This window comes from Sedimentibacter acidaminivorans (assembly GCF_017873955.1).
Classification (GTDB): domain Bacteria; phylum Bacillota; class Clostridia; order Tissierellales; family Sedimentibacteraceae; genus Sedimentibacter; species Sedimentibacter acidaminivorans.
This window is the reverse complement of sequence record NZ_JAGGKS010000007.1, coordinates 1-57671: the sequence shown is the minus strand read 5'-3', so window position 1 is coordinate 57671 and position 57671 is coordinate 1. Positions and strand designations below refer to the sequence as shown.

The 57671-nt window shown below is 30.4% G+C and carries 49 protein-coding genes and 1 pseudogene (1 of these 50 running past the window's edge); 13 read left to right on the top strand and 37 right to left on the bottom strand.

The features are described 5' to 3' along the window. The 11 genes and pseudogenes from J2Z76_RS11725 to dnaX all read right to left on the bottom strand — a co-directional run. Window positions 1-817, bottom strand: the 5' portion of a protein-coding gene (locus J2Z76_RS11725; RefSeq protein ID WP_209512254.1) for a hypothetical protein. Its footprint begins 23 nt before the window's first position; 817 of the gene's 840 nt are visible here — the first part of the coding sequence; its start codon is at window positions 815-817; the stop codon falls past the left edge of the window. A gap of 107 nt (window positions 818-924) precedes the next feature. Beyond that, window positions 925-1164 carry a hypothetical protein gene (locus tag J2Z76_RS11720; protein ID WP_209512253.1) on the bottom strand — a complete coding sequence of 80 codons (240 nt, stop codon included), beginning with the start codon at window positions 1162-1164 and terminating at the stop codon, window positions 925-927. A gap of 158 nt (window positions 1165-1322) precedes the next feature. Then, complete coding sequence (locus tag J2Z76_RS11715; RefSeq protein ID WP_209512252.1) at window positions 1323-1919, bottom strand: hypothetical protein; 597 nt, start codon at window positions 1917-1919, stop codon at window positions 1323-1325. Between the two features lie 84 nt (window positions 1920-2003). After that, window positions 2004-2498, bottom strand: a complete 495-nt coding sequence (locus J2Z76_RS11710) for a DUF5673 domain-containing protein (RefSeq protein ID WP_209512251.1) — start codon at window positions 2496-2498, stop codon at window positions 2004-2006. A 110-nt stretch (window positions 2499-2608) separates the two neighbouring features. Then, window positions 2609-3085: a hypothetical protein gene (locus J2Z76_RS11705; protein WP_209512250.1), complete on the bottom strand. Its 477-nt coding sequence runs from the start codon at window positions 3083-3085 to the stop codon at window positions 2609-2611. An 88-nt stretch (window positions 3086-3173) separates the two neighbouring features. Next, a pseudogene (locus J2Z76_RS11700) lies at window positions 3174-3332 on the bottom strand (GNAT family N-acetyltransferase); the annotation flags it as partial. A gap of 340 nt (window positions 3333-3672) precedes the next feature. Next, window positions 3673-3885 carry a PF20097 family protein gene (locus J2Z76_RS11695; RefSeq protein WP_209512248.1) on the bottom strand — a complete coding sequence of 71 codons (213 nt, stop codon included), beginning with the start codon at window positions 3883-3885 and terminating at the stop codon, window positions 3673-3675. A 109-nt stretch (window positions 3886-3994) separates the two neighbouring features. Next, window positions 3995-4411 (bottom strand): hypothetical protein, encoded by a 417-nt coding sequence (locus J2Z76_RS11690; RefSeq protein ID WP_342455045.1) that lies wholly within the window; start codon window positions 4409-4411, stop codon window positions 3995-3997. Between the two features lie 942 nt (window positions 4412-5353). After that, on the bottom strand, window positions 5354-5950 hold the full coding sequence (gene recR / locus J2Z76_RS11685) for a recombination mediator RecR (RefSeq protein WP_209512246.1): 597 nt from the start codon (window positions 5948-5950) through the stop codon (window positions 5354-5356). A gap of 70 nt (window positions 5951-6020) precedes the next feature. After that, window positions 6021-6368 (bottom strand): YbaB/EbfC family nucleoid-associated protein, encoded by a 348-nt coding sequence (locus J2Z76_RS11680; RefSeq protein WP_425347565.1) that lies wholly within the window; start codon window positions 6366-6368, stop codon window positions 6021-6023. Between the two features lie 8 nt (window positions 6369-6376). Continuing rightward, window positions 6377-8047, bottom strand: a complete 1671-nt coding sequence (gene dnaX, locus J2Z76_RS11675) for a DNA polymerase III subunit gamma/tau (RefSeq protein ID WP_209512244.1) — start codon at window positions 8045-8047, stop codon at window positions 6377-6379. Between the two features lie 243 nt (window positions 8048-8290). On the opposite strand from dnaX, the gene J2Z76_RS11670 reads away from it, so the two are divergent. From J2Z76_RS11670 to J2Z76_RS11660, 3 genes are all read left to right on the top strand, one after another. Further along, window positions 8291-9001 (top strand): ABC transporter ATP-binding protein, encoded by a 711-nt coding sequence (locus J2Z76_RS11670; protein ID WP_209512243.1) that lies wholly within the window; start codon window positions 8291-8293, stop codon window positions 8999-9001. After that, complete coding sequence (locus tag J2Z76_RS11665) at window positions 8998-10587, top strand: putative ABC exporter domain-containing protein (protein ID WP_209512242.1); 1590 nt, start codon at window positions 8998-9000, stop codon at window positions 10585-10587. The genes J2Z76_RS11670 and J2Z76_RS11665 overlap by 4 nt, the downstream gene beginning before the upstream one ends. Window positions 10588-10668: 81 nt before the next feature. Beyond that, window positions 10669-11409 carry an AIR synthase related protein gene (locus tag J2Z76_RS11660; protein WP_209512241.1) on the top strand — a complete coding sequence of 247 codons (741 nt, stop codon included), beginning with the start codon at window positions 10669-10671 and terminating at the stop codon, window positions 11407-11409. A gap of 61 nt (window positions 11410-11470) precedes the next feature. Here J2Z76_RS11660 and J2Z76_RS11655 read toward each other — a convergent pair whose 3' ends face one another. From J2Z76_RS11655 to rho, 3 genes are all read right to left on the bottom strand, one after another. Beyond that, window positions 11471-12787, bottom strand: a complete 1317-nt coding sequence (locus J2Z76_RS11655; protein ID WP_209512240.1) for a pyridoxal phosphate-dependent aminotransferase — start codon at window positions 12785-12787, stop codon at window positions 11471-11473. Window positions 12788-13108: 321 nt separating this feature from the next. Beyond that, complete coding sequence (gene rpmE, locus J2Z76_RS11650; RefSeq protein ID WP_209512239.1) at window positions 13109-13309, bottom strand: 50S ribosomal protein L31; 201 nt, start codon at window positions 13307-13309, stop codon at window positions 13109-13111. A gap of 118 nt (window positions 13310-13427) precedes the next feature. Beyond that, window positions 13428-14918 (bottom strand): transcription termination factor Rho, encoded by a 1491-nt coding sequence (rho, locus tag J2Z76_RS11645; protein WP_209512238.1) that lies wholly within the window; start codon window positions 14916-14918, stop codon window positions 13428-13430. A gap of 271 nt (window positions 14919-15189) precedes the next feature. Between rho and J2Z76_RS11640 the strand changes: the two genes are divergently transcribed. The 6 genes from J2Z76_RS11640 to J2Z76_RS11615 all read left to right on the top strand — a co-directional run bounded on the left by J2Z76_RS11640 (window position 15190) and on the right by J2Z76_RS11615 (window position 21410). Further along, on the top strand, window positions 15190-15582 hold the full coding sequence (locus J2Z76_RS11640; RefSeq protein WP_209512237.1) for a hypothetical protein: 393 nt from the start codon (window positions 15190-15192) through the stop codon (window positions 15580-15582). 88 nt (window positions 15583-15670) lie between these two features. Continuing rightward, window positions 15671-16555 carry a YihY/virulence factor BrkB family protein gene (locus J2Z76_RS11635; RefSeq protein ID WP_209512236.1) on the top strand — a complete coding sequence of 295 codons (885 nt, stop codon included), beginning with the start codon at window positions 15671-15673 and terminating at the stop codon, window positions 16553-16555. A gap of 264 nt (window positions 16556-16819) precedes the next feature. Then, on the top strand, window positions 16820-17065 hold the full coding sequence (locus tag J2Z76_RS11630; RefSeq protein ID WP_209512235.1) for an NAD(P)H-dependent oxidoreductase subunit E: 246 nt from the start codon (window positions 16820-16822) through the stop codon (window positions 17063-17065). Between the two features lie 10 nt (window positions 17066-17075). Next, window positions 17076-18791: a [Fe-Fe] hydrogenase large subunit C-terminal domain-containing protein gene (locus tag J2Z76_RS11625; protein ID WP_209512234.1), complete on the top strand. Its 1716-nt coding sequence runs from the start codon at window positions 17076-17078 to the stop codon at window positions 18789-18791. Window position 18792: 1 nt separating this feature from the next. Beyond that, a complete protein-coding gene (locus tag J2Z76_RS11620; protein WP_209512233.1) occupies window positions 18793-19959 on the top strand; it encodes a SpoIIE family protein phosphatase in 1167 nt (388 codons plus the stop codon). Beyond that, complete coding sequence (locus tag J2Z76_RS11615; RefSeq protein WP_209512232.1) at window positions 19956-21410, top strand: 4Fe-4S dicluster domain-containing protein; 1455 nt, start codon at window positions 19956-19958, stop codon at window positions 21408-21410. Before J2Z76_RS11620 ends, J2Z76_RS11615 begins: the two co-directional genes overlap by 4 nt. A gap of 69 nt (window positions 21411-21479) precedes the next feature. Here the strand turns inward: J2Z76_RS11615 and glpX are convergent, their stop codons facing one another. Beyond that, window positions 21480-22460, bottom strand: coding sequence for a class II fructose-bisphosphatase (gene glpX, locus J2Z76_RS11610; protein WP_209512231.1), 981 nt, complete (start codon window positions 22458-22460; stop codon window positions 21480-21482). A gap of 360 nt (window positions 22461-22820) precedes the next feature. On the opposite strand from glpX, the gene kce reads away from it, so the two are divergent. Continuing rightward, entirely contained in the window at window positions 22821-23633 is an 813-nt protein-coding gene (gene kce / locus J2Z76_RS11605; protein ID WP_209512230.1) for a 3-keto-5-aminohexanoate cleavage enzyme, read from the top strand. 70 nt (window positions 23634-23703) lie between these two features. Here kce and J2Z76_RS11600 read toward each other — a convergent pair whose 3' ends face one another. From J2Z76_RS11600 to msrA, 16 genes are all read right to left on the bottom strand, one after another. Further along, the gene (locus J2Z76_RS11600; protein WP_209512229.1) at window positions 23704-24762 is read right to left on the bottom strand and encodes a D-alanine--D-alanine ligase family protein; all 1059 of its coding nucleotides are present in this window, start codon (window positions 24760-24762) and stop codon (window positions 23704-23706) included. A 13-nt stretch (window positions 24763-24775) separates the two neighbouring features. Next, window positions 24776-26152, bottom strand: a complete 1377-nt coding sequence (locus J2Z76_RS11595) for a UDP-N-acetylmuramoyl-tripeptide--D-alanyl-D-alanine ligase (RefSeq protein ID WP_342455040.1) — start codon at window positions 26150-26152, stop codon at window positions 24776-24778. Between the two features lie 190 nt (window positions 26153-26342). Next, window positions 26343-27065 carry a thioredoxin-dependent peroxiredoxin gene (prxU, locus tag J2Z76_RS16695; RefSeq protein ID WP_245210437.1) on the bottom strand — a complete coding sequence of 241 codons (723 nt, stop codon included), beginning with the start codon at window positions 27063-27065 and terminating at the stop codon, window positions 26343-26345. 192 nt (window positions 27066-27257) lie between these two features. Continuing rightward, window positions 27258-30800, bottom strand: a complete 3543-nt coding sequence (gene nifJ, locus J2Z76_RS11580; RefSeq protein WP_209512226.1) for a pyruvate:ferredoxin (flavodoxin) oxidoreductase — start codon at window positions 30798-30800, stop codon at window positions 27258-27260. Window positions 30801-31128: 328 nt separating this feature from the next. Then, entirely contained in the window at window positions 31129-32043 is a 915-nt protein-coding gene (gene hprK, locus J2Z76_RS11575; protein WP_209512225.1) for an HPr(Ser) kinase/phosphatase, read from the bottom strand. Between the two features lie 22 nt (window positions 32044-32065). Next, window positions 32066-33901, bottom strand: coding sequence for an excinuclease ABC subunit UvrC (gene uvrC, locus J2Z76_RS11570; protein ID WP_209512224.1), 1836 nt, complete (start codon window positions 33899-33901; stop codon window positions 32066-32068). Window positions 33902-34066: 165 nt separating this feature from the next. Further along, window positions 34067-35452, bottom strand: coding sequence for a lipopolysaccharide biosynthesis protein (locus J2Z76_RS11565; RefSeq protein WP_209512223.1), 1386 nt, complete (start codon window positions 35450-35452; stop codon window positions 34067-34069). A 194-nt stretch (window positions 35453-35646) separates the two neighbouring features. After that, window positions 35647-37998: a ribonucleoside-triphosphate reductase, adenosylcobalamin-dependent gene (gene nrdJ / locus J2Z76_RS11560; RefSeq protein WP_209512403.1), complete on the bottom strand. Its 2352-nt coding sequence runs from the start codon at window positions 37996-37998 to the stop codon at window positions 35647-35649. Between the two features lie 247 nt (window positions 37999-38245). Continuing rightward, entirely contained in the window at window positions 38246-39022 is a 777-nt protein-coding gene (locus tag J2Z76_RS11555; protein ID WP_209512222.1) for an IclR family transcriptional regulator, read from the bottom strand. 147 nt (window positions 39023-39169) lie between these two features. Further along, window positions 39170-39622 (bottom strand): type II 3-dehydroquinate dehydratase, encoded by a 453-nt coding sequence (aroQ, locus tag J2Z76_RS11550; RefSeq protein WP_209512221.1) that lies wholly within the window; start codon window positions 39620-39622, stop codon window positions 39170-39172. A gap of 46 nt (window positions 39623-39668) precedes the next feature. After that, a complete protein-coding gene (locus J2Z76_RS11545) occupies window positions 39669-40064 on the bottom strand; it encodes a VOC family protein (RefSeq protein ID WP_209512220.1) in 396 nt (131 codons plus the stop codon). A 14-nt stretch (window positions 40065-40078) separates the two neighbouring features. Next, a complete protein-coding gene (locus J2Z76_RS11540) occupies window positions 40079-41050 on the bottom strand; it encodes a ketopantoate reductase family protein (protein ID WP_209512219.1) in 972 nt (323 codons plus the stop codon). A gap of 41 nt (window positions 41051-41091) precedes the next feature. Then, the gene (locus J2Z76_RS11535; RefSeq protein ID WP_209512218.1) at window positions 41092-41532 is read right to left on the bottom strand and encodes a MaoC family dehydratase; all 441 of its coding nucleotides are present in this window, start codon (window positions 41530-41532) and stop codon (window positions 41092-41094) included. A gap of 61 nt (window positions 41533-41593) precedes the next feature. Then, the gene (locus tag J2Z76_RS11530) at window positions 41594-43180 is read right to left on the bottom strand and encodes an acyl CoA:acetate/3-ketoacid CoA transferase (protein ID WP_209512217.1); all 1587 of its coding nucleotides are present in this window, start codon (window positions 43178-43180) and stop codon (window positions 41594-41596) included. A 223-nt stretch (window positions 43181-43403) separates the two neighbouring features. Continuing rightward, window positions 43404-44117, bottom strand: coding sequence for a uracil-DNA glycosylase (locus tag J2Z76_RS11525; RefSeq protein WP_209512216.1), 714 nt, complete (start codon window positions 44115-44117; stop codon window positions 43404-43406). 36 nt (window positions 44118-44153) lie between these two features. Next, window positions 44154-44630, bottom strand: coding sequence for a peptide-methionine (S)-S-oxide reductase MsrA (gene msrA, locus J2Z76_RS11520; protein WP_209512215.1), 477 nt, complete (start codon window positions 44628-44630; stop codon window positions 44154-44156). A 171-nt stretch (window positions 44631-44801) separates the two neighbouring features. On the opposite strand from msrA, the gene J2Z76_RS11515 reads away from it, so the two are divergent. Both J2Z76_RS11515 and J2Z76_RS11510 read left to right on the top strand, forming a co-directional pair. Next, on the top strand, window positions 44802-45095 hold the full coding sequence (locus J2Z76_RS11515; RefSeq protein WP_209512214.1) for an ArsR/SmtB family transcription factor: 294 nt from the start codon (window positions 44802-44804) through the stop codon (window positions 45093-45095). Window positions 45096-45119: 24 nt separating this feature from the next. Continuing rightward, window positions 45120-47636, top strand: a complete 2517-nt coding sequence (locus J2Z76_RS11510) for an FAD-dependent oxidoreductase (RefSeq protein ID WP_209512213.1) — start codon at window positions 45120-45122, stop codon at window positions 47634-47636. 75 nt (window positions 47637-47711) lie between these two features. Here J2Z76_RS11510 and J2Z76_RS11505 read toward each other — a convergent pair whose 3' ends face one another. From J2Z76_RS11505 to J2Z76_RS11480, 6 genes are all read right to left on the bottom strand, one after another. Further along, on the bottom strand, window positions 47712-48305 hold the full coding sequence (locus J2Z76_RS11505; protein WP_209512416.1) for a hypothetical protein: 594 nt from the start codon (window positions 48303-48305) through the stop codon (window positions 47712-47714). Window positions 48306-48452: 147 nt separating this feature from the next. Beyond that, window positions 48453-48605, bottom strand: coding sequence for a FeoB-associated Cys-rich membrane protein (locus J2Z76_RS11500; RefSeq protein WP_209512212.1), 153 nt, complete (start codon window positions 48603-48605; stop codon window positions 48453-48455). Window positions 48606-48617: 12 nt separating this feature from the next. Then, window positions 48618-50633, bottom strand: a complete 2016-nt coding sequence (gene feoB / locus J2Z76_RS11495; RefSeq protein WP_209512211.1) for a ferrous iron transport protein B — start codon at window positions 50631-50633, stop codon at window positions 48618-48620. Window positions 50634-50635: 2 nt separating this feature from the next. Beyond that, entirely contained in the window at window positions 50636-50863 is a 228-nt protein-coding gene (locus J2Z76_RS11490) for a FeoA family protein (protein ID WP_209512210.1), read from the bottom strand. Window positions 50864-51068: 205 nt separating this feature from the next. Beyond that, window positions 51069-51419 carry a hypothetical protein gene (locus J2Z76_RS11485; RefSeq protein WP_209512209.1) on the bottom strand — a complete coding sequence of 117 codons (351 nt, stop codon included), beginning with the start codon at window positions 51417-51419 and terminating at the stop codon, window positions 51069-51071. Window positions 51420-51595: 176 nt separating this feature from the next. Further along, window positions 51596-52738 carry a YibE/F family protein gene (locus tag J2Z76_RS11480; protein WP_209512208.1) on the bottom strand — a complete coding sequence of 381 codons (1143 nt, stop codon included), beginning with the start codon at window positions 52736-52738 and terminating at the stop codon, window positions 51596-51598. Between the two features lie 473 nt (window positions 52739-53211). Between J2Z76_RS11480 and J2Z76_RS11475 the strand changes: the two genes are divergently transcribed. Next, complete coding sequence (locus J2Z76_RS11475; RefSeq protein WP_209512207.1) at window positions 53212-57549, top strand: 2-hydroxyacyl-CoA dehydratase; 4338 nt, start codon at window positions 53212-53214, stop codon at window positions 57547-57549. Window positions 57550-57671 lie beyond the last annotated feature (122 nt).

The window sequence follows — 57671 nt, the reverse complement described above, 5'->3', positions numbered from 1 at the left end:
TAAATTTATCTTTCGGCCAAACTTCATTGCTGTCGATATATCCATTTTCATATTTAATTTCTAGGACAATAGATTCTGTTTTATCTTTAAAACTGTCAATTTTTGCTGACCATATATTTGTAAATAGGCTTTCGCTTTTAAATTGAAATTCTGATATTTCCATTTCATTATTTCTATAATTAATTATAAGTTGTAATTTTTCAGGTTTATAGAAACCAGAAATTAGATTCCCTTGCTGTGTAACATCTATTGCTAAACTTTGTAAATAGCCGTTACTTTCTTCATAACTCATATCAGATATTTCAATTCTGCCAGGTTTATAATAATCTTCTGGAATTTCTTTTTCTTCTATCGCTTTTATAACACTTCCTTCAGACATAATTTTATATTTATAGATTTTATCCAAAAAAAGTATTAATGATGATTTATACATACCGTTATCTTGTTTAATTGCTTCTTCCTTCACATATTTACCGCTTTCATCACTGTATACCAAGTACACCTTAGCACTCTCTTCTATTTCATTAAATGACCACTGAATATCTAAATGCACTTCTTGGTTTGTAGTTTTTTCGTAATCTATTATGAATTCTTCATTTATAACCCAACTATTATCATTTACAAATTCATCTAATCGACTACTTACATTTCTGTCTATTTTAGAAATAGAATTATTCAAATTTTCATAACTTGCTAACATATTATTACGTAAGTTCTTCACTTCATTTTCAGTTTCCTGAAGTCTTGTATATATTAAAAAATTAAGCACTATACTAAAAATAAACAGAGCCACTATTGCCTTCATTCCTTTATCCATAAATACCTCCATAAATTTTTCAAATTAAATAAATAACTCTTAATGTATATTACTATAATGATACGACACTTAATATTACAATTGTGTCGTAATATTTGAATATTACGTCACACTTTATTATGTTTTCTGTATCCTAATATAAATAAAATTACACCCATAATAATAAAAGCTGGAACAAAAATATTAGTAAATATACTCGGTAAATCAGGATATGTTGGAAAACTCCCTGTATGTGCATTCATCTGACCAATCCATGAAAAATAAGCTATAAACCTTTCTATTGAATATAAAATCCCGCTTGTAACAATAAATACCGTTCCTAAAATATAGCATAATTTTTTATCCATAATTACCTCCTATATAATTTATCTAATTCGTTTTATATTACTGATGCTTATAATTTGAAACTTCCCTTAATGTTTCTTCATAATTCATTCCACATTTTTTCATACTTTTCCAGAGGCTACAATGTTAATATCATATTTAATATAACTCTGTTTGCATCTTATTTTATAATTTCATATCGCACATCAGCATCCGTAAAGTGTGATGTAATTAATCTAACATCATCAGTTTTAACAGTTATTTCAGAATTTATATGTTCTACTTTTTCAGGTTCAATATGATATACCTCTGTAACATGTAAATCAGGTATTATATCATAATATGGATACCAATTTTCAGTTCCATCTTCCTTTGTAAAATAAAATTTTACATCTACAGGTTTTTTGCTTTTATTTACAACATACGTTTCAAAAGTAACTACTTTAATTGCAGGATTATTTACATCTGGGGTACTAATTTGAATTGTGGGTATTGGGTCTATATTAAAAGGTGAAGCATTCCTAAAAGACCATATTGAATAAATTGTAAAAAAAACAATACAAGGAACAAAAATAAAATCTATTATTTTATTCTTTTTATTTAAAACTTTAGTGATATAAAAGAAAAGTAATGATAATACGACTGCTATATCCATGTATATTATCAATTGTTTTAATCCCTGAGAATTGTACCTATTAAATGCTATAACTCCTATTATTTGCATTAAAATAGTATTAATTATTAAATAAATAAATGCTGGATTTTTTAAATTTTTCATATTCTAATCTCCTGATGTAATTTATATTTACTTACAAATTATTATATATAACAATTAAATCCTGACACAAAAGTTATTTAAAAATTATGAAGGAAAATATTCTTGTACTATTTTCTCTACTTCTGATACTGCTTCTTCTTTTAAGATAATATTAACCTTTGCAACTGGCTTGCAACGTTTAAATAATTTACTTGCTTTAAATTTAAATTGTATTATATTTGGCGATACCCAACTATAACTTTGAATTTTAGACCATTTATGAAATGTTCCAAATACAAATATTCCGTTTTCTCTTATTGCTGAACCTTTGAGACCTCTAATGATATACACAATTGAAAGTGACATCCAAATAACATTTGATAAAATATTTCCCACAGACATATCATTATTGTAATTTCTAATAATGTTACGCTTTAAATGCAGTCCAAATGCAACAAAGAAAATACCCCACGTGACAACTTGAAGTATATAAAATATATTCTTTTCCTTTGCAATCAGTTCCCCACTACGTGTTAATGATTGCACTTCATATAATATAAGAATAGTAACAAAAACAATCAATACTATATTAAATCGCAAGTAATTACCTCCTGATACAATTCATCTGTCGCATTTACTATAATCTCGACATGTATTAATATATAAATTTTTGAAATTATCAACGACCTGCTGTGACTAATCCTTTATTATTATATATTTAAAAATTCATATAGTTCTTTTGCTTCTTTCAAAGAACTGCAAAATGTTATTCCAGATATTGGTTTCATATGTTGTATACGTTCTCTAATTGTATCAGTAGGAAATAAAAACTCGCGAAGACAATTTGCAACTTTAAATACATTCCTATTTTTATTTATATAGCATATTATTGCTTTCAAATTCTCTAAATCACTTATATCACCTATAGTACCAAAGTATCCGTCTTGATTATCTCTTGCAAATATATCAATCCTCGGAACAGCATAAAAATCAATTTGAGGAATGCAATCATCAAAGATAAAAAATACTGCATTTTTTTCTTCTATCATTAGATAATCTTTTCTATCTTTTATTTGCATACTATATATAGTTGTACCTGCTTGAACTATTTCTATTGGTTTTCCTTCTTCATTTTTGGCATAAATTGCAATACATGCACATTGTTTAGCATCTATGTACCGTTTCATAAACTTTCCTCCTCGTTCGCTTATCGTAGATTACAAAAATTACGAATTAACTAAACGATAAATTGTAAATTGTTCAATACAAACTATATCAAAACCATTTGCAAGGAATATTTAAAAAGACATCTTTATTGGGCTTAAATCCTATCTTTTCATAAAATCCTGTTGCTGTTTCTGTTTCGACCAACCACTCTGAATCAGGGAAATATTCCATACATCTTCTCATCAACTCTTTTCCAACCCCCTTATTCTGAAACTCTGGCTAACTCAGTATATTATGAAACAATACAAATCAACGACTTCTTGTAGCACCGCAATATTTGAAGATTCCGAATTAGCTATATTTATTTTTTATTTTTAAATATATATAATCAATTAGTTTTGGTCCACTATAACTAACAACTGCAATTATTAAAGCCTTATTAAATTGACTACCTATAAACAGATAATTGCATAATAAAAAAAACAAAGTAAACTTCAATAAATTTATAAAAAATTTCAAAGACACTACCTCCTATATGCAGTAATATATTACAGTTACGTCGTAAAATTTGAAAACTACGTATTAACCCCACTACTTAAATTAAATTTTAATCATTTACTAAGTCAATCGTAATCTTTTTACAGTTTTTACAAAGGTATGCTTCTTTAGTCCAACCATTCATATCACCAGAAATTATAATATCATCTTTTGATGAATCAGGTATCCAGAATATCTTTTTCCTTTTACGAGTCCAAAATATTTTCTTTACACTTTGAACAAATCCTTTATCCATCTCATCTCCACAATATGGACATAACATTTGAACACCTCCTCTTGTTTCATCTAATTATACCTTTACAAACCAAATATTTGGAAATTTGAAGCTATAATAACCTACTTAAATTCAAACTTTACCATTCTGTGTTTACTTATAAACCCAGCTTTTTCGAGAGCTTTTTTAGATGGATAATTATAATTTTGAGTTTCTTTTTCCAAATCGAAAAAAAGTCTACATTATCTGCAAACCTATTAATTTCTTCAAGGTCTTTTAAATCCTCTCTGGTAGCTAACCTGAACTTGATATTTTCAAATTCAATTGTCGAATACTTTGTATCTGTATCGTCTCTAAAAAGATAGGCATTACAAGAGGCTTTTTTGTGATAATCAAAACAAAGTGACATAAGTAGATTATCATATGATTTACTTTCAGATGCAACAATATAATTCATTTCTATTAGAAATTCAAATACTTCTTGCAAGTAAATTTGTGCATTGTCAACTAAATAAAACTCCCATAAAGTTTTCTGTGAATCTACACAGATATACTCCACACAAGCCGAATTAATATGAATTTTATTATTATAAATTATTGTACCACATTTTGGAATTTTAGTAAATGATGTTAAGAAATTTAGTCAAGGAGTTTATGGCTTTATTAGAGAGAGGGAAGGATAGAGATAAACCAGGATGGAAGCCATAAAAAAAGACTCCTATGAATTTTATTTTATCATAGAAAGCTATTTTTTAAATTAATTTACATACTTTTCTTCACAGACTCTTTTATTTGATGAATGCACAATTCTTGTCCCCCCCTAATAAACTTTCCCCCAAAACGAAAATAAACCCCTATCATCTTTCACCCCCTCCACCATTGATATCAAGCCATTCTTCAATTTTACCTTCGGTTAATCTAATTTTAATGAACTGGCAGACTAATTCAGCATTCTTGTCAGTTTTTCCACTTCTTCAGATAATAAAGTCATATCAAGAATAAGCAATAATAGAAAAGTAATAAGAAGAAGTTGCGGGGTTAAGGGGCAAGTTTTAATAAGCAATATCTAATCTATTTATCAATCAATTTTCTTTTCGGTACGATATCTTAATACATGTAGTTCAGAGCCAAAATCAATTTATATTTCAATGTTTTTATCAATTCTAGTAATCAATATTTTTTATCTTAATGCTTAATTCTTCTCCTTTTATCTATCTTTTACACATCCAGATAGTTTTCAGGCTATTCTATCCACATTTCAATATTTTTTTCAATTATGTTTTCCATTTTTATTCTAATTTCAATGGTTTTTACTTGTTAGTGTTTTTCGGTTTAGGTTTTTCTATCGATCTTTTTCCATCATTCTTTTCTATTCTCTTTATCCATCAAAATATAGATCAAAACAAAAAAAGCACGCTCTGGACTTCCGGGGAAGGTCCTTTGAATGTGCTTTTTGATAAAACTATTTTGATTTTTGATAAGAGATTATTTTGGGGTGACAAATTCGTCCACCATTCTAAAACTCTCGTCTGCCTTCCATAGCTCTCATAAGTGTTAATTCATCTGCATATTCTATATCTCCACCAACTGGGATTCCGTGCGCTATACGCGTTACTTTTATTCCCAATGGCTTTATTAGTCTTGATATGTATACTGCCGTTGCTTCTCCTTCTATGGTTGGATTTGTAGCAAGTATAACTTCTGTTACACCTTCATTTAGTCTACTGATTAAGTTTTTAATATTTATCTCATCAGGACCTATACCGTCCAATGGTGAAATTGTACCATGCAGTACATGATATAAACCTCTATACTCTTTTGTACGTTCCATAGATGCTATATCTCTTACATCTTCTACAACGCATATAATAGAATTATCCCTTTTGAAGTTTCCGCATATATTACATATATCACCTTCGGTTAAATTTCCACATGTTTTACAATGTTTTGTAAGTTTCTTAGCATTAACTATAGCTTTTGCTAGCTCCACAACTTCATTACCTTTCATATCAATAACATAGAAAGCGAGACGTTGAGCGGTTTTTCTACCTATACCAGGAAGCTTTGCAAATTCTTCTATTAATTTAGTTATTGGCGCTGTATATTGTTCCATCGGTTATAATCAACCTTTCTTCTCTTCTTCTAGCTCTCTAATTTATAATTATGTTAATAAATAATGCTGATTAGAATAACCCTGGAATATTTACCCCACCTGTAACTTTTTTCATTTCACTTTCCATCATTTCATCAGCTTTTCTAAATGCTTCATTTATAGCTGCTACTATCATATCTTCAAGCATTTCTACATCATCTTTATCTACAACCTCTGGGTCTATTTTTAACTCAACAAGGGATTTTTTTCCTGTAACTTTAACGCTAATTGCTCCACCGCCTGCTGAAGCCTCAACCTCTTTTTGCTCAATTTCTCCTTGCACTTCTTCCATTTGTTTCTGCATTTTTTGAACTTGTTTCATCATACTGTTCATATTTCCGCCACCTGGCATTCCCATTGGCATTTTTCTACCTTTCATACCCATTACTAATCCTCCTGATTAAATTCTACTTTGTCTTCACCAAATTCATTTTTTAAATCTTCATATATATCTTCTATTGTTTGTTTCGGCTTTGACTGTTTTTTTTCTTCATTTCTTATAATAAATTCTACTTCGCATTCTGTATTAAGAAAGCCACTTAGAATTTCTTTAAACTTTGTTTTATTTTTCGATTGATTTGCAGCATTTATGTGAAATGTAAATTTAGGATCAAATTCAAATACTATTTTTTTATTTTTCACCTCAACTATGTTGCATTCTCTAATTATTGCCTGAAGTCCTGCATTTTCACTTCGTATTTTCCTTAATATGTTCTGCCATCCATTAACTACTCCATTATAGATTTCTTCATCACCCATATTTCTAGGAATAGATTTTTTCACAGGCTTTTCTTCTTCGCTTTTTTCAGATTTTATAGAAGGTTGATCTTTTGTAAGATTTATTGCAGATTTTTCAACTTCTTTTTGTTTTGGTGATGTATTTACTTGCTTAATGTATATTGGTTTGTCACTTTTTATACCATTTTCAAGCATTTCAATTCTTTTAACCAATTCTTCAATATTAAAGGTATTAGAGTTATGCATCATTTTAATAAGTTTAGTCTCTAGAAGAATTTTTGGATTTAATGCCCTCTTACAATCAACCTGAGTTGAAGATAATTCCTCTATGTAATAAACTATTTCATCTATAGATATTTTTTCACTTATTACTTTAAGTTCATTTACAGCATCTTCTGAAACTTTTGTCAAATTATCTATTGAATTAGTTGTTTTTATAATTAATAAATTCCTAAAATATATGATTAACTCATCTAAGAAAAAACTTAACTCTTTTCCCTTATCTAGTATATCATCAACTAATACCATGGTTTTTTCAATATTCTTTTCTAATAAAGAACTTGCTACTTCCATAATCGTTTGATAATTAACTGTACCTAGTAAATTTATTACAGTTTCGTAATCAATTTTATCATTCGTAAATGATAAACATCTATCCAATATACTTTGTGCATCTCTCATAGCTCCTTCTGAATTTGATGCTATAAGCTTCAGTGCATTTTCGTCTATATCAACATTTATTTCATCACAAATTTTCCTCATATTTTCTACAATAGTAGGTATTTTTATTCTATGCAAATCAAATCTTTGACATCTAGACAAAATTGTAGGTGGAATCTTATGTGGTTCTGTTGTTGCTAGTATAAATAGTAAATGTTCTGGTGGTTCTTCTAATGTTTTAAGAAGCGCATTAAAAGCACCCTTTGACAACATGTGAACCTCATCTATTATATATACCTTATGTTTGCTATTTACAGGGAGAAATTTCACCTTATCTCTAAGCTCCCTTATATCTTCTACTCCATTATTTGAAGCTGCATCCATTTCAATAACATCCATATTTGTTTCATTAAGTATACTCTTACATGATTCACATTCATTGCATGGATTACCATCATGATTATTAGTACAGTTTACTGCTCTAGCAAATATTTTAGCAGTAGAAGTTTTTCCAGTACCTCTAATTCCAGTGAACAAATAAGCATGAGCAATATTATCTGATAAAATTTGATTTTTTATAGTTTTAGTCACATGCTCCTGACCTAAAACATCATCAAATATTTTTGGTCTAAACCTTCTATATATAGCTTGATGCGACACGAACTCACCACCTAATTATTTTGCGTTTATCATTTATTTTATAAAAACTTTAAATAATTATAGCACATAAAAATACGTTGCACAACTTTTAAATGAAAGTTTCAGAACGTATTTTGTATAATTTTAGCATTGATAAATGATAGTTTACACCATAAATAGTTGAATTATAACAAGGTATAATATATACTAATATCAAATATATGCATTTCATATTTTTAATACTTGAAAGGAAATCAGATTATTATGTTTAATGTATACAATGTAACGAAAAAATATGGCAGGTTCATCGCCAATAACAAAATAAGTTTTAGTGTTGAAGATGGGCAAATAGCTATTTTACTTGGTCCTAACGGTGCTGGTAAATCTACTATAATTAAATGCATTGCCGGTCTATTGAGATTTGAGGGAGACATAGATATATGTGAGCACAAAAATAAAACAATTGAAGCGAAAAGGCTTTTAGGTTATATCCCTGAAATGCCAGCTGTTTATGATTTGTTAACAGTAGGTGAGCACCTTGAGTTTATTGGAAGAGCATATGAGCTTGATAATTGGCAGAACTATGGTGATGAACTTCTTACTAGGTTTGAATTAATGGATAAAAAGAATAAACTTGGCAAGGAGCTTTCAAAGGGTATGCAACAAAAACTTAGCATCTGCTGTGCTATTCTTCACAAACCAAGAGTAATTATATTCGACGAACCTATGGTTGGGCTCGACCCACATGCAATTAAAGAATTAAAAAAAATGTTTGTAGAATTAAAAAACGAAGGAGCTTCTGTTTTAATAAGCACACATATGCTAGATAGTGTTGAAGACTATTGGGATGTGGCACACATTATGGTAAATGGATCCTTTGAGGCAACTAAGTATAATAATTCAGAAGATAAGAGTGATAAAACTCTAGAACAGCTTTTCTTTGAAATTACGGAAAAGAAGTGTGATGATCAATGAAAGCATTAAGTTATCTTTTTTTCACAACAATTAAAAATTCTATAAAGGAATTAAGAAAAAATCCCGGGAAACTTATTGCTATAATTTTCTTCATAGCAATGCTGGCTTTAGTTATTTTTTCAAGATCCTTAGATTCCGATTTACCATCTGATAATTTAAGAAATACGAATGAACTTTATGCTATTGTATTTGCTTTATATTCATACCTATTTATAGCAACAAGCTTAAAAGGTTTGTCATCAGGCGCAAGCTTTTATTCTATGGCTGATGTTAGTTTATTGTTTTCAACTCCCATATCAACCAAAAGGATATTAATATATGGCCTTATAAAACAAATGGGAACATCTTTGTTAGTTGGAGTTTTTTTGATATATCAATACGCATGGCTAAATATGACCTATGGATTATCATTTGGTGGGCTTATTGTAATTCTAATAGGATATTGCATAGTTGTTTTTTGTTCTCAACTTGCAGCAATGGCAATATATTCATTCTCAAGCAATGATGAAAAACTTCAAGCAAAAATTAAGTTCATTATAGTAGGATTATCTGCTTTAGTTGTTTCTTATATTTTTTATAAAACTGTAACTGGCACTGAAAATATTATAGATTCTGCTGTTGAGGCTACAAATTCATTTTGGCTAAATTTACTTCCAGTTGTAGGCTGGGTAAAAATGGCTGTAGTTGGCGTTTTCTCAGCTAATTATATTCATATAATTAGTGGTGTTGGTTTAACTTTACTTTCTATTTTTGTAATTGTATATGCTATAACTAAAATTAGGTCTGATTTTTATGAAGATGTGCTTCTAGCTACCGAGGTGTCCCATAGTGCAATAACAGCTAAAAAGGAAGGCAATATAACTGATGCAAGAAAAAATGTAAGGGTTGGTAGAATAGGCATAAATAGAGGAACAGGAGCTGATGTTTTCTTTTATAAACATTTAATTGAAAATAGGCGTTCGGGACTTTTTTTAATAGATAAGACATCCATAATATTTATAATAATATCAATTGTATATGCTTTTTTCACAAGTAATGTAATTAATCAAAATTCTGAAAATATATTGCCTATATTTATTTTTTCAACATATATGCAAATTTTTTCAACAGCTACTGGAAGATGGATTCGCGAACTTAAAATGCCATTTGTCTACATGATACCAGTCAATCCGTTTTTAAAACTTATTAAAATATCCAAAGAAAACATTTTAAAGATAACAACAGAAGCTATCATACTATTTATTTCCATTGGTATACTGCTAGATATCTCTCCTATTAATATAGCGGTATGTATAGTAGCAAGAATAGGATTTGGTATTTTATTTATGTCAGGTAATATATTGACAGAAAGGCTATTAGGTTCACTTAATAGCAAAGTAATAATTATGTTCTTATATATTATAATAATGATGATACTTGCTTTACCAGGGATTATAATTGCCATTTTTACATCTGCATCAATTAGTGTTTTAGATCCTATCATTGCAGGTCTTTTAATCACATTCATATGGAATATATTAATTTCTGCATTTGTAATTTTCCTATGCAGGGATATATTAAACTACGCAGAACTAAACAACAGGTAGTTTATATAAAATTATTATAGAAACCAATGGGATTATATGTTAAAATACTTTTAATAGATAATAAGTTTAGGAGAATTCAAAATGGAAATAAAACAGGTAAGAGATTTAACTGTTATCTCAATAGATGAAAATAGGTATATGGGAATTTCTTGCGATTCCTGCGGAGCAATAGGAAATAAAGAATTTGATGTTGTTAAAGCATCTCCTCATATAGTAGCTCATCAAACTGCAAAAGTTGTTCTTGCTGAGCTTTTGAGTATGGGATTTGAACCCATTATACTATCAGATGGCTTAGCAGTAGAAATGAATGACACAGGAAAAGAATTAATAGAAGGTTTTACCAAGGCTCTATCTATGCTGAAAACATGCAACGTACATATGACGGGCAGCACTGAGGAAAATATGAAAACTGTTCAAACATCAATGGGTGTAACTTGTATTGGAATATGCCGTAAAGAAAAATTAAAATACAAGAAAACTAAAAGCACTGACATATGTGTTCTTTTAGGTTTACCCCTTGTTGGAAATGAAGTGGTTAATAATCCTGATAAAATAATGGATATCTCAGATTTTGAAAATTTATATCTAAGTGATTTCATACATGAAATACTGCCCATTGGATCAAGAGGTATTTCTTCTGAATTAAACGATCTATGTTCATATAATAATATAAACTTTAAATATAACTCAGATATTTCAGTAGATATTGCTAAATCAGCTGGTCCATCATGCTGCTGTTTAGTAACTATTAATGGTGATAACATGAAAAAAATTGATAATTTAATAAGAAAACCCATCGAAGTGCTAGGTTCATTTTATTAAATTATATAAAAACAGTGCAAATTAAATATCTGCACTGTTTTTATTATTATATATTACCCTATTATCTTTGAGCTTCGTACTGTCTTAAAAGCTTAACAAATAATTCAGGAACTTTTGCCATATTTTCAGGTGTTTCTACAAATGAAATACGGAATTGAGTATTTCCAGGATTATTTTCTCCAGACTTAATGTCATAGAATCCCTTCAAAGGTGCTACTAAAAGCGTTGTTTCAACTCCATTGTAGTTTACAGATCCTTCTTGTGCACAATATAATACAAAGTCTATTGCATCAAAACCTGGTTTTACAACATTTCTAACATCAATAACTGAGTAAATGGATGCATCTGGACTTGAAACTATCAAACCTGGTTCTTGCTCTTTCAATCCATTATATACATTAAATATTAGTTCTTTGTAATATTCACGTAAACTCTTGCACCAACCAACAATTTGGTCTTTATTTTCATGTGCAAGTGCTCCAAATATATACTGACCAATTGCATTAGCACAGAGATTTGCAGTATATTCAGCTACTGAACGATTATTAAACTCTGGATTATCAGTGATTAACGCACCAATTCTTAAACCACATGCATTCCAAACTTTAGATGTAGTTTCTATACTAATTCTTCTTCCTTCAATACCAGGTACATCTGCATCAGTAATACCCCAAATGCTAACAAGTTGGCTTCCTTCTTCATAAAATAATTCTCGATAAGCTTCATCACTTACCATCCACATATTGTATTTTACACATAATTTAGCAAGCTCTTTTAGTGTTTCGTAGTCATATAACTGTCCTGTAGGATTGTCATAAGGTATAACAAGAAGTGCTCCTGGATTATTATTTTTAATAGTTTCTTCAATTTTATCCAATTCAGGAAGACTAAACTTACCATCATCGCTTAAATGACGTTTTACAGTAACAGTAGTACGTCCTATTCTTTCTGCAAAGGATATATAATTTGTATAAGCTGGATCTATCATCATAAGTGGCTTGTCATCAGTACCTGCATCTCCACAAACACCAACTAACAACAATTCCATGCTAGAAGATCCACCATCAGTTATCTGAACAATTAATTTTTCAGTATCAAAACCTTCACACTTAAGAATGTTTTTAAATGCATCCTGGCACTCAACAAAGCCAGCAGTACTTGTATATCTTATTACTCCTTTTGAAAATGGGCTTTCAGGTGCGTCTAATGCAAACATCCTTTTCTGCATAGCAGGATTTGTTGGAAGCGAAACATTTCCAATACCTACATTAATTACTGCTTCTGGTTTAACCTTACGTTCATCATATTTCATCTGCGCTAGTCTAACATCCGATGGCGTCCTTGATTTAAAGTGATCTGATAATATTGGTTTACTCATTTAAAAGCCTCCTAAATTTTTATAATTACTATACCTTGACAAGGTTTTACCTTGATTTGAATTTTAATTTAAATTTATTGCATTCAACATGAGTATATCATAATTTAAGGAAATTATTTATTAATTTTTATTAATTGTTACAGAAAATCAAAATAATGAAACGATAGTTTTTGGCTTATTTAAGTGCTTTAAGCCATTACAAAATATTTACGAAGCAACATAATTAAATAATTTTAACAATTAACTTAAGTTAATCTTTTTGATATGCAAAAAAAGACAAAAAGATTCGATATATATCGAATCTTTAAAGTTTTGTATTTCTTAATCTCTGTTGTATTTTTTCTTAAACTTGTCAACTCTACCGCCTTGGTCGATAAACTTTTGTTTACCAGTAAAAAACGGATGACATTCTGAGCATATTTCAACTTTGATTTCATCTAATACTGAACCTGTCTCAAAAGTATTACCACATGCACATCTAACTGTTACTGTTTTATAGTCTGGATGTATTTCTTTTTTCATCCCGTTCACCTCTTTCCACTATCTTTTATATTAATTTTTATAATTAACAACATACTTCGAGTATTATAGCATATGAGTTTATATTTTACAATATCTTTTTTACAAGTATGACTATTATTTAATAATCATTTCTCATTTTTTCAATGTTTAATATTTTACTTGCATCTTTTATAAATTCACCATTTGTTTTAGTTTTTAGCAAACCATCAAGCATTCTTTCAGTAACATCTGAAACTGAAAAATTACTTAATGCTTTCCTTATTTGCCAAATAGCTTGAAGTTCCTCAGGTTTTAATAAAAGTTCTTCTCTTCTAGTACCAGATTTGTTTATATCAAGTGCTGGGAATACTCTTTTTTCTGAAAGTTTCCTGTCAAGATGCAGTTCCATATTTCCGGTTCCTTTGAACTCTTCAAATATTAAATCATCCATTCGACTTCCTGTCTCTATCAATGCACTTGCTAAAATTGTTAAACTTCCACCAAACTCTATATTTCTTGCAGCTCCAAAGAACCTTTTTGGTCCATGCAACGCACCAGGATCTAGTCCTCCAGATAACGTCCTACCTGTTGGTGGTATTGTTAAGTTGTATGCTCTCGCTAATCTAGTTATACTGTCTAATAAAATTACAACATCCTTGCCATGTTCTACAAGTCTCTTTGCTCTCTCTAAAACCATTTCCGCTACTTTAATATGATTTTTAGGCAGCTCATCGAAAGTTGAATAAACAACATCTCCCTTTACAGACCTTTTCATATCTGTAACTTCCTCAGGTCTTTCATCAATTAAAAGCATTATAATTTCTACCTCAGGAAAATTTTCAGCTATGCTATTTGCTAAATTTTTCAATATTGTTGTTTTTCCAGCTTTAGGTGGTGCAACAATCATACCCCTTTGTCCTTTTCCTATAGGCGCAACTAAATCTATTATTCTCATTGCTATATCTTTTTGAGTTATTTCAAGTTTTATTCTATCATTGGGATAAATAGGTGTAAGTGTATCAAAATCCTTTCTATTTCTAGAAAGCTCTGGATTTTCATCATTTACTTTTTTAACATATAATAGTGCTTTAAATTTTTCACCTTGTTTTGGTGGTCTTGTAATACCACTAATTTTATCTCCTGTTTTTAAACGGAATCTTCGTATTTGAGAGGGCGAAATATAAACATCATCTTCGCTTGTTAAATAATTATTAGTCCTTAAAAATCCATATCCATCCTGATGTGTTTCCAAAATACCCATTACACTCAGAACTTCTTCGCTTGATTCAATTTCATCAGCTAATCTATCCGGCAATTCCTTTTTATGCTTTTCTTTCTGCTTTTTCTTTTTTAAATCTTCTGCATCTTGTTGATTTTCAAATTCCTCTAATGCACTGGCATTTTCAATCACTTTTTTCTCTTCAAAATCTTTTTCTTTTTGTAATTTATTTTCATCATTTAAATCGTTATTAATAAATTCTTCCGACTTATCAAAATCATCTGTAAAGGTTTCACTAATTTTTAGCATTAATTCATCCTTTTTATATTTGTAAGCATCAAGAATTCCTCTTTTTTTTGCAAGTTCTTTAAGTTCCGCAACTTTTAAACCTGTTAATTCGGTTATGTTCAAAAAAACACCTCCATAAAAACCGATGATTAGCCTTGTACTTTATAATTTTAATTTTAATGGGAATTTTAGGATATTATATAGACTGGCAACATCAATAATATCACTTAGAAATACTTAAGTCAAGAAATATTCTTTATAAGCATTTAAAATTGCACATAATTCAAATATTCTTGTTTATTTTGCATAATTTGACAAAAAATCAAAATTATGATATGCTTAACTGATAACTATTAGTAATTATAAAAAGATATTAAAAATAGTAGGTGAATTAATGGAAATTACTATAACAATAAATCAAATTATTTCATTTTTTCTTTATACAGCAATATTTGCTGTATTAGTTTATCTTACTATAAGTATTAGAAATATCAATCTTTTCTTAAAAGAATTAAGACTTTTAGTAGAAACTAATAGAAAAAACATCGATAGCACTATGGAATCTTTGCCAGTTATTGCATCTGATATCAAAAGTATAACTGGTGATGTTAAGGAAGGTATTACAACATTAACAAATACTGCCGAAAACATTCAAAATAATATATCAGATTCATCAAATACTGCAGCTAAAAAGGCAGAAATAACAATTGAGTATGTACAAGTTGTAGGCCATATTTTAAAAATGGGTATTGATTATTTTGATAAGAAACACAAACGTAAAAGATGATAAAAAAATACATATTTTCATAAATTTAATAATAAAATTAAGAGTGGTGTACACCACTTTTTATTTTATTATTTGTGGGGTGTATTGTATGCAAATACTAACAAAAAAAATATATATAAAACAATTAATTTTTCGATATAAAGATGATAATATAAGTGGTTTGAGTGCACAAATCACTTATTACTTAATTTTGTCCTTCTTCCCTTTCTTAATATTTTTATTAAATACGCTAAGCTTTACCCCTATTTCTACAGCAGATGTCATAGAAAACATAGTAAAATTTTTACCACAGGAAACGAGCAGTTTAATTCTTGGGATTATTAATGAAACATTAGGAGCTAGAAGTTTAACATTACTATCAGTTGGTATGCTTGCTACTATATGGAGTTCTTCAAAAGGTATTAGTGCTATGATTAAAGGATTGAATAAAGCATATAACTTCAAAGAAAACAGGCCTCTATGGAAAATAAAAATAATGGGGATATTATTCACCATAGGCTTAGCAATTACTATTGTTTTTACCTTTTTATTATTGGTATTCGGACAATTTGTTAGCGATTATTTATATACTTATTTTGGATCGTCAAAGATCTTATATTTTTCATGGAAAATTATACAATACATAATCCCTCTTGTTTCAATGATTATGGTTTTTTCTATATTTTATAAATTTAGTCCAAATCGTAATCAAAAACTATCAGAAGTTATTTTTGGTTCTATTTTTACCACAATGGGATGGTTATGTACTTCTCTGGCATTTTCATTTTATGTAAATAACTTCAGAAGTTATTCTAAAATATATGGAAGTATCGGTGGAATGATAGCTTTATTAGTTTGGTTGTATATAAGCAGTACAATTATATTAATAGGTGGAGAAATTAATGCAATGATTGCATATTATAAATCAAACAACCTTACAGAGAAATATGAAAATATAATTTTTAGAATTCCAATAATTAATAAAATAATTTAATTGAATCATCTTACTAGACTTCATGTAATGAGCACACTACATTTCACTATTACCTATTACCTATTTTTCCAACTTCTTTCTTTTGTTAAATTATTGTAGATATTTCATACTTAAAGTAGTTGTTTTTATATTTTAGTTAATTATTTAACGAACTTATTGACTTTAATTATTGAGCAGTTTATAATAACTATATTGTACAAGTTTTATTCTATTAGAAATTTTTCAACTTTATTAGAATACAAGGACATTAGTGGAGGTTGTGAAATGTTAGAACTGAGTATATGCGTAGGAAGTGCCTGTCATTTAAAAGGCTCCTATGATGTAATAGAGAAGTTTAAAAAATATATTAATGATAATAATTTAACAAATTCTATAATTATTAAGGCAGCATTTTGTCTAGGTCATTGTACTGAGGCAGTTTCTGTTAAATTTAATAACAAAATTTATTCAGTTGAACCTGAAACTGCAGAAATTTTTTTAGAAGAAATTGTTTTAACTAACATAATTTAAGGAGGCTACTATGAAAATACTTGACTTCTTCCCAGCAAACTGCAGAAATTGTTACAAATGTGTAAGAAATTGTAGTGTTAAGGCCATTAAAATGGTTAATGACCAAGCTCAAATTGTTGAAGATAAGTGTATTGCCTGTGGAAAATGCTTTTTGGTTTGTCCTCAAAATGCACGGAATATCCATAGTGATTTAGACAATGTGGTTGAAGCGGTTAGAAGTGGAAGAAATGTCGTTATTTCTATTGCTCCTTCTTACCTTGGTGTATATGAAGAACCTTACAAATTGATTTCAGCATTAAAATATATAGGTGTGTCCCTTGTGGAGGAAACTGCAATAGGTGCACAGCACATAACTGAAATTTACAAAGAATATATAAATGATACAAATACAAATAATGCTATAACAACTTGCTGTCCATCTGCAAACATGATGATACAAACTTATTATCCAGAACTCATAAAATATATGATACCTGTGGATTCTCCTATGATAGCTCACTGTAAAATGATACGCAAACGTCATGGAGATGATACCTATATCGTATTTTTAGGTCCTTGTATTTCAAAAAAATGCGAAGCATATGGTTATCAACTATCAGGAACTATAGATGCAGTAATTTCTTTCGAAGAATTAGATAAATGGCTAGAATTAAAAAATATAGATATTTCATCATTTGAAGATACTCTACCTGATTTAGAAGGAAACTATACAGGCAAAAAGTATCCATTAGAAAAAGGTATATTGTCTGGTATGGAAGATGTATTATCGCAAAATAACTTTACACCTCTTTCAGTATCGGGTACTGATAATTTAAAAGAAGCTTTTGAAGCATTGATAAATGGTGAATTAAATAATGTTTGCATTGAAGCTAATTGCTGTTCTGGTGGTTGCATGGGTGGACCTGCTGTTCCTAGAAATAGCAAAAATGTTTATGTTAGAAAAACCCACGCTAAAAGTAAAATTACACCAACTAAAAATATTAAGTATTTAAATTATAACTCAGATGATAAAAAGCTAGATTATTCAAGACATTTTAGAAACAAAGGATATGTGTATCCAACATACACTGAAGATGATATTATTTCTATATTAGGAAAAATCGGAAAACATACTAAAGCTGATGAACTGAATTGTGGTGCATGTGGTTATGAAACATGCAGAGACAAGGCCATTTCAGTAATCGAGGGCTTATCATATACAGAAATGTGTATACCTTATATGAGAAATAAGGCTGAAAAATTATCTAATATAATATTTGAATACTCTCCAAATATTCTAGTTATTACAGATATAAATTTGAACATAATAGACCTAAATCCAGTTGGTGAAGATGTTTTTAAAGCAAAGATAAATAACATAAGAGGAAATCATCTTTCAAGTATATTGTCCTGTGAAGATTATGAAGAAGTAATCAGTACAGGCGAAAATATCATAGGAAAAAAAGTATATATTGAAAAGTATGGATTAACATCTTACGAAAGCATTATTTATCTTCCAAAAAACAAAATACTTTTTGGTATATTAAATGATATCACTGATGATGAATTTAAAAAAAATCAGCTAATTAATTTAAAGTTAAATACAATTGAAACAGCAGATAAAGTTATAGAGAAGCAAATGAGAGTTGCACAAGAAATTGCAGGTCTTCTAGGTGAAACAACTGCTGAAACAAAAGCAGCACTTCTTAAACTTAAAAAGGTTGTACTCGAGGAAAATGGTAAATAAAATGAAAAGTTTTATAGATTTTAATTATAAAAGTATAAATAAAAATGGTGAAGAGTTATGTGGAGATAAGGTTGAATTTATAAACAATGACGAAGGCTCTATAATAGTTTTATCAGATGGTCTAGGAAGCGGTGTCAAAGCTAATATTTTAGCAACAATGACAACTAAAATTGCTGTCACAATGCTCAAAAATGGTGCTACTATTGATGAAACAATTGAAACCATTATAAATACATTGCCAGAATGCAAGGTTAGAAAATTAGCCTATTCCACATTTACAATTATTAAAATAGATAAAGATAATAATGCCTATATAGCTGAGTATGATAATCCTTCATATTTTTATTACTCTCATGGTAGAAGTATTTCAGTAGATAGGATTCAAAGAACTATTGGTTCAAAGAAAATATTCGAATCAAATATACATCTTAATTTAGGAGACACACTATGTGTAGTAAGTGATGGGGCAATTCATGCAGGCATAGGTCAAATGCTTAACCTTGGTTGGGCATGGGATGAGATAAATGATTATCTCAAAAATCTAAACGATGTGAATAACTCATCTCAATTAATTAATGGAAATTTTATAGGTGTATGTAATAATCTTTATAATAATAAGCCTGGAGATGATACTACCATTCTAACATTGAAAGTAAGAGATCCTGAGTATGTTGATATTTTTATAGGACCTCCATCTAACAAATCATTGGATTGCTTTCTAGCAGAAAAAATGTTAGAACCAGGCAGTAGGAAAATTATATGTGGTGGTACAACTGCTCTAATCGCAGAAAGAGAATTAAAAAGAGAACTTGAAATAGATTTAGACTCAATAAGTAAAGATATACCTCCAATTGCATATATGGATGGTTTTGACTTAGTTACAGAAGGCGTACTTACTTTGGGAAAGACACTTGAAAAAATTAAAGAATACAATAAATGTAGCTATGAAAATAAAATAGAGAACAATACCTTTGATGGCTGTTCCCTTTTAACAAGAATTTTAACCGAACAAAGTACACATATAAATCTTTACGTAGGCAAGGCTATTAATCCTGCTCATCAAAACCCGAATTTTCCAGCAGGATTCAATATAAAACTAAAAATAATATACGATTTAATAAAAGAACTACAAAAGACTGGAAAGGAAGTTAAGGTAACATATCTATGAAAAAAAAATTTGATAATCATGCGCAATATATAAAGTATAAAGTCTTAAAAGAACTAATAAAATCAGAGAAAGGTGGAAATTTAACAAAAGAATTATTAAGTATTCCCGAAAGAATCATTCCTGGTCCAAATGCTGGAACAAGGTGTTGTATCTATAAAGAAAGAGCCATAATAGGAGAAAGAATAAAAAATGTACTTCATACTTCTAAAAATCCAGTAGTAAATATAATTGATCTAGCCTGCGATGAATGTCCCGTATATAGATTTTCTGTAACGGAAGCTTGTAGAGGTTGCTTAGCTCATCACTGCCAAGAAAATTGTCCGGTTGGAGCTATTGAAATAGTTAATAAAAGAGCTCATATAAATCAAGAAAAATGTATAGAGTGTGGGAAATGTAGAGATGTTTGCCCATTTGAAGCAATATCAGATGTAAAAAGGCCATGTAAAACATCTTGCAAAGTAGAAGCGTTAAATATAAATCCTGAAACTAAAAAAGCAATAATAGATAAAAACAAATGCATAAATTGTGGTGCCTGCGTTTCAAGATGTCCATTTGGAGCAATTACAGATAAATCACATATTTTAGATATTATGAAAATAATTAATGAATCAAAACATAATACACAATATAAAGTTTATTGTATTGTTGCTCCTTCTATATCAGCACAATTTCCAGATGCAGAAATTGATAATGTTGTTTCTGCTATAAAACAATTGGGATTTTATGAAGTTGTAGAAGCTGCAATAGGAGCAGATATTGTTGCAAATTATGAATCAAAGTTACTAGAAAACGAACTTAAGCATAAAAAATTTATTACATCATCATGTTGTCCTGCATTTGTATCGTATATAAAGTTAAAGTACCCAGAACTAATTGAAAATATATCGACTTCAGTTTCCCCAATGATAGCAACCGCAAGGCTTATAAGAAGTACTGATGAAAATGCAAGAATAATTTTTATAGGTCCATGCGTTGGTAAAAAAGCTGAAATCACTTGTGATAATCTTAAGGATGATATACAGTATAGCATGAGTTTTGAAGAACTTATAGCATTTCTTGATGCATATGAAATAGACCCTGCTGAATGCAAGGGTTCACCTTTAGATAATGCTTCTTACTTCGGTAGAATTTTTGCACATTCAGGAGGAGTAACAAAAGCAATACAAAATTCTATAGAGGAACAAAATCTTAACATAGAATTAAAACCTGTTATATGTGATGGCTTAGAGGAATGTGATAAGGCACTTAAACTTGCAAAATTAGGAAGACTTAATGGTAATTTTATAGAAGGTATGGCTTGTAAAGGCGGTTGTGTTAATGGTCCCGTTTCTTTATACAAAAAAAAATCTGGCGCCAACATTATTAATACTCACGCTAATAAAGCAAAAGAAAAATCTACTAAGGATTCTTTAAGAGTTTTTAACTTAGAAAATATAAATTTAGAATTATAACATTTTAATAGTAAACACTATGTAAAACAAAACTCTATGTCTGAATATCAAACATAGAGTTTTATTATTTTACTTAACGTACGCATATTTAGGTTTTTTGTCCAAAACATGTATTGTATCTATAAATCTAATGGTTCCTGATTTTGATCTTGTTACCATAGAATATGTTTTAGCCCTGTTATCAGACATATATCTAACACCTTTTAAAAGTTCACCATCAGACACGCCTGTAGCAGCAAATATTACATCATCGCCCTTTGCTAAATCTTCCATAGTAAGAACTCTATCCCATTTATCAGTATTGCACATTTCCTTGCACCTTCGTATTTCTTCATCGTTTTCGGGAACTAGTTTTCCTTGAAATTCACCGCCAAGGCATTTCAAAGCTGCAGCTGCTATAACTCCTTCTGGTGCTCCTCCTTTACCTACCATAATATCGACTCCTGAATCACCAAAGCATGTTGCAATTGCTGCATCAACATCTCCATCACCAAATAACTTAATTCTTGCTCCAACACTTCTTGCCCTATTTATTAAATCACTGTGTCTTTCTCTATCTAACATCGTAACCGTAATATCAGTAATATTCTTTTTCAATGCTTTTGCTACATTATATAAGTTTTGTTCTAATGGAGCCATTATATCTATGCATCCAACTGACTTAGGTCCAACAGCTATCTTATCCATATACATATCTGGTGCGTGAAGTAAACAACCCTTTGGCGCCACGGCAACTATTGCTAATGCACCAGGTAAACCCTTAGCTATTAAATTTGTTCCATCGAGTGGATCTACTGCAATGTCAATTTCAGGTGAACCTTCTTCCCAAGTACCTATTTTTTCGCCTATGTAAAGCATTGGTGCTTCATCCATTTCTCCTTCACCAATTACGACAGTTCCTGAGATATCAAGTACTTGAAACATACTTCTCATTCCATCAACAGCAGCTTGATCAGCTATTTCTTTATTCCCTCTTCCAAAATATTTTCCACAGCCTAGAGCAGCAGCTTCTGTAACTCTTACAATATTTAGTGCTAATTCTCTATCCATTATTTTTGTAATTCTCCTTTATATTATTATATTATTAGTATAACATATATCCATTATTTTGTGAATATGTTACATTACTTATTTTTTATTTAAATATAGTATTCTAATATTATATAGCATATCATGAAATCATATTTTTTTATATGCTTTTTTAATAATTATATTACTATCTTAAAACAGTAAATAAAATGTGCACATAGAGTGCTCTCATTACTTTTCATGATTACTGATGCTTTAAAATGTTAATACTAAGTTTCATATTGTAAAAATAAATTGTGGTTTTTAGTATTTCATGACATTGACTATACTATGTAAATATTGTAAAATATAGTTAGGCAAAAAAAATATGGAGGTTTTACTATGGAAAAATTAATTATCACCGCTTGTTTAACAGGCGCAGAAGTAACAAGAGAACAGCAACCAAATTTACCCCTTACACCAGATGAAATTGCAGAAGCGGCATATCAATGCTATTTAGCTGGGGCATCAATGATTCATGTTCATGCAAGAGACGCAGAGGGAAATCCTACTCAAGATTATGCAGTTTATAAAGAAATTAAAGAAAAAACTGCAGCAAAATGCAACATTATATTTCAACCATCTACTGGTGGAGCTACTTGGCATACACCTGAGCAAAGGATGCAGCCAATTGAATTAAATCCAGAAATGGCTACACTAAGCATGGGAACATGCAACTTTGCAGATGATGTATTTATGAATACTGAAGCAAATATAAGAATATTTGCAAATCGTATGAATGAATTAGGAGTTAAACCAGAACTTGAATGTTTTGAAAAAGGTATGATTGATACAGCTGTTAGAATGGCTAAAAAAGGTATAATTAAATCACCTATGCACTTTGATTTTGTTCTTGGCGTACCAGGCGCAATGGGTGGAGAGTTAAGAGATTTATTGTATATGGTTGAATCAATACCAGCAGGCTCTACATGGACAGTTGCAGGTGTAGGTAGATACCAATTACCTTTAAACATTGCTGCTATAATGCTTGGCGGCCATGCTAGAACTGGTTTTGAAGATAATATTTACTATAAAAAAGGTGAAATAGCAACATCTAATGCTCAATTAGTTGAAAGAATAGCACGTATATCTAAAGAAATGGGACGTGAAGTTGCAACTCCAGATGAAGCAAGAGCAATATTGGGACTTAAATAGAAATTTAATTAAAGACATATAAAAAAGAAGTAGTAGGGTACGAATATAATGCCACCCTACTACTTCTTTATCATTCCATTGCTAAATCTACTAATTTAACTATTAAATCCTTATATTCAATGCCAATTTTTTTTAGCATAGATGGATATCTACTAACATCAGTTAGACCTGGTATAGTATTTACCTCATTCAAAAGTATTTCATTAGAAGAAGTTAAAAACATATCTACCCTAGCCATACCAGAACATCTTAAAGCTTTATAAGTCATTTTTGCTATTTCTTTTGCCCTATTTTTTAATTCATCACTAATTCTCGCTGGACAATATATTTTAGAATTTGATTGCTGATATTTCTCAACATAATCAAAAAAATCATTTTTTGTATCAATTTCATCTACTTCTCCAACAATCAATTCATCATTACCTATTACGGCACATCCAATTTCAAAACCATCAATCATTGTTTCAATTACTACCTTTTTATCATACTCAAAAGCTTCCATAATACCTTTTTCAAATTCATCATAGTTTCTAATTTTACTTATTCCTAAAGATGAACCACCATTTGAAGGCTTTATAAACATAGGAAGAGATAATTTTTCACAAGCTTCTTCATACAGTGATTTTAAGTTAAGAGTCTTTGTATTAACAACTGCCATAAATGGCGCTGTTTTTATGCCTGCCATTTCACATATCACATGAGTAAATTCTTTATCCATGCAAACCGCCGAAGAAGTCATATCGCATCCTACAAAAGGAATGCCTGCTAATTGACACAATCCCTGAATAGTACCATCTTCACCATTTTTACCATGAAGCACTGGAAAAACACAATCTATATCCATTTTTTCATATTTATTGTCTCCTAAAAGTTTTATAAAACCCTTAAACCCGTTATCTAAGCTTAAAACTACTTGATTTAGATTATTATTTTTGTTCCAAGTATCATTATTTACATTTTCAGCATCACCGTCATAGTAAAGCCATTTTCCCTCTTCTGTAATTCCTATTAAAGTTACATCGAATTTGTCTCGAGGAACATTATTTATTATAGCTGATACAGAGTGAAGAGATATTGAATATTCACTTGATTTGCCACCAAAAACAATTGCTAATTTAATTTTATTCATACCATATACCCCCTTATAGTTGTTTTAATGTATTAGTTATTTCTTCTAGTTTTAAAAATCTCGAGCCCTTAATAAGAATTGCAGAATCCACAGCTAGATACTTACTTATATATTGTGTAGCTTGTTCTTTATTATCAAACTCAATTATACTTTTTATTTCTGTGTTTTCACGTGCGCCTTGTGCCATATATTTAGCCATTTCACCAATTGTAATAAGTTCATCTATCTTATAAGCAGATAAATCTCTTCCAACATTATAATGTGTGTCTTCACTCATTTCTCTATAGCCTAACATATCCCCTAGTACTACTACTTTCTTAGAAGATTCAAATAATTCAAATATATCTAATGCAGCTTTTATGCTAACTGGATTTGACTTGTAACAATCATTAAGAATAGTACACTTTTTTATTTTTAATACTTCATTTCTTAATCCTGTCTTTTCAATTTTAGATAATCCAAATTTTATTTCTTCATAAGTCATACCAAGTTCCTTTGCTGCTAAAATAGCTGCAAGGGCATTTAAAGCTTGATGTTTCCCTAACATCTCCATATGAAAATCACTACATCCATCATCACTAATTTTAAAGCTTATTCCATTGATATCCTCTTTAAATTCTTTTAACCACAAGCTATTTTTACGATTTTCACCAAATGTTTGCCTTTTTATAGAGTTTTTAATTTCTGTATTATTCACTGTATTTTGAATTAATTCATCATCACCGTAATAAATAAATAATCCATCATTTTTTATTCCTTTTACGATTTCAAGCTTAGCGCATGCAATATCTTCTATAGAATCAAAGTTATCTATATGAACAAGTCCTACACTTGTAATAATTCCAATATCTGGCCTTACTAAACGAGTTAAAAATTCAATTTCACCAGCTCTTTCCATTCCCATTTCTATAACTGCAACTTCACAATTTTCGTCCAAACTGAGAAGTGTGTACGGAACACCTATTTCAGTATTATAATTACCTAATGTTTTTTGTGTTATGTATTTTTGAGACAATATCCCAGCAGTAATATCCTTAGTTGATGTTTTACCATTACTTCCTGTTATCCCTACAATTTTAGTTTGTAATTTATTTCTATATGCTTCTGCTAACTTTTGTAACCCTATAACAGTATCATTAACAAAAATAACCGCAATATCTGTTGGAGGATTTGGTTCATCTATATTCCACAATGTTGCAATTGAACCTTTTTCTATTGCACTAGCTATATAGTTGTGCCCATTAGTAGTTAACCCCTTAATAGGTACAAATAGATTATTTTCAGATACTTCCCTTGAATCAATGCTCACTCCGCATATTAATTTATCTTTGTCTCCAAAATAATCGGCATTTAATATTTCAGCAGCCTCTTTAATTGTAATTTTTATCACTTCTTTATCCTTCCCTACATTAATATATATAGTGAAACACATGATATATATAAGTGTAATTTAAATATAACATTGCATTTATTAACATTATATTGTAGTTTTATTATTTTAGCAAGGCAAATTTAACAACAAAAAACAAGCCTGACTAATTTTATTTAATCAAAGGCTTGCTTTTCATCACTGCATATTATTATTCAAACGCTTCTTTAACGTCCCATTCTTTCCACACATTTCCTACTAGATCTGGTCCAGGTTTTAATGTTTTTTTACCTGGTTGCCAACCTGAAGGTGTTACTTCCGCTCCTCCAGTTTCTCTAACTAACTGATACGCTTTTAACTGTCTTAATCCTTCCGATACATTTCTCCCTACAGGAGGAGTAAGTACTTCAAATGCTTGAACAATACCATCTGGATCTATAATAAATCTTCCTCTAGTCTCTGTACCACTTTCTTCATTATAAATACCATACATTTTTCCTATCTCTCCGTTTTGGTCAGATAACATTGGGAAAGGAATATTACCTCCTATCATCTTTGATAGTTCTTGATCATTCCAAATTTTATGCGTAAATACCGAATCAACACTTATTGATAAAACTTGTGTATCTAGTTTTTCAAACTCAGAATTCTTAGCAGCAACTGCTGCTACTTCTGTAGCTCAGACGAATGTGAAATCCCCAGGGTAAAAACAAAGATATACCCATTTACCTTTATAATCTTCTAAACTAACATTTACAAACTTGCCATTATAATATGCTGACGCTGAAAACTGTGGTGCTGGTTTACCCACCTTAATCATTCTTTGTTCCTCCTTTAATAAATTTTGTGATAAAAAAATATCTTCATTTGTTAATATAGGTTGTTGTTCTTCACTGCTTACAGGTACACTACATCCTGCTTTTATTTCTTTCATAAGGGCCTCCTGTATAAAATAGATTAATACATGTTAAACTTACTATTATTTATTATTATACCACAATTTTTACTATTCTAACACAAATATGGTAAATAAAAGTAATAAAAAACACCCCTCAAATATACTTTTATCTATATTTTACGGGGTGTTTCTATATTTTTACACTTCTATAATTTTAATTTAAGTTTATTAAAACTTCATTTCTGCCATTCTCTTATAGCCTTCATATCTTTCTTTAGCATCATTTTCTGCCTTAATAAATAATTCTTCAGCTATCTCTGGGAATGAGCTTTTCAATGATGTATACCTTACTTCACCTTCTAAGAACTCTTTGAATGAAGCTTTAGGTTCTTTAGAATCTAATATAAATGGATTTTTTCCTTCTTCTTTAAGAAGAGGATTGAATCTGTATAAATGCCAGTATCCAGCTTCTACAGCTTTCTTTTCTCTTTCTACAGTTTTACCCATTCCAGCTTTAATACCATGATTTATACATGGAGCATAAGCTATTATAAGTGATGGTCCATTGTAACTTTCTGCTTCTTTTAAAGCTTTCATATATTGGTTTTTGTCAGCACCTATTGCAACTTGAGCTACATATACATATCCGTAAGTTGCTGCTATCATACCTAAATCTTTTTTCTTAACTCTCTTACCTGATGCTGCAAATTTTGCAACTGATGCAGTTGGAGTAGCTTTTGAAGATTGTCCTCCAGTATTTGAATAAACTTCTGTATCTAATACAAATACATTTACATCTTCTCCTGAAGCTAATACGTGGTCTAATCCGCCATATCCAATATCATATGCCCAACCGTCTCCACCTATTATCCATTGAGATTTCTTAACAAGATAGTCTTTTTTGTCTAAAATTTCTTTAACAGCTTTTGAACATTCATCACAGCATGGTTTAAATCCTTCTAATACTGCAAGAACTTTTGCTGATGCCCCTTTAGATTGTTCTCCAAGTTCTTTATTAGCAATCCAATTTGCACAAGCGTCTTTAACTTCAGCTGCAACATCTAAAGCTATTAATTTTTCCATTGACATTTGGATAGCATCTCTCATTTGGTTAACACCAATAAACATACCTAATCCAAATTCAGCATTATCTTCAAATAGTGAGTTAGCCCATGAAGGTCCTCTTCCATTAACATCTTTACAGAAAGGAGTTGCTGGTGCTGATGCTCCCCAAATTGATGAACATCCTGTAGCATTTGCAATCATCATTCTATCACCAAATAATTGTGTTACAGCTTTAATATATGCAGTTTCGCCGCAACCAGCACAAGCTCCTGAGAACTCAAAGTATGGTTTACAGAATTGACTACCTTTTACAGTGTTTTTATCCATTAATGTATCTTTAATTGCAACATTGTTTGTTGCATAATCCCAGTTTGGTATTTGCTCGTCTGCCTGAGTTGCAATTGGTTCCATTACTAAAGCTTTATTTTTAGCAGGACATATATCAGCACAGTTTCCACATCCAGTACAATCTAAAGTACTTATTTGAAGTCTATATTCTAAATCTTCAAAGCCTTTACCTGTAGCTTTAATTGTTTTGAATGATTCTGGCGCATTTTCTTTTTCTTCTTTGTTCAATAACATTGGTCTAATAACAGCATGAGGGCAAACAAATGCACATTGATTACATTGAATACAATTTTCAGGAATCCATTCAGGTACAGTTACTGCGATACCTCTTTTTTCATAAGCAGATGTTCCTGCTGGGAATGTACCATCTTCTGTTCCCACAAATGTGCTTACAGGAAGTTTATCTCCTTCTTGTTTGTTCATAACATCAGCTACATTTTTAATAAATTCTGGTCTGTTTTCTTCTATAACTTCGCTTGCTGTTTCACTTGCTGTTTTCCAAGATTCAGGTACTTCTACTTTAACAAGTTCTGTTATTCCTTTTTCAACAGCTGATTTGTTCATGTTAACAATAGCATCACCTTTTTTACCATATGATTTAACAATAGAATCATTTAAATATCCTACTGCTTCATCAACTGGAATAACATCAGCTAATTTAAAGAAGGCAGATTGCATAATCATATTAGTTCTGTTTCCAAGTCCTAATTCATTTGCTATCTTTGTAGCATCAATAGTATAGAATTTAATATCATTTGTAGCAATATATTTTTTCATTTCTGCTGGCAAATTAGCATCTAATTCTTCAGCTGTCCACATTGTATTTAATAAGAATGCTCCACCTTTTTTAAGGCCAGTTATCATGTCGTATTTACCAACATATGATTGTTGAGAAACTGAAACAAAATCTGCTTCATCAATTAAATATGTTGATTTAATAGGAGATTTACCAAATCTTAAGTGTGATACAGTAACTCCACCTGATTTTTTAGAGTCATACGAGAAATAACCTTGAGCATACATACTTGTATGGTCTCCAATTATTTTTATTGCACTTTTGTTAGCGCCTACTGTTCCATCTGAACCAAGTCCCCAGAATTTACATCTTACTGTTCCAGATGCTGAAGTATTAACTAATGCTGGAGTTTCTAATGATTTAAATGTAACATCATCAACTATACCAATTGTAAAATCAGTTTTTGGTTTTTCTTCATTTAAGTTGTTGTAAACCGCAAATATTTGAGCTGGAGTAGTGTCTTTTGATCCAAGTCCGTATCTTCCTCCAACTATTACTGGTTTATCTTCCTTTTCATAGAACATTGATTTAACATCTAAATACAATGGTTCTCCCGGAGATCCTGGTTCTTTGCATCTGTCTAATACAGCTATTTTCTTAACTGTCTTTGGCATTACATCAAAGAAATATTTTGATGAGAAAGGTCTGTAAAGGTGAACTATTACCATACCTACTTTTTCGCCTTTAGCAGTTAAGTAATCTATTACTTCCTCTGCTGTTTCTGTAACTGAACCCATTGCTACTATTATGTTTTCAGCATCTGGTGCTCCATAATAATTAAATGGTTTATAATCTCTTCCAGTAATTTTGCTAATTTCTTTCATGTAATCTGAAACTGCATCTGGTACTACATCATAAAACTTATTAGAAGCCTCTTTAGCTTGAAAGAATATGTCAGGATTTTGTGCAGTTCCTCTTGTAACTGGGTGTTCTGGATTTAAAGCTCTGTCTCTAAATTCCTTTACTGCATCCATGTCTACAAGTTTTGCAAGATCTGCATAATCAATTGTTTCAATTTTTTGAACTTCATGTGAAGTTCTAAAGCCATCAAAGAAATGGACAAAAGGAACTCTTGTTTTGATAGTCGCTAAGTGTGCAACTCCTCCAAGATCCATAGCTTCTTGAACGCTGCTTGAAGCTAACAATGCAAAACCAGTTTGCCTTGCTGCCATAACATCAGAGTGATCTCCAAATATAGATAATGCATGACCTGCTAATGCTCTTGCAGATACATGGAATACTGCTGGTAATAACTCTCCTGCTATTTTATACATATTAGGAATCATTAATAATAATCCCTGAGAAGCAGTGTAAGTAGTTGTTAAAGCGCCTGCTTGTAATGAGCCGTGAACAGCACCTGAAGCTCCACCTTCTGATTGCATTTCAACAACTTTAACAGTTTGACCAAATATGTTCTTCGTACCATGAGCTGCCCATTCATCAGCAAGTTCAGCCATTGGTGAAGAAGGTGTTATAGGGAAAATTGCAGCTACATCAGTGAAGGCATATGATACATATGCTGCAGCGGTATTTCCGTCCATTGTTTTCATAACTTTTGACATTTATATTTCCTCCTAATTGTATTAATAATTAAATATCTCATAGAATTATATCTTAAATTAATTGAGATTGCAACTATAAAAATACTTAATATCCATAACATTTTTATATAAAAATAAAGAGATGTTTAAATTAATTTTTTTGATGATTTACTTATTTTTATTAATAAATAGTCGTTTTCCAGTAAATAATATTAACATGTGACGTTACCGTAATTATTAATTTTGCAAGTTTCATAAAACATGTTTCATTTTATTGCACTTGTATGATTCTTTAACAAAATCAAAAATACAGTTATTTATGTTAATAAATCTTAATAATTTCTATAAACTAAGATTGAACCATATTGTAGAATCTTTTGTTATACATGTCAAGGGCATTATACCCTAAAAGTTTTTGCCTGTAATTTTTAGCTGCAATTTCAATAATAGCTGATATATTTCTACCTGGTCTTACGGGTATTATAACAGTAGGAACTCTTACATCTAGTATTTCTATGAAATTTTCATCTAATCCAATTCTATCATATTCTTTTTTATTGTCCCATTCTTCCAATTCAATTGCAAGTTCAATAAATTGTTCTAATTTTATAGAGCCTACGCCAAACAAATGTTTTATATCTAATATCCCTACCCCTCTAATTTCCATAAGATGTTGGGTAAGTTCAGGACATGTTGCCTTCAATCTATTATCTATTTTCCTAATTATAACAGCGTCATCTGCTATAAGCCTGTGTCCTCTATTAATAAGTTCAAGAGAAGTTTCGCTTTTTCCTATACCACTTTTTCCTTTTATAAATACTCCTATGCCAAAAACCTCAAGACATACACCATGTATAGTTGTTTCTAGTGCAAGTTGTTCCTCTAAATAGCTTATCATACCATTAACTAGTCTTGTAGTTTTTGCATTTGCTTTAAAAACGGGTCTTTTATATTTTTTAGCATAGTAAATAACAGTATCATCAACATCCATTTCATTAGCTACAACAAGTGCTGGTATAGGATAACTAAAAAATCTATCCAATCTCTGTTTTTTTACCTCTTCTTCTAAAGTCCTTATATAAAACATCTCAGTTTTTCCTATAATTTGTACCCTTTCAAAAGAAAACCAATCAAAATACCCTGCCATTTGCAGTCCTGGCCTCACTATTTCCGGAGTATATATTCTTGACTGAATATTATCAGGGTAATATACAGGTTGAAGCCCCATATTTACTACTAAATCTTCAAGTTTAACATATGCCATATGTGATATACCATCCTTTTCATTAATTAAAGTAATTAAATACTGATTCTGCAGCCTTAATATTCATGCCTGGCGCATCCATTAACTCTTCAATACTTTTAGTTTTTATATTTTCCACTGAACCAAATTTTCTAAGTAAATTTATTTTTCTTTTTTCACCAATATTTGCAATATTATCAAGCTCTGATTTAAATAATGTTTTATCTCTTAAATTCCTATGATATTCAATTGCAAATCGATGAGCTTCTTCTTGTATTTTATAAATTAATTGATAAACTATATCTGATTTTTTAAAAGTAATTTCTTTACCATTATATATTAAACCCTTTGTTGTATGTTTATCATCTTTAATCATTCCACATACAGGGATATTTAATCCATAGTTTCTTATCACTTCTTCAACTATACCGGTTTGTCCTTTTCCTCCATCTATAAGTAACAGATCTGGCATTTTGTTAAATCCTTTCATGTCATCATTTTCACTTAGTCCTCTATTTATTCTTCGTTCCAAAACTTCTTCCATACTTTTATAATCATCCGGACCATTTACTGTTTTAATTTTAAATCTTCTATAATTACTTTTGCTTGCAAGACCATTTTCAAATACAACCATTGAACCTACAGAATCAACACCTTGTATATTTGATATATCATAAGCTTCAATTCTCTTAGGAATTTCATCTAGTCCTAATAATCCCTTTAATTCTACTACAGCTTGCATACTTTCATTTTGATTATTTTTTATCCTTTGACTTCCTTTTTCAAGTACCTCTAATGCATTTTTCTTAACCATTTTAATAAGCATACTTTTATCGCCTTTAGTTGGAACTTTTATTGTTACTTTATTTCCCCTTTTTTCAGAAAGCAAATTTTCATAAAGTTCCATATCTTCAATTTCCGTTTCTATATATATTTCCTTTGGAATATATACTGTTCCAGTATAAAATTGTGTAATAAATGAACTAATAATTTCTTCTCTAGTTTCATTTTCAGATATGTTAGCGAGCAAGAAATGCTCTCTACCCATTATTTTTCCGTTCCTTATAAAGAAAATCTGTATACACGCCTCTTCTATACCAATGGCACTACCTATGATATCCTGATCTGTGAATGATGTAGTTGAAACAATTTTTTGTTTTTCCGCAATCATCTCTAACGCCTTAATCTGATCTCTATATTTTGCTGCCATTTCAAAATCAAGAATTTCTGAAGCAACTTTCATTTTTTCCTTTAAGGAATCTATAAGATCATCCTCTCTACCAGACAGAAAGGCAATAGCCTTTGTTACTTCTTCTTTATAATCTTTATAATCTACATTTCCCATACATGGTGCTGTACATCTATTTATGTGATAATTCAAACATGGCCTTTGATTTTTTTTAGTACCATCAAGCTTTTGGGAACATTTTCTCAGCTTATATAAACTACCTACAATATCAATTATTTCATTAACTAAATAATTACTTATATACGGTCCATAATATTTAGCTCCATCCTTTTTTACTTCTCTTACTCTATATATTCTAGGGTACTTTTCTTGCACTGATATTTTAATATATGGATATTGTTTATCATCTCTTAATAAAGTATTATATTTTGGTCTATATTTCTTTATATAATTAGCTTCTAATATTAAAGCTTCAACTTCATTATCGGTTATAATGTATTCAAACTCAAATATATTCTTTATCATAGCTTGTATTTTGGCTGAATGATTTCTCGACTGAAAATATTGTTTAACTCTTTTTTTTAAATTTTTAGCCTTACCTACATATATCACTTCACCAAAACTGTTTTTCATATGATAAACTCCCGGATTATCGGGAATTTTTTTTAACTCTTCTTTTATATCGAACATCTTAACCCCTCAAAAATTAAACATTTATAATATTATACCCTATAAACCTTAAGATTAACATTACAAATTTAAAAAATATAAATTTGTATTTTCTATAAATTTATATAAAAAAAGATCAGGATTTGCTTTCCTTGACCTTAAATTATTAACTATAATTCTTAATCTTTATCGAATTAATTTTTTTACGTTTTTCCATACTAAACCAAAATTTAATATCATCATTAGTGAAACAAGCAATATTTCATAAATAACCCAATATTTCACTTCATATATCATAATAAAGCTTTGACTCATAACAATTAATAAATTTAAAATTATTTTTGGAGTATTCCATTTAATTGTGATGAAGTTTCTAGTATTATTTGCTCTTAATATAAATACTACCACATAGCTTACAAATGTTGCAAAAGCTGCTCCATAAACTTTAAATTTATAAATGAGCATAAATGTTAACAAAACATTTACTACTGCTCCAACTACAGTAGTAGAGAGTGTCAAAATGCTTTTTTTCTCTACCATGTACACAGAACCAAGAAAAGTCACTAAACATGAAAATGTTGTAGCCATAACTAGGAATGGTATGTATTTCCACGATGAGTAAAATGCATCTGAAACAAGAATTTTAGTAACAACTTTTGAAAATAAAATTATACCTGATGCGGAGAGAAACAATATAGATTGATATACATTAAACACTTTTGAAAAGAATTTTTCTCTATTTAATCTATTTTCCTCTGTAACAGCCGACATCTGCCAAGCATCCATAAATATATTTGAAATCAAAACTATTATTGTTGGTATCTTATATGATACCGCATATATGCCATTTACTTCACTACCTAAAACATAAGCAACAATAAATCTATTTGATACATTTGTAATCCACCAAAATATAGTTGCAGGAATTAAAGGAATTGAATATTTAATCATTGATTTTACTATATCTTTTTTTATATCCTTTATACGAACATACCTGTTTAATTTTGCTGCCCAAAATAAAAACAATGATGAAAGCATATCTGACATTACTATAGCAAGTACATATCCATTTATGCCCCATTTAAATATTACAAGAAACAGAACATTAAATAATATTATAGTAATTGTACTTATAACTCCATCTACGGCATATAGTTTTACGTATTCCTTTGCTCTTACAAATTGAGAACACAACGTCCTAAGGCATGACATTAATACAAATATGTAAATTAAAGCAGTATGCTCTGAAATATATGTAATTTTATTTAAAACAGGTATAAAAATTAAGAAAATTCCAAAGCCACATAATATCGTAATTAATCCTATTGAAAATACATCGCTTTTTTTTACGCTCTTATCTAATCCAAATCTTATTACAGCATTTGCTATCCCTAAAGAAACTATTGGAATAAGTAGATTAGACGTCTGAATAATCAAATCTACTACACCGTAATCTGCTTTGGTTAGAACGCTTGTATATAAAGGCATCAAAAGAAATACAAGTACTTTTGAACCAAACGTTCCAATGCCAAATATAATTGTATTTGATATTAGTTTTTTGTATCTATTCATTATATAAAACTCCAATTTGCTGTTTATTTATTGTTATGTATTACCACTTTTATATTATTATTTTTAACAATCTACATTATAACAGCAAACATTTTTGTTTGCAATACAATTAAAATACAACAAGCAATAGTCAAATTGACTATTGCTTTGAAAACAAAATATATTATAGAGTAATAGGGAGGTACTCCAATATTTTATCGTATAGGACAAATTCCACTTTCACAGCTTTCATTTCCTACGTCTAAATCCATTTCTTGAACCTCATATTTACTTAATAAAGATGGTATAAAAGGCCTCATTTCACTAATCCTAGCATTATAATCTTCCTCAGTAATTGATTCATAAGGCATAAGTTGATAAAAACTGTCGTCTAGTGACAAAAATGATAAGGCAACAACATCATCCCAGTTATCCCATACCCATTGCTCAACCTGTTCCCACTCATGATCTCTAACATGAACTGTGATAGAACAATTATGTTCAACGTAATTTTCCATAAACAATTTATAGTTTTCAAGTTGTTCTATAGCAGTAACATCATACTTAGTCTTGCCCATAGGAGATTTTTCTGGGAACTCAACAACCTTTGTAGTACAAGTTTTTATTTCCTGACCTACTTCAGGATGTATTGAATATCCAAGCTCTTCACATACTTTTACAAGAGGATCATGGCTGTTAATTCTTACTCTTCTCAAGAAATATGGAGAATGTGAATAGTGAACACCACTTGATACACCTGGCAACTGTGACAATGTACCTTCTGGTTTAACAGTTGTAACAAGTATAGGGGCTTTTTCACCTATTTCATTTGCATATCTTTCAGCCTCATCTTTGGCCACATCTCTTAATTTACTTAAGAGTTCAGCTTGAGCTTTTCTGTTTAACCCGGCTGCATTGACCATATCCTGCCATCCAGTTAACGAACAACCTGTAATTTTATCTCTTTGTTGAACTCTATCCCAATCAGAAAGTTCAAGTTCCACACATGTCATCCTATATGCAGCTCTTGCTGATAGCCTTTGTGCATTCAATAATGCTTTCTCATCTACTTTTCCATTTTCGTCTACAAATGAAAATACATTTATTGTTGTTAAATTACATAACCCTTTATTATCTAGAAGAATCTCGCCACATGGATTAACTCCATTCATATTATCTCTTCTCTTGCTTCCTGCCTCTTCATTAACCCATCCAGGTTCGCCTGAATATCTCATTTGCTCAATTTGCCACTTCAATTGTTCTCGAGTAGGTTTTTTTCTATAATATATAGAATTATTGCTCATTGAACGATGAATAATATCTTTGTCAACTATCCATTGTCCATCTATTTGTTTATAAAGCTTATTTTTTGCTTCAATGCTGTCAGTATCATCATAGTCTATAAGCATTATTTCTGCTGTTCTTCTAACTCCACCTACTACAACATTTTCTCCAATTATATTTGCTATGTCTAAGCAATCAATAGGCTTTAATTTATATCTTTCCTTGCCCTCAATAGTTCCACGCTTCTTGATTACTTTATCGATTTTAGTAAACATATTTTTTAAACTTGCATGACCACTTGCAGTTCCTCCAAAGGTTTTGAGCACTTCACCTTTTGGTCTTACATTGTTATAATTTAATATTATTGTACTAATATTTCTATATTCACTGCTATTTATAAAGCTTAAGAAATAATCAAGTGCTTGAACCCAGCCTTCTTTGCTATCTCCGACTATAATTTTCACAGAATTATTTTGAATAAATTCTACCCCTGTATTATCTTCTCTTTTAACCTTTTCCGCTGGTGTGTAGTCTTCGTTTATTATTTTAAAATTGCTCCTTATTTTAGGAAGCTCTTCAACATCACTCTTTAATATTCTTACGCCAACACCTGAGCCAATCATCAATAAATAAAACAAATCCCTAAATGCATGAAAGTCATTAATTATTTCAAATGCACAATTATAATTTGCCATTGGATAATTATATGATACTGGTGTACCGCCTACCCAAAAAGTTCTACCTGATAAAAATTGCTTGAGATTAAAAATATTATCGTATAGTTGCTCAGCTTCTTCTTTTTTAGTAGGCACTAGACTACAATTATATTCTACTGCTCTTCTAACAGTTTCCCACCAATATTCCCTACGTCTTTCCTCAGGCAACCACCTTGAGTATGTTCTATAGTAAACGAAGTTACCTAATTGATTCATAGGAGAACCAATATGCTTATATCTACTTATAAATTCCTCGCTCAGGAGTTTGTAATCTTTTCTCTTACGAGAGTCTCTAGATTTATCTCTTTCATACCTATATAAAATGTATTTCTTAGCAACATCTTTACGCTTACTGTCCATTAACTCATTTTCAACAATATCCTGTACCAATTCAACTGGTATTGGAAAATTTTTCGCCATGAGCTGTTCTTCAATCTTCAAACTTATTTGATGCGCTAACTCTACATCAACTCCATCTTTAGTTTCCTTCATTGCCTTAATTATAGCATTACTGATTTTATCAGGTGTGAAGTCAACAAAGGTACCCGTCCGTTTTAAAATTTTAATCAATTTCCATCCCTCATTCCTCTTAAGTTGTTATTATGTATTAGCTATTTATTAATACGTACATATGAACACTACATATTGTATCATCTCTTTTGATTTTAGTCAATATAACACAATATATAGATATAAATTACTAAGCACCTTGCCACTGCTCATGTAAAGCATTATTTTTAATTTTATAGAAAAACAAGAGGAATTACATCGTTGATATTTCAATAAAAACTTAATTCTTAATAAAACTTAATATTTAACATATATTTTTTATATACCCTAATTTTTCAGATATTTCACTTGCACCTTTTACAATAAGATTAATATATTCTTCACTATTTTTAGGAAATCTAAATGCAGGTGTGGAAATTGCTAAGCACCCCATAACAGTTCCTTTAATATCAAATAGAGGTGCTGCTACACATCCCACATTATCATCTTTTTTCCCATCCCTGATGGCATATCCATCTTCTCTTACCTTTTTGAGATTGTTTATGAAATCCTCTACATTTAATTCTGATGATTTTTTCGCTTCTTCAATTGCCTCATACCATTCAGTTTCACACTTATATGCTAATATTGCTTTACCAGTTGCCCCAACCCATATTGGTTCTCTTGATCCCACCTTAACAGATTGTTTAACCAGCTGAGGACTTTCCACCTGCTCATAACAAATTCTATCAAAACCTTCATATACATATATATGAACTGTTTCTTTAGTTTTTTGATTTATACTCTTTAAAATTGGCATGCTTACTTTTCTTAAATCTATAGTTTCCCTTGCAACTTGCCCTAAATAATAAACAACACTTCCTAGAACATATTTATTTGTATCTTCATCTTTAGAAAGAAAACCTCTATCTAAAAGCGTATTTAGAAGTCTTGAGGTAGTCGATTTAGCCCACCCCATTTTTCTTGCTATTTCCGTAAGTGTAAGTTCTTTTTCATCCCAGCTAAAACATAGGAGTATATCAAGTGCTTTATCTATACTTTTAACGTTCTTACTTTCATTTTTTTCAAGTGTTTCGCTCATAAAACGCCTCCACCTCTTTTTGATATTTAATTATAACTTATATTATTTCAACAGTCAACAAGCCCAAAACAACAAAATACTCACATAATAGTGAAATAAAAATTTGTTCACCATCATGTGAGTATTTTACCTTTTTATGTTATATAATTATACTCTAACTTTGTTATGTATTATATTTGCAGCTGCTCTTAATCCTAACAAGTAAACATCTGATCCTAATCCAACTATTACTCCCTTAGCTATTGGTGATATAACTGAATAATGTCTGAATTCTTCTCTAGCATGTACGTTTGACATGTGTAATTCCAATACTGGCACTGTCAATATAGCTAATGCATCTCTTAATCCATAGCTGTAATGAGTCCATGCTCCAGCATTAATAAGAACTGCATCAAATCCTTCTTGGTAAGCTTTATGAATTCTCTCGCACATTTCTCCCTCACTGTTTGTTTGGAAAAACTCAACTTCAACATCTAATTCTTTAGCAAGATTTGTTAAGCTTTCATTGATTTCATCAAGAGTTATTGTTCCATATTGTTTAGGGTCTCTCTTTCCAAACATATTATGATTTACTCCGTGTAACATAAGTACTTTTTTCATTTTGTATCTCCTCATTTTATAATATTATATTTTAAGCTTTTAGCTTTTAAGCCCTTGGATCTATCTTTAATATTTCTTGTACTGAATTTTCACTAGCCTGCATCAATTCAATTGATAACCCGTCTGGTAGCGAAAACCAGTTCCTTCCCTGTGGCATTTCCATTACTCCTTCAAAAGAATATACTTCTTTTAGAGCATCTTCTAAATCTTCTGTAAATATTCCTATATGCCACGCTCTTTCATTTGTACAGTCTCCAACTTCAAAATCTGGAGATGATGTCAGTTGCATGCCACCAATCCACACCTGCTCTGGATTTTCTATTTTACCATGTAATTCTCTAATATCCATACCTAAAGCCTTAGTAAAAAATTCAATATGCCATTGTATATCTTTTACTTTAACTGCAACGTGTTCCAAATATGATTTTTTTGCATATGCCATATATTCGCTCCACCCTACTTATTAGAATAATTTTGTTGCCAAAACTCTAAACCCTTTACGCAAGCTACTAATGTTTCGTTTACAGGTGTAGAAACATTACTTTTTTTACCCCATCTCACAACAGCACCATTAATGTAATCTATCTCAGTTGCTGCGCCTTTTTCTAAGCTTTGTTGTATAGATGTCTTAAATCCATCTGGCAAACCAGCTGATGTTTTATACCATATTTCTTCTGCATCATCAGTTGAAAGGACAATACCATTAGCTTTTGCTACTGCTATTCCCTCATTTATTGCTGCGAGTCCAGTTTGTTTTAACTCCGGGTGAACATAATGTCCATAAGTGTCATATAAACCACCATATGGCAATCTCGTAACTCCACAAAGAGCACCTGCGGCTACATTTATTAAAAGTTTATCCCATATTAACCCTGTAATATTCGGAAGAACTTTTGTCATTATGCCTGATTCTGTTAATTCTTCAGCAATATGCTTTATTCTATCTGTTATTTTTCCATCCACTTCACCGATATACGTATACTTACCCTTTGTTGTTCCAATTACTTTACCTTCTTCTAAAAGCAACCCACCAACATAGGTTTTTCCACCAATAACTTGGTCTTTTCCAATCACTTCAATTATAGCTTCTTCATTGCCCAACCCGTTTTGCAAAGACATAACTAATGTATTTGCACCTATGATTGAACTTGCTTTAGCTTCTTCGATTGCTTTTTTAGTAGCAAATGACTTAACTAAAACTATTACTAAATCCGCTTCTCCAATATTATCATAATTGGTTTGTGCTTTTACTTTTATATATCTTTCATGATTATCTTGTGCACCATCAATTAATAATAAACCCTTATCATTTATAGCTTTGACGTGCTCTTCCCATCGGTCAATTAAATATACTTCATTACCAGCCTCTGCAAGAGTACCACCAATTGTACTTCCTAGAGAACCTGAACCTAACATACAAATTTTCATATTCTTACCTCTTTTCTTAGATTTTATTATTAATCTCTAAATTATTCTTCGTCAAGAGGGAAGAATTTTAATATATGATTTGCAACAACAACTACTTCACCTTTTTGATTAACTACTTCAACTTTACCAACTGATTTTAAATTTTCATTATCTATTTCAATTATGGTATATGTTGCTGTTACTGTATCACCAAAATAAACTGGTTTTACAAATCTTAATCTATCATATCCATATGAAACACTAGGCATTTCTGCTTTTGCCTGAGTTTGAATTAATGTTGAAGCAGTTGAACCTAATGCAAATGTCAATACACCATGAACTATTCTTGTTTTATATTTTGTTGTGTTCATAAATGCTTCATTAGTATGCATTTGGCTAAAATCGCCTGTAATTCCTGCAAACATATAAACATCAGACTCACTTATTGTTTTTGTAAATGTGCAACTATCTCCAATTTCAAAAGGTACTTTTAATTCTTTCATTTTGCATATCCCCTCTATTATATTATATTTTTCAACTCATTAAAACAACTAAATTAATATTCTATATATTAAATTGTTCTTTTTTAATATTCATTGGACTATCTATAAATAACCTTTGGTCCATTTCTTTTAAATCACTGGATATAATAGGAATGAAACCCATTTTTGATAATATATCTTTTTCCACATCCATGCTTGGAGCTATTTCACATAGCATCATTCCTTTTTCTGTTAATCTAAACACAGCTCTTTCAGTAATATATAAAACTTCTTGACCTCTTTTGATTGCATCACTGCCATTAAATGTGATTTCTTGAACCTGAGGTATCATTTTTTCGAACTTTCCCTCTTGTTTTATAACTACCTTGCCATCCTCTACAGCTACTTTCAAGCCACCAGCTGTTAAAGTTCCGCAGAATATAACTTTTTTAGTATTTTGGCATATGTTTACAAATCCGCCAGTTCCCATAATTTTGCCATTGAACTTATGAACATTTACATTTCCTGATTGATCTAGCTCTGCAAAACTTAAGAAGCAAACGTCCAATCCACCGCCATCGTAGAAATCAAACTGTGCTGGCATATCAAGCATTGCTTGCATATTTACACTAGCTCCAAAGAAAATTCCTTGTGCTGAAACTCCACCAATCGGTCCAGTTTCAACTGTCAAAGTAAACTCTTCGCTTACACCCTCTTCTCTTGCCACCACACCAATTCCGTCAGCTATACCAACGCCTACATTCCCTACATTGCCTGTTTTTACTTCCATTAAAGCACGTCTTGCAATAACTTTACGCTCATTTAATGGTAGAGGAATTACTTCACCTGGATCCATTACATAATCACCTGACATAAAACGATTAATAGAACCAGAATATAATTGAGGTTGTTCAGGCACAACTACCAAAGCATCTACCAAAAACCCTGGAATCCTTATATTTTTAGGATGCAGAGTGCGTGCCTTCACCAATTTTTGCACTTGAGCAATGACAATTCCACCATTGTTATGAGCAGCCTGAGCTAAAGCCAATGCATCTAGATAAGCAATTTCATCTTCCATACTAATATAACCTTCCGTATCAGATGTTGTACCACGTATAATTGCTACATCTATAGGAATAGCAGGATAAAATAAATATTCCTTACCATTCACTTCCATAATTTTTATCAAATTTTCTTTTGTACGTTCATTTAATTTACCACCCTGTTGTCTTGGGTCAGTAAACGTTCCAAGTCCCACATGCGTTAATATTCCTGGTTGACCTGCAGCAGCGGTTCTTAACAATTGTGCCACAACTCCTTGAGGAAAATTATATGCCTCAATTTCATTTCTTTCTGCCATTTCAGCAAGCCTAGGAGACTGACCCCAATGCCCGCCAATTACCCTTTTTACCATTCCCTTTTGTGCGAGAGGAGACATTCCCCTATCTGCACGGTCACCAAGCCCGGTTGAATGATAGTACGTTAAACTTTTAGGTTCCTGCGTTTCTCTATACCTTTTAGCTAACGCTTCAATAACAGTTGTTGCTTCAGTTAAACCTCCTCCAGCTCCACAAAACCCAACAGTTGCATTATCAGGAATATATTTAACGACTTCATCCGCAGTAAGTACAGAAGCTCTATTCCCTTTTCTCAAATGTTTTTCCATAATGCACTCCTCAAATAATATTTTATATTAAATTATATACATTTTATATTTGTCACATCCGCTACAATGTTCCACTTCATGGAACATTGTTCCTTATTTAAAATGATATCATTATTAAATTTATTTGTCAATATTTTTTGTTAATTAATATTTTACAAAACAAAAGAACTCTATTCGAGAGTTCCCATACTTTTAAAAATATTCAATTTTATATTCACTAATTTCAACCTAACCAATTGATTATGTTTTTAGTATCTTCAAAACAGTTTGACTTCAAAAAATCATCATCATATTTATCTGAACACATCATTGGATGTCTACTTATATAGAACTTTCCATTATTAATATATTTCTTTTTATTCTCTGCTTGCTTACCCCACAAAAACCAATTTATATTTCTATTATTATCTGATATAAATTCTAAAAGTTTTATGCTGAATGGTTCCCAAATCTCAATATGACTTCCTGTTATTCCTGATTCCACACTCAAGTATGTATTAAGCAAAAGCACTCCCTGTTGTTCCCATGAGCTAAAAATCTCATTAGGAGGTAAGATTTTAAATTTGCCTAATTTTATTTCATCTTGTATTTCTGAAAACTTTTTTATAGACTTGTATTCATCTATACCATTGTATGATTTATGAATAAGTCTAATAATATTTTTCAATGACACTTGTCTAAATTTATCATTCCATGAATGTAAATCTCCAACCTCAAAAGCCCGTCCTGTTGCTCTTCCTTTTTCAGGATATGGATCTTGCCCTAATATTCCTACCTTTATATTATTTAAGTCACCTTTCATAAATCTTAAAACATTATCATGACTTGGATTAATATTATTTCCTATTCTAGACTCAATATAATTTAATTCCTGTACAATTTCACATGACAAAAAATCATCCCAAGAATTATGTATATCATTTGGTATAAGGCTCATTTTTACTCCTAATTATTAAAATATTTACATATAAAATTAAAGGCTTAAATCTATATGACAGTAACCGTTTGGATTCTTTTCTAGATATTTTTGATGATATTCTTCTGCTGGGTAATAATTTTTAAGTTTTCCAACTTCTGTTACAATTTTTCTAGTATACTTTCTAGATTCATTTTCTAATGATTTTTTAATTATAGCTTCATCCTTATCATCAGTAAAGTATATTCCTGTCCTATATTGAGTACCTCTATCTCCACCTTGTTTATTTAAACTCGTCGGATCTATCACCTTCCAAAATAGCTCTAAAATTCTTTCAAGTGATATTTTGTTATCATCATATTTTATATAAACTGTTTCAGCATAGCCTGTAGTATTTGTACAAACTTGTTCATAAGTAGGTTCCTTTGTATTTCCATTTGCATACCCTACCTCACTTTCAGTTATGCCATCTTTCAAGTCAAAATAAGCCTGTAATCCCCAAAAGCATCCACCAGCTAAATATATTTCTTTCATAACTTAACCTCACTTATTTTAATGATATTTTATATTTTTATAATTTTAACATATATTTTTTAAATTATCCATAGTATATATAATTTAAAATTTCACAAAATATTATTGACAAACAATATACATATATGCTAATATTATAATATAATAATATTTAAATATAAGAGGTGAAATATGATAGACTTTAATGATAAAGAAAAAGCTAAAGAAATTCTTGCAGAAAAAGCAGAATTATTTAAAACAATAGCTCATCCTGTACGACTTTGCATTTTAGCTATGTTAATGAGAGAACAAGAAAGCAATGTTACAGATATTCAATGTTGCCTGGATGTACCCCAACCCTCTGTATCACAGCATTTAGCAAAGTTAAAATCTGCTGGAATTCTTTCATCTGAAAGAAATGGCACAGAAGTTATTTATAAATTAAAAAATGAAGAAGTAAAACATATTTTAGAACAAATCTTATAACAAATTTTTATGGAGGTATTTTAAATGAGTAATAAAGTATTAATAATCGGTGGAGTTGCTGGTGGAGCAAGTACAGCAGCAAGGCTCAGAAGACTTGATGAATCAGCAGAAATAATAATGTTTGAAAGAGGTTCGTATATTTCTTATGCAAATTGCGGTCTACCTTATCATATAGGTGATGTCATAAAGGAAAGAAGCTCTTTGTTACTACAAACGCCAGAGGCTATGTCTGCAAAATATAATGTAGACGTTAGAATAGAAAGTGAAGTTATTTCTATTGATAAAGAAAATAAATTTGTAGAAGTTAAGAAAACAAAAACTGGCGAAACTTATAAGGAAAGCTATGATACATTGGTTATCTCTACAGGTTCTTCACCTATTAAACCACCTATTGAAGGGATTAACTCTCCTGGAATTTTTACTCTTTGGACAGTTCCAGATACAGATGAAATTAAAAAATATATAAATGAAAAGAAACCTAAAAAGGCCGCAGTTATTGGTGGCGGATTTATAGGTCTAGAAATGGCAGAAAATTTGCACGAAGCAGGTTTAGAAGTAACTGTTGTTGAAATGTTAGACCAAGTAATGGCTCCAGTTGACTATGAAATGGCACAACTTGTTCAAAACAATATGGATATGAATGGTGTTATCTTAAGCTTAGGTGACGGAGTTTCAAAGTTCAAAATCGAAAATGGTTCAACTACCATTACTCTAAATAGTGGAAAAACTATATCTGCAGATTTGGTTATCCTTTCAATTGGAGTTCGTCCAAACAGTGAGTTAGCTAAAAATGCAGGACTTAAATTAAATCAACGCGGTGGAGTTATTGTTGATAAGCATTTAAGAACATCTGACCCAAATATTTATGCTGTTGGAGATGTTATAGAGGTTGAAGAGTTTATTAGTAAAGATAAGGCCATGGTTCCACTTGCTGGTCCTGCAAATAAACAAGGAAGAATTTGTGCTAATAACATTTGTGGAGCAAATGAAGAATACCAAGGAACTCAAGGAACTTCTGTTGCTAAGGTATTTGATTTAACAGTTGCTTCAACAGGTGCTAATGAAAAAACATTAAAAAGATGGGGAAAAGAAGAAGGAAAGGACTATTTAAAAACAATTATATCTCAAAAATCACATGCAGGATATTATCCTGGTTCTTCAGAATTAATTCTCAAACTTATATTCTCTCCTGATGGCAAAAAAATATTTGGAGCGCAAATAGTAGGTGAAGATGGTGCTGATAAGAGAATTGACACTATTGCTACAGCTATAAGATTGAATGCTAGTATTTACGATTTAAAAGAATTAGAGCTTGCATATGCACCTCCTTATTCTTCAGCAAAAGACCCAGTAAATATGTTAGGATTTGTAGCAGAAAATATTATCAAAGATAAAATTTATTTTTCAAAATGGGATGACATCAATCCTGAAAAACCAAGTAAATATACATTGCTTGACATTCGTGAAGATGTTGAACTTTTGGTGTATACAATGCCAAATGCAAAACATATACCGCTCGGACAACTAAGAAGCCGTCTATCAGAACTAAACAAAGATGATGATATAATTGTGTTCTGTGCAGTTGGTATTAGATCATATAATGCAGCAAGAACATTGATGGAAAATGGATTTAAAAATGTTAAAGTTTATCCTGCTGGAACTAATTTCTACAAAGCAGTTTACTATAAATATTTTAATGCTCAAACTCCTGGCCAGGATTTAGGTAACAGTAGCAATGAACAACAAACTGCAAATTATTCAGATAATGATATTTCATCTACTGAAATAAAAGCATCTATAAAAGTTGATTGCAGTGGTTTACAATGCCCTGGTCCAATTATGAAGGTTTTTGAAACAATGAATAAAATGAACGATGGAGATATCATAGAAGTTTCCGCTACGGATTCTGGTTTTGCAAAAGATGTAGAAGCATGGTGCAGAAGAACTGGAAACACTTTGTTAAAAACAGAAAAAAACAAAAAAGAAAATATTGTTTTTTTACAAAAAGGAATTGGAAAAATAAATACTAATAAATTAATTCAATCAAATTCAGTCCTCCCTCAAGTAGCTAACGATGGGAAAACAATAATTGTATTTAGTGGTGACATGGATAAAGTTCTAGCCTCATTTATTATTGCAAATGGTGCCTTAGCAATGGGAAGACCTGTAACAATGTTCTTCACATTCTGGGGATTAAACGTATTGAGAAAAACAGAAAAACAAAGCATTAAAAAGCCTATAATAGACGCAATGTTTGGCAAAATGATGCCTCGTGGAGTAAACAAATTAAAACTATCAAAAATGCACATGGGTGGCATGGGAACTGCGATGATGAAAAAAGTAATGAATGATAAAAATATAGATTCATTAGAAGATTTAATTAAAAAAGCAATGAATAATGGTGTTAAAATGATAGCCTGTACTATGTCTATGGATGTCATGGGAATAACAAAAGACGAACTGATAGACGGAATTGATTATGCTGGTGTAGGAACTTATCTTGGAGATGCTGAAGAATCAAATGTAAATTTATTTATTTAATTATATTAAAGAGAAAGGATTTATGCGTATACCGCACAAATCCTTTCTCTTTATTTTTTATAGATTTTAATCTTATCATAGAATTTGAACATTAAAGGCAGTTGTTTGTGGCGGTATGCTCATAGTTTGAAAATTAGCATGCTCAACTCTTACCAGCTGTCCTGGCCTTAAATCTCTTAATCTTATTTTATTCCCTCTCCTATCCATAATTCTAGTTTCATTATTGACTACAAATCTCATTTGACTAAGCATATCCTCGGCATTGCCTGTATAAAAAAAACCGTTATTAATGTCTACACTCAACACCCTATCTTCAGTAATGTTAATGCTATCGTTTTGTATAACCGTTATTCTAAAAGCTCTAGATTGCGGTGGTATGCTTCTTGTCATAGCAGAAGAAAACTCTGCATCTACAATCATTCCTTCTCTTAAATCCCTCAAAGATAAATCTTGACCAAACTGATTTCTTATTACAGTATCTCGGTCTACAACTAATGTAACAAGCTGCATATATACCATGCATCTTTCTCCCATAACACCATACGAAATTGTTACAAATCCTGTTCTATTATCAATAATAATTTCCTCAATTAATGCATCTTGAACAAATATTACTTCATTTCTTTTACGCATAGCATCTACATCACCATTTATAAAATAATTATACATATTTACACCTCTTCATAAATTATTAATATATATAATTATATATATTCTCAATCTATAAAAATGTTTCTATTTCTAAAATAAGTCTTAAATAAATATAAATAATAAAAGCTATCTCACATAATCATATATTGAGATAGCTAATAAATACTAGTACTTTCTATCATGGCAGTTTTTTACGGAGCATCCACTGCATCCTCCACAACCTACACCATTTTTTTTCTTTTGCTTTTTCATTGAAATAATAATACCAGTAACAATTGATACAATAACTATAACAACAACTAAATCAACAATTTTCATCCTTATACCTCCTTACATAAAAAGTAATTTTCCTATTTGATATATAATAAGTGCAACTACATATGCAGTAATGGTCTGATATAAAGCTGTTAAAATAGCATATTTCATTGAGCCAAGTTCTCTTTTAGTAGCAGCAAATGCTGCAATACAAGGCATATACAACAAAGTAAAAGCAAGAAATGCAAATGAACTAAGCGGAGTAAGCATTGTATTTAATATCATTGAAAGCTGGACATCACTTGAAACACCTGTCAATACAGACAATGTACTTACAACAGCCTCTTTTGCAGTCAATCCTGTAATAAGTGCTGTGGAAATCCTCCAATCACTAAAGCCTAAAGGCTTAAAAACAGGAGCTATGAATGAGCCAATATATGCAAGAATACTGTTTGTACTATCATCTACCATATTAAATGACCAGTCAAAACTTTGTAAAAACCAAATTATTAATGAAGCAATAAATATAACAGTAAATGCTTTACGAATAAAGTCTTTAGCCTTTTCCAACATATGTATTAAGACACTTTTTACTGAAGGTATACGATATGCTGGCATTTCCATAACAAATGGTACAGGATTACCCTTAAACACTGTTCCCTTAAGCAATAATCCAGATAAAATAGCAACTAAAATTCCTAAAATATACAATGAAATCATAACTACTGCTGCATTGTTTGGAAAAAAGGCAGCGGTAATCATTCCATATATAGGTAGCTTTGCACTACATGACATAAATGGAGTCAATACAATAGTCATCTTTCTGTCTCGTTCACTAGATAATGTCCTAGTTGCCATAATAGCAGGTACACTGCACCCAAAACCTATAAGCATAGGCACAAAGGAACGTCCAGACAAACCAATTTTACGAAGCATTTTATCCATCACAAACGCTACTCTAGCCATATAACCACTATCCTCAAGCAGCGATAAAAACAAGAACAATATAACTATTAAAGGTAAAAATGAAAGTACACTTCCTACTCCAGCAAATACCCCATCAATTACTAAAGAATAAAGCCAATCACTCACACCTGCATCAGTAATAATTTGAGCAACTCCATCTGTGACCGAGCCTATACCTATCTCTAATATTTCTTGAAGTGGTGCTCCTATTACACTAAATGTAAGCCAAAATATAAAAAACATAATACCAAAAAATATAGGAATACCAAAATATTTATGTGTTAGAACTCTATCAATTTTTTCTGATCTTATTTGTTCATTAGTTTCTTGGTGTTTAACAACACTATCCAAACATAATTTACCAATATAATTATATCTCATATCTGCTAAAGCTGCTTCTCTATCTGTATCTAAGGACTTTTCCATATCTTCAACAACATGATTTATAATATGCATTTGTGAATCTGATACATTCAACGCTTTAATAGTAGGTTCATCGCCCTCTACCAATTTAGTGGCAGCAAACCTAATAGGATATCCCGATGACATTGCTTGATCTTCAATTAAATGTGAAATAGAATGTATTGCTTTATGAACTTCACCAGAGCAAAAATCAAGCTTTGACGGTTTTTTCTTCTCAAAGGCGGACTTCATTATAACGTCCATGAGTTCAGAAATTCCTTCATTTTTAGCAGCCGAAATAGGTACAACAGGAATTCCTAAATGCTTAGATAATTTAATAACATCTACAGAGTTTCCACTGGCTCTAACTTCATCCATCATGTTTAAAGCTATAACCATTGGAATAGAAAGCTCCATCAATTGAAGTGTAAGATATAGATTTCTCTCAATATTTGTAGCATCAACTATATTAATTATCAAATCTGGATTTTCTTTTAATAGAAAATCCCTTGTAACAACTTCTTCCATTGTATAAGGTGAAAGAGAGTATATACCAGGTAAATCTACAACAGATGCATCTTTTTGCCTTTTAATTTGCCCCTCTTTTTTTTCAATGGTAACACCAGGGAAATTTCCTACATGTTGATTACTTCCAGTAAGTTTATTAAACAAAGTTGTTTTACCAGAATTTTGATTTCCTGCTAATGCAAAAACAAAGGCCATATCTATAGTACTCCTTTTAATTCAATTTTAGAAGCTTCTTCACGTCTAATGGTTAAGACATAGCTTCTCAAAAATATTTCTATAGGATCTCCCATTGGAGCAACCTTTCTAACCTCTACATGAGTATTTGGAGTTAATCCCATGTCAAGAAGCCTTCTTCTCAACATTCCTTCTCCCTTAACTGATGATATTATTCCGCTATTACCAGGTTTTATATTATCTAATGTCATTTGTATTTCCTCCTCCAAATCGTAATATAACAACTTTTTTAATCAATTATGATAATCATTCTCATTTACTATGATTATAGTATACGCTAAATGATAATCATTGTCAATAAGCTTTTTATTATTTTTTATACATATAAAATAATAAAGAACTTTTTATAAATAGAATTAATTCTATTTATAAAAAGTTCTTTATATCTATCTACATTTATCTTAAATCCTCAGATTTTGAACCATAGCTTTCAACCACAGGAACAACAAACATAAAACCAATTCCAGGCTCCTTAAAATAATCAAGTTCCTTTTTTATTTTATCAACTACATTATCAAGCTTTTCTTTATCTTTTATTACACTGAAAATAGTTTTATTATATGGTTTTCTACCATCTATTAGCTTTCTTACACTAGCAAGCATAGGAATATTTATATTATGATCTAAAAGAACTTTCCCCATACCTTGGCTATCTATTGTTGTAGCCCCAATTTCCTCTTCATAAAACACTTCATGAATTGTATCCAATTTGTATATATCATTTAATATTAAAATTAGCGCATACATTATAAAACCTCCTTGTTTATTCAACTTAATTATATCATACATTTTTTTGCAATACAATATATTTGATATTTTTATATAAATTTCATTCTATGAAAACATTGATAAATAGTTAATTTACAAGTTTCATGAATCAATACCTGTTTTGATTATAAATACTTAGATTAAAATATGTTATATTATGTTTTATTAATTGTTTCTCTACTTCTTTTAATTTTTTCTAATGCACTAGCTGTTAAGGCTGTACATGGTACGCTTAAAATTAGCCCTATACTCCCAGAAACAGATCTTACTATTTCCGTTGCAATTACATCAAGATTCATAATTTCCATAATTGAAGTTTTATATGCAAAGAAAACAAGAAGTATTGACATTGATGATCCAGTATATGCTAAAATAAGTGTATTAGTCATTGTTCCCATTACGTCTTTTCCTACATTAAGTCCCGACGACATAAGGTCTTTTATGCTAACTGTTGGATTATGAATTGATATCTCGTTCATAGATGATGCAACAGACATACTTATATCCATGGTAGCTCCCATGGTGCCTATGATTATTCCCGCAAATAACAATTCATTAAAATCAAAAGCTATTCCTTGTTGAATATATAATAGCATTGTAGCTTCAGTTGTATCAAAGCCTGATAAATGAGCAACTTTACTTGTTATATATGATATTAATCCTGCTATAATTATACCCGCTGCTGTTCCAACAATCGCAGCAATTGCTTTTTTATTAAATCCAGATAATGTTGTCATAGTAACAATAGTTATTATAATACAACTTATTACAGAAGCAAAAACTGGATTAGTTCCTTTTAATATAGTTGGTATTGTATACAAAAGTATAATGGCCATTGTAAAAAAAAGTGTAGCAATGCTTTTTAACCCTTGAATTTTTCCTATTATTAAAATAAGCAATATGAAAATAATTATTAACCCATATAAATATGTATCTCTTTCATAGGAAGAAATAAAAAATTGTATATTTTCAGGGTCGCTTTTATCTATTGCCAGCAATAATCGCTGTCCTTCTTTTGCTATTACGTCAGATACAGGACTACCTTGTAAGTAATTTTCTATAACTATTTCTCTTCCTTTATATTCTCCTGTTGTAATCAGCACTTTAACTCTTTGTAACCCTTGAATTAAACTGTTTTCATCATAACCCATATCTTCTGCTGATTGTTCGTCAAATACTTCTAAAACCTTTCCTTTTGCATTAACCATATTATTAATACCGTTATCTGCAAAAACAGGAAAAACATATGCAAGTTGTAAAACTACTACTATCATTACTGTTTTCATTAAATTCATCATATAACATCACCTAGAATTTATTAATTAAACAAATTGTATAATAACCTTTTAAAAATTAATACTATTTTACTTAATATCTCAATGTCTTAAGTTTTAAATTTACAAAGGTTACAAACTATTTTTTTAATTTTATTTTACTATATAATATCTCTTTATAATTATAAAATCAATCAAAAAAAATATTAGTTTGAATAAATTATATGTCAGACACATATTTTTCTAAATATATGATTTATAAAATTTAGTTTTATATTTTATTTCAATACATATATATATGTATATTATACTTATATATGTTAGAAATAGAATAAATTATGGTCATATATAAATATATTTTTATTTTTATCGTTAAAATCTATGTATTAAGATTAATTTTAGTTGATTTTAAAACAAAATTTGATATAATAATTTTATATTATTTTATTGAATAATATAGTGTAAAGCTACTAGTTGTAGCTTTTGGAGGAATTATAATGAAAAATTACTTAGTAGGGTTAGATATAGGGTCTACGACAGTAAAAATAGCCGTAATAGATAATAAAGGAAATATTGTTCACAAAGAATATAAAAGGCATTTCTCAGATATAAAAAACACTGTTACCAAGATTATTGAAAAATCTTCAGTTTGTCTTAAGGATAGCTTAATTAAAATTAGTGTTACAGGTTCAGGTGCTATTGATGTGTCAAAATATCTTGGAATAACTTTTGTACAAGAGGTGGTAGCTAGTACAAAAGCTATAGAAAAATTCATTCCAAATACGGACGTAGTAATTGAATTAGGGGGAGAAGATGCAAAAATAACATATTTGTCAGGCAATTTAGAACAGCGTATGAACGGGTCTTGTGCAGGCGGTACAGGTGCCTTTATTGACCAAATGGCAATCCTGCTTCGCAAAGATGCTTCTGGCTTAAATGATTTATCTAAAAATTATAAAACTATATATCCTATAGCTTCACGCTGTGGTGTTTTTGCTAAATCAGATATACAGCCATTATTGAACGAAGGAGCCAGACAAGAAGATGTTGCTGCTTCAATATTTCAAGCAGTTGTAAATCAAACTATAAGCGGATTAGCTCAAGGAAGACCAATTAAAGGTAAGGTTGCTTTTTTAGGTGGTCCATTATATTTTTTATCAGAATTAAGAAAAAGATTTAAAGAAACATTAGAACTATCAGACGAAAATGCTATTTGCCCAGAAGATGCAAACTATTATGTAGCTATGGGAGCAGCATTATTATCAGATAATCATGAACAAATTAATTTTAATATATTTAGAAATGAATTAAGCAATAAAATAAAAAACACAAATATATCCTATCGAAAAAAAGATTTAAATCCCTTATTTACAAATAAGGATGAGTACCATAAATTTTTATCAAGGCATGACCAGCATAAAGCAAAACGCAAAGATATTAAGGAGTATTCAGGTGCTGCATTTCTTGGAATAGATGCTGGATCTACAACTACTAAACTCGTTCTAATAACAGACGAAGGGGAAATATTATTCTCATATTATGGCAGCAACAGAGGTAATCCTCTAAACTCAGCAATATATGTTGTAAAGGAACTATACAAACAACTGCATGGTGGAATAAAAATTGCCTATACTGCTGTAACTGGTTACGGAGAACATTTAATTAAATCTGCTTTAAATGTAGATATTGGTGAAATTGAAACTATAGCTCATTATAAAGCTGCTGATTTTTTTCTTAATGGTGTAGATTTCATCATAGACATTGGCGGACAAGACATGAAGAGTATGCTTATTAAAGACGGTGTAATTGATTCAATTATGCTTAATGAAGCTTGTTCTTCTGGTTGCGGTTCCTTTATTGAAACATTTGCAAAATCTCTTGATATGTCCATCAAAGAATTTTCTGAAACTGCCATTTTTTCAGAAAACCCTGTTGATTTAGGAACCAGGTGTACCGTTTTTATGAATTCAAAGGTTAAACAAGCACAAAGAGAAGGGGCAACTGTAAGTGATATATCTGCAGGCATTTCATTTTCTGTAATAAAAAACGCACTATTCAAAGTTATTAGGCTTAAATCTCTAGATTCTTTAGGAAATAAAATTGTTGTTCAAGGTGGAACTTTTTACAACAATGCTGTTTTGAGAGCTTTTGAACAAATAGTAGGTCGTGAAGTTGTAAGGCCAGATATAGCAGGTATTATGGGGGCATTTGGTGCTGCCTTAATAGCAAGAAATAAATATGATGATTCTATACAAACAACATTTTTAAAGGAAGATGCTCTTTATAAATTTTCATTCGACACCTCTATGGAGCGTTGTATAAATTGCGGTAATAATTGCTTATTAACAGTAAATAAATTTTCAGATGGAAGATATTATGTATCAGGTAACAGATGTGAAAGAGGTGCTGAAAAGTATGTTCATGTAAGTAAAAAAAGCACTCTTCCAAATTTGTACAAATACAAGTATAAGCGTGTTTTCAATTATAAGTCACTTTCAATAGAAGAATCAACTAGAGGCACAATTGGTATACCTCGAGTGCTAAATATGTATGAAGACTATCCATTTTGGTTCACATTTTTTACAGAGCTAAAATATAAGGTAGTTTTATCTGGACTATCAAGTAAGAAAATATATGAACTTGGAATGGGCACTATACCATCTGAATCAGTATGTTATCCAGGTAAAATAACTCACGGACATATAATAGATTTAATCAACAAGAATGTTAATAAGATATTTTATCCATGCATAGCTTATAATATTAAAGAAGATATAAATGCAGGCAATCATTACAATTGTCCTGTAGTAGTTTCATATCCTGAATCAATTGATGCAAATGTAGATTTAAAAGGAATAAAATTCTATAAACCTTTTTTAAACCTAGGTGATAAAGAAAGACTTATAAGTAAGCTTTACAAAGAACTTGAAGATGAAGACATCACTTTAAATGAAATCAAAATAGCTGCTGAAAAGTCATATAAAGAACTAGAGAAATATAAATCTGATGTAAAAGACGAAGGCAAAAAAGCTATTAATTTTATTAAAACAAATAATATGAAAGGTATAGTTCTAGCAGGAAGGCCTTATCATATAGACCCTGAAATAAATCACGGCATACCAGAAATGATTGATGGTTACGGTTTAGTTGTTCTTTCGGAAGATTCTCTCAGTGACGATTATCCTATAGAAAGACCAATTAGAGTTATGGACCAATGGTCATATCATACTAGGCTTTATAAAGCTGCAACATATGTTGCAGAAACAGATTGTTTAGAACTTATACAACTTAACTCATTTGGCTGTGGACTTGATGCAGTTACAACTGACCAAGTAAAAGAAATACTTGACAAGAAAAACAAAATATATACGTTGATTAAAATAGATGAAATTACTAATCTTGGTGCAATAAGAATTCGTATACGTTCATTAATTGCCTCAATAAAAGAACGTGATAGATTTAGTAAAATTCATACACAAAATAATATCATAGAATCTTCTAGACCTATATTCACCAAAAAAATGAAAAAGGAGCATATAATACTTGTACCTCAAATGTCTCCAATTCATTTTCAATTTTTTAAAACAGCAGGGAAAAAATCTGGATATAATTTTGAGATACTTCCAGCTGTAGATAAAAAAGCTGTAGATGTAGGCCTAAAGGTAGTTAATAATGATGCTTGCTATCCTTCTATAATCGTTATTGGACAATTAATAAATGCTCTAGAATCAGGTAAATATGATTTAGAGAATACAACATTATTGATTTCTCAAACAGGAGGAGGATGTCGTGCGACTAACTATATTGGTTTTATTAGAAAAGCTTTAAAGGATTTAGGATACGATAACATTCCTGTTATATCTTTTAATGTAGTTGGCCTTGAAAAACAGCCAGGGTTTAAGATTACAATGCCTTTTATAAATAGGATGATTATGTCCGTTGTCCTTGGTGATACATTGATGCGTACAACATATAGAACTAGACCATATGAAAAAGTAAAAGGTTCTGTTAACCTTATGTATAATAAGTGGGTAGAAAGATGTCACAAAGTAGTTGAATCTGGAAATTTTAAAATTTTTAAAGAAACAATAAATAGTATAGTAGAAGATTTTGATAACATTGAACTAAATGAAAGTATAATAAAACCTAAAGTAGGAATCGTAGGTGAAATTCTTGTTAAATTTCATCCAAATGCAAACAACGACGTATTTTCACTTTTAGAAGAAGAAGGTGCAGAGGTTGTAGTCCCAGATTTGATAGACTTTGCATCATATTGCACACATAATGGTACTATAAAATATGAAGAGTTATTAACTGGTACCTATAAAAGCTGGTTAATTAATAAGACTGCTACAAAGGCTATTGATTTGTATAAACGTCCAAGTATTGAGGCATTTACAAAATCAAAAAGGTTTACTACTCCAAGTAAAATTGATGAACTTGCTCATAAAGCAAAAAAATTCTTGTCTCTAAGCAATCAGTCTGGAGAAGGATGGTTTTTAACTGCCGAAATGATAGAGCTATTAGATAGTGGCGTTGATAATATATTATGTTTACAACCATTTGCCTGTTTGCCAAACCATATAACTGGAAAAGGAATGATAAAAAAATTAAAAGATTCATATCCTATGTCAAACATCGTGCCAATAGATTATGATGCTGGTGCAAGTGAAGTAAATCAAATAAACAGAATAAAATTGATGCTGACCAATGCATTTAGAAATATGGATTCAAAGCATGAAATTAGTAATTTAAAAGAAATGGAACAAGAATCAGTTGATAGTAAAAATATACAAGGTACTTTTAGTAATATTCAACACCAAGCAAATATTTAATTATTATAAAAACCTATTGAACGTTAAATAAAATGTACCCTTTGTCAAGGACAATTTAAAAAAGACTATGCAACATCAAGAAGATGATTTCTGTATTGAACAGGAGTCATCTTTTTTAGTCC

What these genes read in the sequence shown, in the direction of transcription:
- J2Z76_RS11720 (WP_209512253.1), bottom strand. Translation starts at nt 1,164, where the DNA reads ATGGATAAAAAATTATGCTATATTTTAGGAACGGTATTTATTGTTACA.
- J2Z76_RS11715 (WP_209512252.1), bottom strand. Translation starts at nt 1,919, where the DNA reads ATGAAAAATTTAAAAAATCCAGCATTTATTTATTTAATAATTAATACT.
- J2Z76_RS11705 (WP_209512250.1), bottom strand. Translation starts at nt 3,085, where the DNA reads ATGAAACGGTACATAGATGCTAAACAATGTGCATGTATTGCAATTTAT.
- J2Z76_RS11695 (WP_209512248.1), bottom strand. Translation starts at nt 3,885, where the DNA reads ATGTTATGTCCATATTGTGGAGATGAGATGGATAAAGGATTTGTTCAA.
- recR (WP_209512246.1), bottom strand. Translation starts at nt 5,950, where the DNA reads ATGGAACAATATACAGCGCCAATAACTAAATTAATAGAAGAATTTGCA.
- J2Z76_RS11680 (WP_425347565.1), bottom strand. Translation starts at nt 6,368, where the DNA reads ATGAAAGGTAGAAAAATGCCAATGGGAATGCCAGGTGGCGGAAATATG.
- J2Z76_RS11670 (WP_209512243.1), top strand. Translation starts at nt 8,291, where the DNA reads ATGTTTAATGTATACAATGTAACGAAAAAATATGGCAGGTTCATCGCC.
- J2Z76_RS11665 (WP_209512242.1), top strand. Translation starts at nt 8,998, where the DNA reads ATGAAAGCATTAAGTTATCTTTTTTTCACAACAATTAAAAATTCTATA.
- J2Z76_RS11660 (WP_209512241.1), top strand. Translation starts at nt 10,669, where the DNA reads ATGGAAATAAAACAGGTAAGAGATTTAACTGTTATCTCAATAGATGAA.
- J2Z76_RS11655 (WP_209512240.1), bottom strand. Translation starts at nt 12,787, where the DNA reads ATGAGTAAACCAATATTATCAGATCACTTTAAATCAAGGACGCCATCG.
- rpmE (WP_209512239.1), bottom strand. Translation starts at nt 13,309, where the DNA reads ATGAAAAAAGAAATACATCCAGACTATAAAACAGTAACAGTTAGATGT.
- J2Z76_RS11640 (WP_209512237.1), top strand. Translation starts at nt 15,190, where the DNA reads ATGGAAATTACTATAACAATAAATCAAATTATTTCATTTTTTCTTTAT.
- J2Z76_RS11635 (WP_209512236.1), top strand. Translation starts at nt 15,671, where the DNA reads ATGCAAATACTAACAAAAAAAATATATATAAAACAATTAATTTTTCGA.
- J2Z76_RS11630 (WP_209512235.1), top strand. Translation starts at nt 16,820, where the DNA reads ATGTTAGAACTGAGTATATGCGTAGGAAGTGCCTGTCATTTAAAAGGC.
- J2Z76_RS11625 (WP_209512234.1), top strand. Translation starts at nt 17,076, where the DNA reads ATGAAAATACTTGACTTCTTCCCAGCAAACTGCAGAAATTGTTACAAA.
- J2Z76_RS11620 (WP_209512233.1), top strand. Translation starts at nt 18,793, where the DNA reads ATGAAAAGTTTTATAGATTTTAATTATAAAAGTATAAATAAAAATGGT.
- J2Z76_RS11615 (WP_209512232.1), top strand. Translation starts at nt 19,956, where the DNA reads ATGAAAAAAAAATTTGATAATCATGCGCAATATATAAAGTATAAAGTC.
- glpX (WP_209512231.1), bottom strand. Translation starts at nt 22,460, where the DNA reads ATGGATAGAGAATTAGCACTAAATATTGTAAGAGTTACAGAAGCTGCT.
- kce (WP_209512230.1), top strand. Translation starts at nt 22,821, where the DNA reads ATGGAAAAATTAATTATCACCGCTTGTTTAACAGGCGCAGAAGTAACA.
- J2Z76_RS11600 (WP_209512229.1), bottom strand. Translation starts at nt 24,762, where the DNA reads ATGAATAAAATTAAATTAGCAATTGTTTTTGGTGGCAAATCAAGTGAA.
- nifJ (WP_209512226.1), bottom strand. Translation starts at nt 30,800, where the DNA reads ATGTCAAAAGTTATGAAAACAATGGACGGAAATACCGCTGCAGCATAT.
- hprK (WP_209512225.1), bottom strand. Translation starts at nt 32,043, where the DNA reads ATGGCATATGTTAAACTTGAAGATTTAGTAGTAAATATGGGGCTTCAA.
- uvrC (WP_209512224.1), bottom strand. Translation starts at nt 33,901, where the DNA reads ATGTTCGATATAAAAGAAGAGTTAAAAAAAATTCCCGATAATCCGGGA.
- J2Z76_RS11565 (WP_209512223.1), bottom strand. Translation starts at nt 35,452, where the DNA reads ATGAATAGATACAAAAAACTAATATCAAATACAATTATATTTGGCATT.
- J2Z76_RS11555 (WP_209512222.1), bottom strand. Translation starts at nt 39,022, where the DNA reads ATGAGCGAAACACTTGAAAAAAATGAAAGTAAGAACGTTAAAAGTATA.
- aroQ (WP_209512221.1), bottom strand. Translation starts at nt 39,622, where the DNA reads ATGAAAAAAGTACTTATGTTACACGGAGTAAATCATAATATGTTTGGA.
- J2Z76_RS11545 (WP_209512220.1), bottom strand. Translation starts at nt 40,064, where the DNA reads ATGGCATATGCAAAAAAATCATATTTGGAACACGTTGCAGTTAAAGTA.
- J2Z76_RS11540 (WP_209512219.1), bottom strand. Translation starts at nt 41,050, where the DNA reads ATGAAAATTTGTATGTTAGGTTCAGGTTCTCTAGGAAGTACAATTGGT.
- J2Z76_RS11535 (WP_209512218.1), bottom strand. Translation starts at nt 41,532, where the DNA reads ATGAAAGAATTAAAAGTACCTTTTGAAATTGGAGATAGTTGCACATTT.
- J2Z76_RS11530 (WP_209512217.1), bottom strand. Translation starts at nt 43,180, where the DNA reads ATGGAAAAACATTTGAGAAAAGGGAATAGAGCTTCTGTACTTACTGCG.
- J2Z76_RS11525 (WP_209512216.1), bottom strand. Translation starts at nt 44,117, where the DNA reads ATGAGCCTTATACCAAATGATATACATAATTCTTGGGATGATTTTTTG.
- msrA (WP_209512215.1), bottom strand. Translation starts at nt 44,630, where the DNA reads ATGAAAGAAATATATTTAGCTGGTGGATGCTTTTGGGGATTACAGGCT.
- J2Z76_RS11515 (WP_209512214.1), top strand. Translation starts at nt 44,802, where the DNA reads ATGATAGACTTTAATGATAAAGAAAAAGCTAAAGAAATTCTTGCAGAA.
- J2Z76_RS11510 (WP_209512213.1), top strand. Translation starts at nt 45,120, where the DNA reads ATGAGTAATAAAGTATTAATAATCGGTGGAGTTGCTGGTGGAGCAAGT.
- J2Z76_RS11505 (WP_209512416.1), bottom strand. Translation starts at nt 48,305, where the DNA reads ATGTATAATTATTTTATAAATGGTGATGTAGATGCTATGCGTAAAAGA.
- J2Z76_RS11500 (WP_209512212.1), bottom strand. Translation starts at nt 48,605, where the DNA reads ATGAAAATTGTTGATTTAGTTGTTGTTATAGTTATTGTATCAATTGTT.
- feoB (WP_209512211.1), bottom strand. Translation starts at nt 50,633, where the DNA reads ATGGCCTTTGTTTTTGCATTAGCAGGAAATCAAAATTCTGGTAAAACA.
- J2Z76_RS11490 (WP_209512210.1), bottom strand. Translation starts at nt 50,863, where the DNA reads ATGACATTAGATAATATAAAACCTGGTAATAGCGGAATAATATCATCA.
- J2Z76_RS11485 (WP_209512209.1), bottom strand. Translation starts at nt 51,419, where the DNA reads ATGTATGCGCTAATTTTAATATTAAATGATATATACAAATTGGATACA.
- J2Z76_RS11480 (WP_209512208.1), bottom strand. Translation starts at nt 52,738, where the DNA reads ATGATGAATTTAATGAAAACAGTAATGATAGTAGTAGTTTTACAACTT.
- J2Z76_RS11475 (WP_209512207.1), top strand. Translation starts at nt 53,212, where the DNA reads ATGAAAAATTACTTAGTAGGGTTAGATATAGGGTCTACGACAGTAAAA.